At 60.1% G+C, this 56,504-nt stretch carries 55 protein-coding genes (1 of these 55 only partly in view); 30 read left to right on the top strand and 25 right to left on the bottom strand.

The features are described 5' to 3' along the window. The 16 genes from J1G33_RS06385 to J1G33_RS06310 all read left to right on the top strand — a co-directional run. Window positions 1-438: the 3' portion of an NAD(P)(+) transhydrogenase (Re/Si-specific) subunit beta gene (locus tag J1G33_RS06385; RefSeq protein ID WP_223017818.1), read on the top strand. 999 nt of this gene lie to the left of the window's left edge; 438 of the gene's 1,437 nt are visible here — the last part of the coding sequence; its start codon lies off the left edge, out of view; its stop codon occupies window positions 436-438. A 179-nt stretch (window positions 439-617) separates the two neighbouring features. Then, the gene (locus J1G33_RS06380; RefSeq protein ID WP_032878531.1) at window positions 618-2,111 is read left to right on the top strand and encodes an acetyl-CoA hydrolase/transferase family protein; all 1,494 of its coding nucleotides are present in this window, start codon (window positions 618-620) and stop codon (window positions 2,109-2,111) included. A gap of 318 nt (window positions 2,112-2,429) precedes the next feature. Further along, window positions 2,430-2,645 (top strand): DUF1127 domain-containing protein, encoded by a 216-nt coding sequence (locus J1G33_RS06375; RefSeq protein ID WP_005783500.1) that lies wholly within the window; start codon window positions 2,430-2,432, stop codon window positions 2,643-2,645. A 328-nt stretch (window positions 2,646-2,973) separates the two neighbouring features. After that, window positions 2,974-3,294, top strand: coding sequence for a DUF2388 domain-containing protein (locus J1G33_RS06370; RefSeq protein WP_032878532.1), 321 nt, complete (start codon window positions 2,974-2,976; stop codon window positions 3,292-3,294). 105 nt (window positions 3,295-3,399) lie between these two features. Further along, window positions 3,400-3,708, top strand: a complete 309-nt coding sequence (locus tag J1G33_RS06365) for a DUF2388 domain-containing protein (protein ID WP_032878533.1) — start codon at window positions 3,400-3,402, stop codon at window positions 3,706-3,708. Between the two features lie 26 nt (window positions 3,709-3,734). After that, a complete protein-coding gene (locus tag J1G33_RS06360) occupies window positions 3,735-4,055 on the top strand; it encodes a DUF2388 domain-containing protein (protein WP_005783494.1) in 321 nt (106 codons plus the stop codon). After that, complete coding sequence (locus J1G33_RS06355; protein ID WP_032878535.1) at window positions 4,052-6,013, top strand: DUF4105 domain-containing protein; 1,962 nt, start codon at window positions 4,052-4,054, stop codon at window positions 6,011-6,013. The genes J1G33_RS06360 and J1G33_RS06355 overlap by 4 nt, the downstream gene beginning before the upstream one ends. 367 nt (window positions 6,014-6,380) lie before the next feature. Beyond that, entirely contained in the window at window positions 6,381-7,688 is a 1,308-nt protein-coding gene (locus tag J1G33_RS06350) for a CitMHS family transporter (RefSeq protein WP_003187405.1), read from the top strand. A 64-nt stretch (window positions 7,689-7,752) separates the two neighbouring features. Further along, entirely contained in the window at window positions 7,753-8,520 is a 768-nt protein-coding gene (locus J1G33_RS06345; RefSeq protein ID WP_005783489.1) for a TerC family protein, read from the top strand. A gap of 212 nt (window positions 8,521-8,732) precedes the next feature. Beyond that, window positions 8,733-10,391: a Na/Pi cotransporter family protein gene (locus J1G33_RS06340; protein WP_005783487.1), complete on the top strand. Its 1,659-nt coding sequence runs from the start codon at window positions 8,733-8,735 to the stop codon at window positions 10,389-10,391. A gap of 58 nt (window positions 10,392-10,449) precedes the next feature. Continuing rightward, a complete protein-coding gene (locus J1G33_RS06335) occupies window positions 10,450-11,835 on the top strand; it encodes a pitrilysin family protein (protein ID WP_078822730.1) in 1,386 nt (461 codons plus the stop codon). Between the two features lie 69 nt (window positions 11,836-11,904). Then, complete coding sequence (locus J1G33_RS06330; protein WP_005783485.1) at window positions 11,905-12,936, top strand: DUF5924 family protein; 1,032 nt, start codon at window positions 11,905-11,907, stop codon at window positions 12,934-12,936. A 54-nt stretch (window positions 12,937-12,990) separates the two neighbouring features. Then, window positions 12,991-14,139 (top strand): ABC transporter permease, encoded by a 1,149-nt coding sequence (locus J1G33_RS06325; RefSeq protein WP_223017817.1) that lies wholly within the window; start codon window positions 12,991-12,993, stop codon window positions 14,137-14,139. Further along, complete coding sequence (locus J1G33_RS06320; RefSeq protein ID WP_014716351.1) at window positions 14,136-14,939, top strand: ATP-binding cassette domain-containing protein; 804 nt, start codon at window positions 14,136-14,138, stop codon at window positions 14,937-14,939. The genes J1G33_RS06325 and J1G33_RS06320 overlap by 4 nt, the downstream gene beginning before the upstream one ends. A 1-nt stretch (window position 14,940) precedes the next feature. After that, entirely contained in the window at window positions 14,941-15,879 is a 939-nt protein-coding gene (locus tag J1G33_RS06315; RefSeq protein ID WP_223017816.1) for an MlaD family protein, read from the top strand. Continuing rightward, window positions 15,876-16,487: an ABC-type transport auxiliary lipoprotein family protein gene (locus J1G33_RS06310; RefSeq protein WP_148854267.1), complete on the top strand. Its 612-nt coding sequence runs from the start codon at window positions 15,876-15,878 to the stop codon at window positions 16,485-16,487. Before J1G33_RS06315 ends, J1G33_RS06310 begins: the two co-directional genes overlap by 4 nt. A gap of 92 nt (window positions 16,488-16,579) precedes the next feature. On the opposite strand, the gene J1G33_RS06305 is transcribed toward J1G33_RS06310, so the two are convergent. From J1G33_RS06305 to J1G33_RS06285, 5 genes are all read right to left on the bottom strand, one after another. Further along, window positions 16,580-17,809: a spore maturation protein gene (locus tag J1G33_RS06305; RefSeq protein WP_005783476.1), complete on the bottom strand. Its 1,230-nt coding sequence runs from the start codon at window positions 17,807-17,809 to the stop codon at window positions 16,580-16,582. 98 nt (window positions 17,810-17,907) lie between these two features. Continuing rightward, entirely contained in the window at window positions 17,908-19,239 is a 1,332-nt protein-coding gene (gene gltP / locus J1G33_RS06300) for a glutamate/aspartate:proton symporter GltP (protein WP_005783475.1), read from the bottom strand. 741 nt (window positions 19,240-19,980) lie between these two features. Next, the gene (locus tag J1G33_RS06295) at window positions 19,981-20,448 is read right to left on the bottom strand and encodes an inhibitor of vertebrate lysozyme family protein (RefSeq protein ID WP_103734068.1); all 468 of its coding nucleotides are present in this window, start codon (window positions 20,446-20,448) and stop codon (window positions 19,981-19,983) included. Window positions 20,449-20,450: 2 nt separating this feature from the next. Beyond that, complete coding sequence (locus J1G33_RS06290) at window positions 20,451-20,615, bottom strand: DUF1328 domain-containing protein (RefSeq protein WP_003187386.1); 165 nt, start codon at window positions 20,613-20,615, stop codon at window positions 20,451-20,453. A gap of 78 nt (window positions 20,616-20,693) precedes the next feature. Continuing rightward, window positions 20,694-20,978: a hypothetical protein gene (locus J1G33_RS06285; protein ID WP_032881167.1), complete on the bottom strand. Its 285-nt coding sequence runs from the start codon at window positions 20,976-20,978 to the stop codon at window positions 20,694-20,696. A gap of 392 nt (window positions 20,979-21,370) precedes the next feature. Between J1G33_RS06285 and algB the strand changes: the two genes are divergently transcribed. Further along, on the top strand, window positions 21,371-22,717 hold the full coding sequence (gene algB / locus J1G33_RS06280; protein ID WP_032878543.1) for a sigma-54-dependent response regulator transcription factor AlgB: 1,347 nt from the start codon (window positions 21,371-21,373) through the stop codon (window positions 22,715-22,717). 10 nt (window positions 22,718-22,727) lie between these two features. Beyond that, complete coding sequence (locus J1G33_RS06275) at window positions 22,728-24,515, top strand: ATP-binding protein (RefSeq protein ID WP_078822725.1); 1,788 nt, start codon at window positions 22,728-22,730, stop codon at window positions 24,513-24,515. Window positions 24,516-24,580: 65 nt separating this feature from the next. Here the strand turns inward: J1G33_RS06275 and J1G33_RS06270 are convergent, their stop codons facing one another. From J1G33_RS06270 to J1G33_RS06245, 6 genes are all read right to left on the bottom strand, one after another. Then, window positions 24,581-25,357, bottom strand: a complete 777-nt coding sequence (locus J1G33_RS06270) for an N-acetylmuramoyl-L-alanine amidase (RefSeq protein WP_078822724.1) — start codon at window positions 25,355-25,357, stop codon at window positions 24,581-24,583. Between the two features lie 88 nt (window positions 25,358-25,445). After that, window positions 25,446-27,491 (bottom strand): GGDEF domain-containing protein, encoded by a 2,046-nt coding sequence (locus tag J1G33_RS06265; RefSeq protein WP_223017815.1) that lies wholly within the window; start codon window positions 27,489-27,491, stop codon window positions 25,446-25,448. Beyond that, a complete protein-coding gene (locus J1G33_RS06260; protein ID WP_005783460.1) occupies window positions 27,488-28,366 on the bottom strand; it encodes an endonuclease/exonuclease/phosphatase family protein in 879 nt (292 codons plus the stop codon). Before J1G33_RS06260 ends, J1G33_RS06265 begins: the two co-directional genes overlap by 4 nt. Before the next feature lie 10 nt (window positions 28,367-28,376). Beyond that, entirely contained in the window at window positions 28,377-29,012 is a 636-nt protein-coding gene (dsbA, locus tag J1G33_RS06255) for a thiol:disulfide interchange protein DsbA (protein ID WP_032878548.1), read from the bottom strand. A gap of 167 nt (window positions 29,013-29,179) precedes the next feature. Further along, window positions 29,180-29,806, bottom strand: a complete 627-nt coding sequence (locus J1G33_RS06250) for a cytochrome c4 (RefSeq protein WP_032878549.1) — start codon at window positions 29,804-29,806, stop codon at window positions 29,180-29,182. 33 nt (window positions 29,807-29,839) lie between these two features. Continuing rightward, the gene (locus J1G33_RS06245) at window positions 29,840-30,061 is read right to left on the bottom strand and encodes a cytochrome (protein WP_032878550.1); all 222 of its coding nucleotides are present in this window, start codon (window positions 30,059-30,061) and stop codon (window positions 29,840-29,842) included. A gap of 192 nt (window positions 30,062-30,253) precedes the next feature. On the opposite strand from J1G33_RS06245, the gene yihA reads away from it, so the two are divergent. Continuing rightward, window positions 30,254-30,895 carry a ribosome biogenesis GTP-binding protein YihA/YsxC gene (gene yihA, locus J1G33_RS06240; protein ID WP_005783451.1) on the top strand — a complete coding sequence of 214 codons (642 nt, stop codon included), beginning with the start codon at window positions 30,254-30,256 and terminating at the stop codon, window positions 30,893-30,895. A 268-nt stretch (window positions 30,896-31,163) separates the two neighbouring features. Here yihA and polA read toward each other — a convergent pair whose 3' ends face one another. Beyond that, a complete protein-coding gene (gene polA, locus J1G33_RS06235) occupies window positions 31,164-33,959 on the bottom strand; it encodes a DNA polymerase I (RefSeq protein WP_078822721.1) in 2,796 nt (931 codons plus the stop codon). Between the two features lie 74 nt (window positions 33,960-34,033). Between polA and J1G33_RS06230 the strand changes: the two genes are divergently transcribed. Both J1G33_RS06230 and J1G33_RS06225 read left to right on the top strand, forming a co-directional pair. Continuing rightward, on the top strand, window positions 34,034-34,324 hold the full coding sequence (locus tag J1G33_RS06230; RefSeq protein WP_032878552.1) for a DUF2782 domain-containing protein: 291 nt from the start codon (window positions 34,034-34,036) through the stop codon (window positions 34,322-34,324). Between the two features lie 55 nt (window positions 34,325-34,379). Further along, complete coding sequence (locus J1G33_RS06225) at window positions 34,380-35,333, top strand: homoserine kinase (protein ID WP_032878553.1); 954 nt, start codon at window positions 34,380-34,382, stop codon at window positions 35,331-35,333. Between the two features lie 112 nt (window positions 35,334-35,445). On the opposite strand, the gene J1G33_RS06220 is transcribed toward J1G33_RS06225, so the two are convergent. Next, entirely contained in the window at window positions 35,446-36,375 is a 930-nt protein-coding gene (locus J1G33_RS06220) for a zinc ABC transporter substrate-binding protein (RefSeq protein WP_223017814.1), read from the bottom strand. Between the two features lie 46 nt (window positions 36,376-36,421). Between J1G33_RS06220 and J1G33_RS06215 the strand changes: the two genes are divergently transcribed. The 4 genes from J1G33_RS06215 to J1G33_RS06200 are packed head-to-tail and all read left to right on the top strand — an operon-like array spanning window position 36,422 to window position 39,224. Next, window positions 36,422-36,916, top strand: a complete 495-nt coding sequence (locus tag J1G33_RS06215; RefSeq protein WP_177327430.1) for a Fur family transcriptional regulator — start codon at window positions 36,422-36,424, stop codon at window positions 36,914-36,916. Continuing rightward, on the top strand, window positions 36,916-37,686 hold the full coding sequence (gene znuC / locus J1G33_RS06210; protein ID WP_005783440.1) for a zinc ABC transporter ATP-binding protein ZnuC: 771 nt from the start codon (window positions 36,916-36,918) through the stop codon (window positions 37,684-37,686). Before J1G33_RS06215 ends, znuC begins: the two co-directional genes overlap by 1 nt. Then, window positions 37,679-38,467 carry a zinc ABC transporter permease subunit ZnuB gene (znuB, locus tag J1G33_RS06205; RefSeq protein WP_032878556.1) on the top strand — a complete coding sequence of 263 codons (789 nt, stop codon included), beginning with the start codon at window positions 37,679-37,681 and terminating at the stop codon, window positions 38,465-38,467. The genes znuC and znuB overlap by 8 nt, the downstream gene beginning before the upstream one ends. A 37-nt stretch (window positions 38,468-38,504) precedes the next feature. Then, complete coding sequence (locus J1G33_RS06200; RefSeq protein WP_032878557.1) at window positions 38,505-39,224, top strand: PA5502 family lipoprotein; 720 nt, start codon at window positions 38,505-38,507, stop codon at window positions 39,222-39,224. A gap of 100 nt (window positions 39,225-39,324) precedes the next feature. On the opposite strand, the gene katE is transcribed toward J1G33_RS06200, so the two are convergent. Continuing rightward, entirely contained in the window at window positions 39,325-41,466 is a 2,142-nt protein-coding gene (gene katE / locus J1G33_RS06195) for a catalase HPII (protein WP_078822718.1), read from the bottom strand. A 265-nt stretch (window positions 41,467-41,731) separates the two neighbouring features. On the opposite strand from katE, the gene J1G33_RS06190 reads away from it, so the two are divergent. The 3 genes from J1G33_RS06190 to J1G33_RS06180 are packed head-to-tail and all read left to right on the top strand — an operon-like array spanning window position 41,732 to window position 44,235. Next, window positions 41,732-42,739: a methionine ABC transporter ATP-binding protein gene (locus J1G33_RS06190; protein ID WP_103734077.1), complete on the top strand. Its 1,008-nt coding sequence runs from the start codon at window positions 41,732-41,734 to the stop codon at window positions 42,737-42,739. Next, a complete protein-coding gene (locus J1G33_RS06185; RefSeq protein WP_005783435.1) occupies window positions 42,739-43,413 on the top strand; it encodes a methionine ABC transporter permease in 675 nt (224 codons plus the stop codon). Before J1G33_RS06190 ends, J1G33_RS06185 begins: the two co-directional genes overlap by 1 nt. Window positions 43,414-43,464: 51 nt before the next feature. Next, window positions 43,465-44,235: a MetQ/NlpA family ABC transporter substrate-binding protein gene (locus J1G33_RS06180; protein ID WP_032878561.1), complete on the top strand. Its 771-nt coding sequence runs from the start codon at window positions 43,465-43,467 to the stop codon at window positions 44,233-44,235. A gap of 78 nt (window positions 44,236-44,313) precedes the next feature. Here the strand turns inward: J1G33_RS06180 and J1G33_RS06175 are convergent, their stop codons facing one another. Genes J1G33_RS06175 through J1G33_RS06155 form a run of 5 tightly spaced genes read right to left on the bottom strand, consistent with a single transcriptional unit; the run spans window position 44,314 to window position 48,237 of the window. Then, window positions 44,314-44,949: an SCO family protein gene (locus J1G33_RS06175; protein WP_148854272.1), complete on the bottom strand. Its 636-nt coding sequence runs from the start codon at window positions 44,947-44,949 to the stop codon at window positions 44,314-44,316. Then, window positions 44,946-45,845: a heme o synthase gene (gene cyoE / locus J1G33_RS06170; protein ID WP_223017813.1), complete on the bottom strand. Its 900-nt coding sequence runs from the start codon at window positions 45,843-45,845 to the stop codon at window positions 44,946-44,948. The genes J1G33_RS06175 and cyoE overlap by 4 nt, the downstream gene beginning before the upstream one ends. Further along, window positions 45,833-46,912, bottom strand: a complete 1,080-nt coding sequence (locus tag J1G33_RS06165) for a COX15/CtaA family protein (protein WP_078822715.1) — start codon at window positions 46,910-46,912, stop codon at window positions 45,833-45,835. Before J1G33_RS06165 ends, cyoE begins: the two co-directional genes overlap by 13 nt. A gap of 10 nt (window positions 46,913-46,922) precedes the next feature. Then, window positions 46,923-47,507 (bottom strand): hypothetical protein, encoded by a 585-nt coding sequence (locus J1G33_RS06160; RefSeq protein ID WP_005783430.1) that lies wholly within the window; start codon window positions 47,505-47,507, stop codon window positions 46,923-46,925. Then, window positions 47,473-48,237 carry an SURF1 family protein gene (locus tag J1G33_RS06155; protein ID WP_078822714.1) on the bottom strand — a complete coding sequence of 255 codons (765 nt, stop codon included), beginning with the start codon at window positions 48,235-48,237 and terminating at the stop codon, window positions 47,473-47,475. Before J1G33_RS06155 ends, J1G33_RS06160 begins: the two co-directional genes overlap by 35 nt. 32 nt (window positions 48,238-48,269) lie before the next feature. Here J1G33_RS06155 and J1G33_RS06150 point away from each other — a divergent pair, with 32 nt between their 5' ends. Next, window positions 48,270-48,473, top strand: a complete 204-nt coding sequence (locus tag J1G33_RS06150) for a twin transmembrane helix small protein (protein ID WP_032878566.1) — start codon at window positions 48,270-48,272, stop codon at window positions 48,471-48,473. Between the two features lie 6 nt (window positions 48,474-48,479). Here the strand turns inward: J1G33_RS06150 and J1G33_RS06145 are convergent, their stop codons facing one another. The 4 genes from J1G33_RS06145 to coxB all read right to left on the bottom strand — a co-directional run bounded on the left by J1G33_RS06145 (window position 48,480) and on the right by coxB (window position 52,787). After that, window positions 48,480-49,367, bottom strand: coding sequence for a cytochrome c oxidase subunit 3 (locus tag J1G33_RS06145; protein ID WP_005783427.1), 888 nt, complete (start codon window positions 49,365-49,367; stop codon window positions 48,480-48,482). Between the two features lie 35 nt (window positions 49,368-49,402). After that, window positions 49,403-49,954, bottom strand: coding sequence for a cytochrome c oxidase assembly protein (locus J1G33_RS06140; RefSeq protein WP_078822713.1), 552 nt, complete (start codon window positions 49,952-49,954; stop codon window positions 49,403-49,405). Window positions 49,955-50,017: 63 nt separating this feature from the next. Further along, entirely contained in the window at window positions 50,018-51,601 is a 1,584-nt protein-coding gene (ctaD, locus tag J1G33_RS06135) for a cytochrome c oxidase subunit I (RefSeq protein ID WP_005783425.1), read from the bottom strand. 58 nt (window positions 51,602-51,659) lie between these two features. Continuing rightward, on the bottom strand, window positions 51,660-52,787 hold the full coding sequence (gene coxB, locus J1G33_RS06130; protein WP_005783424.1) for a cytochrome c oxidase subunit II: 1,128 nt from the start codon (window positions 52,785-52,787) through the stop codon (window positions 51,660-51,662). A 369-nt stretch (window positions 52,788-53,156) separates the two neighbouring features. On the opposite strand from coxB, the gene J1G33_RS06125 reads away from it, so the two are divergent. Next, on the top strand, window positions 53,157-53,804 hold the full coding sequence (locus J1G33_RS06125) for a hypothetical protein (protein WP_223017812.1): 648 nt from the start codon (window positions 53,157-53,159) through the stop codon (window positions 53,802-53,804). A 131-nt stretch (window positions 53,805-53,935) separates the two neighbouring features. Here the strand turns inward: J1G33_RS06125 and J1G33_RS06120 are convergent, their stop codons facing one another. Further along, a complete protein-coding gene (locus J1G33_RS06120; RefSeq protein ID WP_216090519.1) occupies window positions 53,936-55,483 on the bottom strand; it encodes a SulP family inorganic anion transporter in 1,548 nt (515 codons plus the stop codon). An 85-nt stretch (window positions 55,484-55,568) separates the two neighbouring features. After that, window positions 55,569-56,297, bottom strand: coding sequence for a carbonic anhydrase (locus J1G33_RS06115; protein WP_005783421.1), 729 nt, complete (start codon window positions 56,295-56,297; stop codon window positions 55,569-55,571). Window positions 56,298-56,504 lie beyond the last annotated feature (207 nt).

Raw genomic sequence — 56,504 nt, 5'->3', positions numbered from 1 at the left:
GTCGCACGGGCACAACACGCGCTTAAAGAGCTGACCGAGAAGCTCACCCATCGCGGCGTCACCGTGAAGTACGCGATCCACCCGGTGGCGGGCCGTATGCCTGGGCATATGAACGTGCTGCTGGCCGAGGCCGAAGTGCCTTACGACCAGGTGTTCGAGATGGAAGACATCAACTCTGAGTTCGGCCAGGCTGACGTGGTGCTGGTGTTGGGCGCCAACGATGTGGTCAACCCGGCGGCCAAGAACGATCCGAACTCACCGATTGCCGGTATGCCGATCCTCGAGGCGTTCAAGGCCAAGACCATCATCGTCAACAAGCGCTCGATGGCCAGCGGCTATGCAGGCCTGGATAACGAGTTGTTCTACCTGGACAAGACCATGATGGTCTTCGGTGATGCCAAGAAGGTCATCGAAGATATGGTCAAAGCCGTCGAATAACACTGCGCCAGCGCAATACCCGAAACCCTGGCCTCACGTAGGCTGGGGTTTTTTATTAGCGGATGAAACCCGACCAAAGGCTCTAAATCGCCACCTGGCATTCGACCATGGTAGCGGGCCGAAACTTTTTGAAATCACTACACTGCCCACCTTGCTTCCGTAGCCTGAGATAACAATTCATGTACCGTGATCGTATCCGCTTGCCTTCGTTGTTGAACAAGGTCATGAGCGCGGCAGACGCCGCTGCACTGATCGAGGACGGCATGACCGTCGGCATGAGCGGCTTCACCCGCGCCGGTGAAGCCAAGGCCGTCCCCCACGCCCTGGCCGAACGCGCCAAGACTTCGCCCCTCAAAATCACCCTGATGACCGGCGCCAGCCTGGGCAACGACCTGGACAAGCAACTGACTGAAGCTGGCGTACTGTCGCGACGCATGCCGTTTCAAGTCGACAGCACGCTACGCAAAGCGATCAATGCTGGCGAGGTGATGTTTATTGACCAGCACTTATCGGAAACCGTCGAGCAACTGCGCAACAACCAGCTCAAGTTGCCGGACATTGCGGTAATCGAAGCGGTCGCCATCACTGAACAAGGGCACATCGTGCCCACCACGTCCGTAGGCAACTCAGCCAGCTTCGCAATTTTTGCCAAGCACGTGATCGTCGAGATCAACCTCGCGCACAATCCGAACCTGGAAGGGCTGCATGACATCTATATCCCGACCTACCGGCCGACGCGCACGCCTATCCCGTTGGTGAAGGTCGACGACCGCATTGGCAGCACTGCGATTCCGATCCCGCCAGAGAAAATCGTCGCTATCGTGGTCACTAACCAGGCCGACTCTGCCTCAACCGTGACGCCGCCTGACGGTGACACTCAAGGCATCGCCAACCACCTGATCAACTTCCTCAAGCAGGAAGTTGATGCCGGACGCATGACCAACAAACTCGGCCCGCTGCAAGCCGGGATCGGCAACATTGCCAACGCGGTGATGTGTGGCTTGATCGATTCGCCCTTCGAAGATCTGACGATGTACTCGGAAGTGCTGCAGGATTCGACCTTCGACCTGATCGACGCCGGTAAGCTGAGCTTCGCATCCGGCAGCTCGATTACCTTGTCGGAGCGCCGCAATGCCGACGTTTTCGGCAACCTGGAGCACTACAAAGACAAGCTGGTACTGCGCCCACAGGAAATCTCCAACCATCCTGAAGTGGTGCGCCGCCTGGGCATCATCGGTATCAACACCGCGCTGGAGTTCGATATCTACGGCAACGTCAACTCCACCCACGTCTGCGGCACGCGGATGATGAATGGCATTGGCGGCTCCGGGGACTTCGCGCGCAACGCGCACCTGGCAATCTTTGTCACCAAATCGATTGCCAAGGGGGGCGCGATTTCCAGCGTGGTGCCGATGGTCAGCCATGTGGACCACACCGAACATGACGTGGACATCCTCGTCACCGAAGTGGGCTTGGCCGATCTGCGCGGCCTGGCACCGCGGGAGCGTGCGCGGGTGATCATCGACAACTGTGTGCATCCGGCCTACCGCGACGCGCTCAATACTTACTTCGAAGCCGCCTGCGCCATCGGTGGGCACACGCCGCATATCCTGCGCCAGGCACTGAGTTGGCACATCAACCTGGAAGAAACCGGGCATATGCTCAAGGCTTGATGAATACAGATCCGAGCTGATGCAACTACAGTTTCATCAGCTCGGCAGCCTAGCCAGTGTCTATGCAAAAAACTGTACTACTGTACCGCTCATTTCCTACTTAAATATCCCACAACTCATCTTGAAAACACCCATTTCGCACCTTTTGGGTGCGCACAGGTACAGTTGCCCCATTTCCGTACCGTACAGCCGTATTAAACAGTTAACTGGCCCCTCACAATACAGGTGAACTGTATCTAGAGAGTCTTGCGCCGGAGGAGGATCATTGGCATCAGTTAAACCACTACCTAATCCCGCCACAAGCGGAAGGATGTCATCATGGAACGTACACTCAGTTCCGAACTGTTCTTCGAAGAGAAAGCTGTAAACACCAACGCTTCCCTGCCTTTGCGCGTTCTCGCCAACCTGATGTTGTGGCAGCGCCGCATCTCCAGCCGCCACCAATTGGCTCGCCTGGATTCGCGTCTGCTGGCTGACGCCGGTATCAGCGAAGCTCAACGCTACGAAGAGCTGAGCAAGCCGTTCTGGCGCTAAGCAGCGCCCGCTGGCCCTGACCCACCGGGTCCACCGCCAGCACTCTGATTTGTTAAAGCAAAGCCCGCCCCGGGTAACCGGAGGCGGGCTTTGTTGTTTCTGCGAAAGGGCATTGAATCGGTAGGATTTCTATCTACAGGTACAGTTCTAATAAAATCATTATTAACCAGTACAGTTAAATTACAGGCTTCCTGTTGCACCGGTCCAAGCCTAATATCCACTCACCACGTGGCGAACCCTGTAGAGCGAGCGTCTGATGCTCAACAGTCCCAGTCCGTCTCACTGTGGCCGCGTCGCGCCACCTTATTTCGTCTACAGGAGTTACCCCATGTCCCGCCTTCGCCTGCTGTGCACCGCCGCTGTGCTGACCCTGGCCGCCAACGCTAACGCGAGCAGCTTCATCATGACCACCGACTCGATCGTTGGCGCCCTGAAAGCCACTTCCGACGCCACCTCCGATGCGACCTCCTCCCTGCGCGACAATAAGGTCGTACAGGCCGCCCGTGATGACGCAGCCAGCTTCGTCGCCAGCGAAGGCGCTATCCGTGGCGTGAAACTGGAAAGCGCCCTGGCCCACATCCGCCAGCAAGCGCCGCAACTGGCCATCGCTACCGATGCACAGCTGGCACAGGCAATCCTGGCGATCTGATCTGCGGCAACAGACGGGAGCGCCTGCCGCTCCCGAATGCCTCGGCGCTGGCCCTCGCCTGGTCATTGCGCTAGCCTTGGCGCTCGTTTTCAGTTGTCGAGTCCCATGGCTTTTTCATACCGCCTGTTGATTGTTCCCGTACTGTTTTGCGCCTGCTGGTCACCCTTGGCTTTGGCCATGGATGTGTCCACCCAGAGCACCGTTGTCAGCGTGTATGCCACCGGCAAGGTGACCTCTGCGCCGTTCGACAACAAGTTGGTGATGGCCGCTCAGGATGATGCTGCCGCTTTCATTGCCACTGACGGCCAATGGCGGGGCGCACGCCTGGAGTCCGCGCTGGATTATCTGCGCCACAGTCGGCCAAAACTTCATGCGAGCGACCTTGAACTGGCGCAAGCAATTCTCGTCCAATAGTTATCTTTGTATTTCGGAGTCACTCGATGCGTAGCCCGTTGATCGTCGCCGCCCTCGGCCTGCTGTTTTTGGTCGATGTCGCCCAGGCGCAAACCTTGAAGGCCACCAGCAACATCATCGTGCGTGCGTCGGCGCGCACCATTGATTTCACCTCAGACACCACCACGTCCATCCGCGACTCCAAAATCGTGCGCGAAGCCCACGACGACGCCGCCAGCTTCGTAGCCACGAATGGAGAGATCCGTGGTGCCCAGCTTGAAGCTGCGTTCGATACCCTTCGCACCCGCGTGCCAGAAGCCCGTGATGCCAGCGACCAGACCCTCGCCGAAGCTATCCTCGCTCTGTGAGGCGCATCAAAACCTGGCTCCTGGCCGGGGTTGTGCTGTTGTGTGCAAGTACAGCCCAGGCCAGCCTGCAACTGCGGCTCAAAACCGATGGTTTGAGCCCGGCCGAACAGCAGGCCAGCCAGGCATTGCTCGATGAAGCGCTGCGCGCCTTGCCGCCACGTTTTGTCGAGCAATTGGATCGGCGGATTGATGTCGGCTGGACCGACAAGATGCCTGAAAATGCCTATGGCCAGGCGTCCCTGGTGTCCGAGCTGGACCTTAATCAAAACCTGCTCGCCAGCCTGACCGACGGCAGCGCCGCCACCCTCAAAACCAATCGCCCCCACGGCACCGTGCGCCAGGAATTGCTCGCCACGGTGCTGCATGAACTGACCCACATCTATGACCGCGCACGCCTGTGGCCCAAAGACGAGCGCGCACTGATCCAGCGTTGCAGTCGCCAGAACAACATTACCGGCTTGATCGGCCTGCCCGATCAATGCCGTGGCCAGAACGACCGGCGCTTCACTCTCAGTGATGATCCCCGCCTGCTGGACCTCGCCGGCTGGCCACAATATGTCGGCCGCCGCGGCGAGCGTGAACAGCATAACAATCAGGTGGTGCGCAGCCCGGACATCTACGAAACCACCAGCCCGTTGGAGTTCGTGGCGGTCAACATGGAGTACTTCCTCCTCGACCCCAGCTACGCCTGCCGACGCCCCGCGCTGTTCCGCTATTACAAGGAACATTTCGGCTGGGCGCCGCCCGAACAGCAACCCTGTGCCAAGACATACCCGTTCCTGAACGCCGGCAATGACTTCGCCAAGACGCCACTGGGGCAAATAGACCCGGAGCGGGTGTATGAAATCGACTACCTGCTCGCCGAAGCCAACCAGAATCTGGTGAGCCGCTGGGGCCATAGCATGCTGCGGCTGGTGATCTGCGCGCCAGGTCGCCCGCGTGGCCCTGACTGTCGGCTGGATCTGGACCGCCACCTGGTGCTGTCCTACCGCGCCTTCGTCGGTGACGTACAGCTGTCGAGCTGGGATGGCCTGGTGGGCAAGTACCCGTCGCGATTGTTCGTATTGCCGCTGGCCCAGGTCATCGATGAATACACCAAGACCGAATTACGAGGCCTGGCGTCGGTACCGCTGAAGCTCAACCGCCAGGAAATCAACGACACCGTCGAGCATGCGGCTGAAATGCACTGGAGCTATGACGGCAACTATTTCTTTATCTCCAACAACTGTGCGGTTGAAAGCCTGAAACTGTTACGCAGTGGCAGTGCCAACCCGCAACTGACCGGCCTGGACAACATCACCCCCAACGGTTTGCTGCAAGTGCTCAGCGCACGTGGCCTGGCCGATACCAGCGTATTGAATGACAAGCGTGAGGCGTTGCGCCTGGGGTACCACTTCGACTCATTCCGCGAACGCTACCAGGCGATGTTCGATGTACTGCGCAAGCGCCTGCCGATCAAGCAGACCCAGGTCGAAGACTGGCTGGCCCTGGATGCGCAAGCGCGCCGCCAGTGGTTCAGCCAGGCCGACCTGCGTACCAGCGCTGCATTGTTGTTGCTTGAACAAGCCAGCTATCGCAAGCAACTGATGCTCGCTCAGGACGAAGTCAAACAGCGCTATCTCAATGCCCGCGAGCTGAAAAATGGCGGCATGGAGAAAGCCAACAACACGCTGCAACAGATCCTCGCCAACAGTGGCTTTCTCAGTCGCCCGGCCGAGTTGCTCGACAGTGGCGGCTATGGCCTACCGCAACCTTCGGAAGCCAAGCGCCTGGAGTCGGAGAGCGCCGAACGTCAGAAGCAGTTGCAATCATTGACCGGCGAGCTGGATAAAGAGGTGAGGGCGCTGCTCGATCCGGCCCGCGCTGCCGAGATTGCGGCCTGTGAGGCCAACCTCAAGCAGTTGGGTGAGCATCTGCGTGCGCTGCATAAAGCGGCCGGCGGCCTCGAACTGCCCTAAAAACATAGCGGTACACAATCAAATTGTGGGAGGGGGCTTGCTCCCGATAGCGGTGTATCAGTCACTGGAAATATTGACTGAACTCCAGCTATCGGGAGCAAGCCCCCTCCCACATTTTTATCTGCATGAGCCTTAAAACCGTGTGTCACCAGTTTCTCCAGCGAAAGCTGGCTGAAAGCTTACCCGTCTAGGATCGCCCCAACTGCCGGCAACAGACCGGCTGTAAACAACAACAATGGTGATTCCCGATGTCCGCTCGTACCCGCCTGTTCGCACCCACTCCACCCGTACGCCTCGTGCCTTTCGTTCTGCGCTGACCCTCACCCGGTTCGCCATTCCCTAGCCGCGCTACGCCTGGAGTATTCCTATGCTGACTTTCCTTGGCTTTGCCATGGTCATCACGTTCATGTTCCTGATCATGACCAAGCGCCTGTCTGCGCTGATCGCCTTGATCATCGTGCCCATCCTGTTTGCACTGTTCGGCGGTTTCGCGCCGAAGATCGGCCCAATGATGCTCGAAGGCATCACCAAGCTCGCGCCAACTGGCGTGATGCTGATGTTCGCCATCCTCTACTTTGCCTTGATGATCGACTCCGGCCTGTTCGACCCGGCCGTGCGCAAGATCCTCAAGATGGTCAAGGGCGACCCGCTGAAAGTCTCGGTCGGCACTGCCGTGCTGGCTTTGGTGGTATCCCTGGACGGTGATGGCGCCACCACCTACATGATCTGCGTCGCCGCCATGCTGCCGCTGTACCAGCGCATAGGCATGAGCCCGCGGATCATGGCCGGTCTGATCATTCTCGCCGGCGGTGTAATGAACATGACACCCTGGGGTGGCCCGACGGCTCGTGCGGCCAGTGCGTTGCATGTTGATCCGTCCGACATCTTCGTACCGATGATTCCGGCCATGGCCGCTGGCGTCGTGGCGATCCTGGTAATTGCCTACATGTACGGCAAGCGTGAGCGCGCACGCCTGGGTGAACTGCACCTGCAGGGCGACGAGATCGACCACAGCGAAATCAGCGTGTCGCAATTCCCCGACGCCCGCCGCCCGAAACTGATCTGGTTCAACGGCGCCCTCACCCTGGCCCTGATGTGCACCCTGATTGCCGGCCTGTTGCCGCTGCCGGTGCTGTTTATGGTGGCGTTCAGTATCGCGATGATCGTCAACTACCCGTGCCTGCAACAGCAGAAAGACCGCGTCGCGGCCCACGCCGGCAGCGTCTTGGCGGTCGTCGGATTGATCTTCGCCGCCGGGATCTTCACAGGCATCCTGTCGGGCACCGGCATGGTCGACGCCATGTCAAAAAGCCTGCTGGCGGTCATCCCGGAAGCCATGGGCCCGTACCTGGCAGTGATCACTGCGCTGGTGAGCATGCCGTTCACCTTCTTCATGTCCAACGATGCGTTCTATTACGGCGTACTGCCAGTATTGGCCGAAGCGGCCAGTCACTACGGCATCACCGCGGTAGAAATGGCCCGTGCGTCGATCGTCGGGCAACCCGTGCACCTGCTCAGCCCGCTGGTACCTTCGACTTACTTGCTGGTGGCGCTGGCGGGTATTGAGTTCGGCGACCACCAACGCTTCACCTTGAAGTGGGCAGTGCTGGTATGCCTGTGCATAATGTTCGCCGCATTGCTGATGGGGATTTTTCCGCTGTTCAGCACTCTATAATCGTACTGACTCACCGCGCGGCGCTACAGCTTGCGCGGTTTAACACTTGCTCAAAGGAATACACATGGAATGGCTGACCAATCCGGAAATCTGGATTGCCTTCTTCACCCTGACGGCTCTCGAGATCGTCCTGGGCATCGATAACATCATCATGATTTCGATCCTGGTCAGCCGCATGCCCAAGCATATGCAGGCGCGCACCCGGATCTTCGGCCTGGCACTGGCCATGGTCACGCGCATCCTGTTGCTGCTGTCGATCACCTGGGTCATGCAACTGACCGCCGACCTGTTCGTGGTGTTTGGCCAGGGCATTTCCGGCCGTGACCTGATCCTGTTCTTCGGTGGCCTGTTCCTGCTGTGGAAAAGCTCCCAGGAGATGTACCACGCCCTGGAAGGGGAAGACGAAACCAACGACGAGCCCAAAGGCGCCGGTGGCAAGTTCATCTACACCATCATCCAGATCGCCATCATCGACATCGTGTTCTCCCTGGACTCGGTGATCACCGCCGTCGGCATGGTTTCCCATGTGCCGGTGATGGTAGCTGCAATCGTCGTGGCCGTACTGGTGATGATGCTGGCTGCCGGCACCATCAGCGAGTTCATCGACAAGCACCCGTCGCTGAAAATGCTGGCGCTGTCGTTCCTGCTGGTGGTGGGTACCGTGCTGATCGCCGAATCCTTCGACGTGCATGTGCCAAAAGGGTATGTCTACTTCGCCATGGCGTTCTCGCTGGCAGTGGAAGCGGTGAACATCAAGATGCGTACCGCCATCGCCAAAAAGAAGAAGCAGCAGGATCCAGTGAAACTGCGTAAAGACATTCCGGGTCAATAAACCTGACCCGCTGCTGAAATGGGGCGCTTGCGCCCCATTTTTTCGTCTGCCAAAAAGCTGATTTCATGACAGTTTTGTTTCAATCCCCACTTTAGCTATGCGATGCTGGCGCAGAGCCCATTCGCCAACTACAGCTTAAGTACAAGACGTAGAACGGCACGCGGTAACTTTCCTTCGCTCCTCCTGGAGCGCACCCACACGGGGGGCCGAGCATGCTGACCCTGCTCAATCTGCTTTCCGCCGTGACCCTGCTTATCTGGGGCACGCACATCGTCCGTACCGGCATCCTGCGGGTCTACGGCTCCAACTTGCGCCAAGTCATCGGGCAGAACATGTCCAAGCGCTGGCTGGCCTTTATCGCCGGGATCCTGGTGACCGCCATGGTGCAAAGCAGCAACGCCACGGCGATGCTGGTCACTTCCTTTGTCGGCCAGGGTTTGATGAGCCTTACACCGGCCTTGGCCACCATGCTTGGCGCCGACGTCGGTACCGCGCTGATGGCGCGGGTGCTGACCTTCGACTTGTCCTGGCTGTCGCCGCTGCTGATCTTCCTTGGGGTGATTTTCTTCCTGTCGCGCAAACAGACGCGGGCAGGGCAGTTGGGCCGGGTGGGGATCGGCCTTGGGCTGATCATCCTCGCGCTGCAATTGATCGTCGAGGCCGCCGGGCCCATCACCCATGCCCAGGGCGTCAAGGTGATCTTCGCCTCGCTGACCGGCGATATCTTGCTCGACGCCCTGGTCGGCGCGCTGTTCGCAATGATTTCCTACTCCAGCCTCGCCGCCGTGCTGCTTACGGCCACCCTGGCCGGCGCCGGCGTGATCGGTTTGCACGTGGCCATCGGCCTGGTGATCGGCGCCAATATCGGCAGCGGTGTGCTGGCATTTCTAAGCACCAGCATGCAAAACACCGCCGGCCGCCAAGTGGCCCTGGGCAGCCTGTTGTACAAACTGATCGGCCTGTTGCTGATCATTCCTGTGCTTGACCCGCTCGTGGGCTGGATGGACGGTCTGGACTACAGCGCACAAGGCATGGTCATCACCTTTCACCTGCTCTATAACGTCACGCGCTGCTTGATTCTGCTGCCCACCATTGGCCCTATGGCGCGGCTGTGCGCCTGGCTGTTGCCCGAGCGCGAAGAAACCAATGGCAAGGCCAAACCACGCCACCTCGACCTGGCCGCGCTCACCACGCCGAGCCTGGCCTTAGCCAACGCCGCCCGCGAAACCCTGCGCCTGGGTGACCTGATCGACAATATGCTCACCTCCATGCAGGAGGTGCTGCGCGGTAATCAAACCGCAATCACCCAGCAAATGCGCAGCCTCAGCGATGATGTCGAGGCGCTCTACAGCGCGATCAAACTCTATCTGGCGCAAATGCCCCGTGAAGACCTGAGCGAACAAGACAACCGCCGCTGGGCGGAGATCATCGAGTTGTCGATCAACTTGAAATTGGCAGGTGACTTGATCGAACGCATGTTGCGCAAGGTCCAGCAGCAGAAAACCTCGCAGCGGCGGCAATTTTCCGAAGTGGGCCTGGAAGAACTCAGCGGTCTGCACAGCCAGTTGATCGCCAACCTGCGCCTGGGTCTGTCGGTGTTCCTCAGCGGCGACCCGGAGAGCGCTCGCCAATTGCTGCGTGAAAAGCGCCGCTTCCGCGCCCAGGAACGTCGCCTGGCTCACGCCCATGTCAGCCGCCTGCAGCGCAAAATCGTACAGAGCCTGGAAACCAGCTCCCTGCACCTGGAGCTGATCGCCGACATGAAACGCTTGAACTCGTTGTTTTGCAGCAGCGCTTATGTAGTCTTGGAAACGTCCGACACTGGCGCACTCTCCACCGAAGATATTGCCGACATCACCCATTCGCCCTGAACGTACGACGGCCAGTGAAGTCAGTTAACAATGGACCTCACTCGCCAGGAAGCTTGTTATGCGTCGCCTGTTACTCGCCTGCCTGCTTCTAGGATCGGCACACACCTTTGCCTTCGACCGTCAGCAAGTCGAGGGCTACACCTTGCCCAACGGCCTGCAGCTGCTGCTCAAACCGGGCACCGAACGCGGGCACGTGGCCATCCGCCTGGTGGTCGGCGTGGGCCTGGATGATTTCGGTTGCGAAGACAAAGAGCTTCCCCACCTGTTCGAACACCTGCTGTTCAGCGGCATCGACGGCGGTGGCGAAGGCGACCTCGAAGACCGCATGCAAGCGTTGGGCGGCGAATGGAACGCCTACACCAGCAACGCCGACACCACATTCGTCATCGAGGCCCCCGCGCACAACCAACGCAAGGTGCTGGACCTGCTGCTGGCAATCCTGACCCGCACGCAGTTGACCGATGCCAATATCAACGCCGCCAAGCAGGTGGTCGAGCGCGAAGACGGCGGCCATTATTCGCACCTGCAACGTTTGCTGGATCGCCAGGACCTGGGCCACAGCGCCAGCAACCAATTAGCCGTCGAGTTGGGGCTCAAATGCGCCGAACGCGCGCAGGTCGGCCACCTGACCCGCGATCAGTTGGAGAAACTGCGCAAAGCCTGGTACGCGCCCAACAACATGACCCTGATCGTCGTCGGCGATCTGGACAAGCTGCTGCCAGCCTACCTGGAACGCACCTACGGCCAGCTCGACCCGGTAGACCCGAGCGAGCATCGCCCGCTGCCGCAGATCCAGCACACCGCCGCCCGCCAGCGCGACCTGGTGCATGGCTGGGTCGGCGATGGCGCCAAACTGCACTGGCTGTTCCCCGAGCCGGTGCTGGACGACCAGCATGACGAAACCTACGACCTGCTCAAGGATTATCTCGATTGGGCGCTGTATCGACAGCTGCGTCTGAAGCATGGTTTGTCCTACGGTCCGTGGAGCGAACGCGAAGTGCTCGGCGGCGTAGGCTTCCTGAGCCTGAACGCCGACCTCGAACGGGAAAATCTCCCTGAAGCCGAGCAAGTCTTGCAAGACCTCAAGGCACAACTGCTCAAGGACGGCCTCGACCCGAAGGTGTTCACTCGCCTGCAGCAGGCTGCCATTGCCCGCCAAGCCTGGGCGGTACAGGGCAACAGTGCGTTGGCCGATTATTACTGGAGTGCCGCCGGCGACTACGCTGACGGCCGCTTCAGCGACCCGGTCAAGCGCATCAAGGCAGTGAGCCTTTCGCAAACCAACCAGGCGATGCGCGAGGTCTTCAAGCAACCGGGCTACTGGCGCATCGAAAAGCCGTTGTTGAGCTATGACGCCCTGACCTGGATAGGTGCGGGCGTTCTTGGGCTCATCGCCATAGTGTTGATTGGCGTTCGGCGTTATCGCCAACGGATCATGGAATGAAGCACCGAGCCCAGCGCTAAGACGTTATTCTGTCTGGGATTTTTTCCTACAAAGACTGCGAACCGCCGAATGCCAAACCTGACCCATCTAATCCAGCGCATCCTCGAACTGATCAAGCGCTACCCAGGGGTAATTGCACTCGGCGGTTTTATCTCGGGTGTGGGCAGCTTCATCCTGGTGGACCGCCAGCAAGGCATGGCCAGCTGGATCGCCGTCATCATGCTGGTCAGTTGGTTGTGGCTGATGCTGGAAAACAGCTTCACCCAACTGTTTGCCAAGCTCTTCAAGCGCGAGATCCCGGAACCGCTGCTGCGCTATGCCACGCAGATGATCCACCAGGAAAGCCTGTTCTTTGTGCTGCCGTTCTTTTTCGTCACCACCGCCTGGAACAGCGGCCAATCGCTGTTCACCGGCCTGCTCGGCGCGGCGGCACTGGTGTCGATCATCGACCCGCTGTACTACAAGTGGCTGGCGCCCAAGCGCTCGCTGTTCCTGGCCCTGCACACCCTGACCTTGTTTGCCGCATTGCTCACCGCGCTGCCGATTATCATGCACCTGACCACTGCCCAGAGTTACAAGCTGGCGCTGGGCGTGGCCATGGCGCTGTCGATCCCGAGCCTGGCGGTCAGCCTGCCGCTGCGCAGCCTCAAAGGCTGGGCGATGCTGCTGGGGGTCACGGCGGCGATCGGATGCGCCGGCTGGTTCCTGCGCAGTTGGGTGCCGCCGGCCACCCTGTGGATGACCGAAGTCGCCATCAGCACCCAACTGCAGGATCGCACCCCGGGCGATGACCTCAAGGAGGTCACCGCCGACCAGTTGCGCAGCGGTGGCCTCTACGCCTACACCGCAATCAATGCCCCACGCGGGCTGGATGAGCGGATCTACCATGTGTGGAAATTCAACGGCAAGGAAGTCGACCGCATTGCCCTGGATATCCATGGTGGGCGCAAGGAGGGCTATCGCGCCTGGACGCACAAGCAGAATTTCCCGGGCGACGCAGCGGGGCGCTGGCAAGTGCAGGTCCTCACCGAGGACGGCCAAGTGATCGGCGTCTTGCGCTTCAAGGTGATCGACACAGCACAAGCGGACAACCCAAAGTAGGTCAGATCGTGCTATTACGTAGCCATTGTGGATAGCCAAACAAGCTCGGAGCTTATGACCACTCGCACGACCGCCGGCGCAGCCCATCTTGATACGTCCAGCACCCCGCCTTCGCTGCGGATTACCGGCGACTGGACGCTTGCCCACTACGCCAACCTGAAAAAGCTGTCGGACACACTCGACGGCCAATACGACGCCGGCGCCCGAATCGACCTTAACGGCCTCGGTGCGCTGGATACCGCCGGCGCGTCACTGCTGGTCGAGCTGCTGGGCCCCGACCGCATCCAGCACTGCGCCGAGCAGACCGATTGCAGCCTGTCGGCCGCCGACCGGGCGCTGCTCAAGACGGTCTACCGCTCCCTCAATGATTTTTGCGTCCCGCTCAAAGAGCCGGAAGAAAGCGCCGGCATCCAGGTGCTGGCCCGTATCGGCTGCGCGGTGGACACCGTCTGGCAAGACGCCAAGAAACTCCTGGGTTTTATTGGCCTGATCCTTGAGACCTTCGTCCGCGGGATGTTTCGACCCAAGCGCTGGCGCCTTACGCCGATGGTCGCCCATATCGAACAGACCGGTCTCGATGCCGCACCCATCGTGGCCCTCCTGACCTTTCTGGTGGGCGCGGTGGTGGCGTTTCTTGGCGCCACCGTGCTCAAGAGTTTTGGCGCAACGATTTTTACCGTGGACCTGGTGGCGTTCTCTTTCCTGCGCGAATTCGGCGTGCTGCTCACCGCGATCCTGATCGCCGGCCGTACCGCCAGTGCGTTCACCGCGCAAATCGGCTCAATGAAGGCCAACGAAGAAATCGACGCCATCCGCACCCTGGGCCTGGACCCGATGGAGCTGCTGGTATTGCCGCGGGTTCTGGCGCTGCTGGTGGCGTTGCCGATGCTGACTTTCCTGGCGATGCTCTCGGGGATTGTCGGCGGTGGCGTGGTGTGTGCGGTGGCCCTGGATATTTCACCGGCGATGTTCCTCTCGCTGTTGCAATCGGACATTGGCGTGCAGCACTTTTTGGTGGGCATGGTGAAGGCGCCGATCTTCGCTTTCCTGATCGCGGCCATTGGTTGCCTGGAAGGCTTCAAGGTCAGCGGCAGCGCCGAATCAGTCGGCGCGCACACCACCTCCAGCGTGGTGCAATCGATTTTTGTGGTGATCGTGCTGGATGCGGTCGCCGCGATGTTCTTCATGGAGATGGGCTGGTGAGTCGTCTACACCGTGCGCCCACTGAGGCGGTGATTGAAGTGCGCGGCTTGTGCAACCGCTTTGGTAGCCAGAGCGTGCATGAAAACCTCGACCTGGATTTATACAAAGGCGAGATTCTGGCAGTGGTCGGCGGCTCCGGCAGCGGCAAGTCGGTGCTGCTGCGCAGCATCGTCGGCCTGCGTCGGCCCAGCGAAGGTGAGGTGCGGGTGTTCGGCAAGAATCTGCCCAGCCTGCCTGAGCACGAACGCTCGCTGGTGGAGCGGCGCTTTGGCGTGCTGTTCCAGAAGGGCGCGCTGTTTTCCTCGCTGACCGTTACCGAGAACGTTGCCCTGCCATTGATCGAACATGCCGGCCTCAGCCGCGCCGACGCCGAGCACTTGGCGGCAGTCAAGCTGGCCCTGGCCGGGCTACCCCTGTCGGCCGCCGACAAATACCCGGCTTCGTTGTCCGGCGGCATGATCAAGCGCGCGGCCCTGGCCCGTGCGCTGGCACTGGACCCGGACATCCTGTTTCTCGATGAACCCACCGCTGGCCTCGATCCGATTGGCGCAGCGCAGTTCGACCAACTGATCCTGACCCTGCGCGATGCGTTGGGCTTGAGCGTGTTCCTGGTCACCCACGACCTCGACACGCTGTACACCATCACCGACCGCGTGGCGGTGCTGGCGCAGAAGAAAGTGCTGGTGGCCGACGCCATCGATGTCGTCTCGGAAACGGACGACGCCTGGATTCACGAATATTTCCACGGCCCCCGGGGCCGCGCGGCATTGGATGCCGCTCAATCGCTCAACGAGGTATGACATGGAAACCCGAGCCCATCATGTGATGATCGGACTGTTCAGCGTAATTGTGGTGGTCGGCGCTATGCTCTTCGGCCTGTGGCTGGCCAAATCCAGCGTCGACAGCGCCTTCCAGGATTACGAAGTGATCTTCAACGAGGCGGTCAGCGGCCTGTCCCAGGGCAGTGCGGTGCAGTACAGCGGGATCAAGGTAGGCGACGTCACCAGCCTGCGCCTGGACCCCAAAGACCCGCGCCGCGTCCTCGCCCGCATCCGCCTGGCCGGGCAGACGCCGATCAAGGAAGACACCCAGGCCAAGCTGGCGCTGACCGGCATCACCGGCACCTCGATCATCCAGCTCAGCGGCGGCACCCCGCAGAGCCCGGAACTCAAGGGCAAGAGCGGCAACCTGCCGGAAATCATCGCCTCGCCATCGCCCATCGCGCGCCTGCTCAATAACAGCAACGACCTGATGACCAGCGTCAACCTGCTGCTGCACAACGCCAACCACATGTTCTCCCGGGAAAACGTCGAACGCTTGAGCAACACCCTGGATAACCTGCAACAAACCACCGGTGCCATCGCCGAGCAACGCGGCGACATCAAGGTGGTAATGCAGCAATTGATGCAGGTGAGCAAACAGGCGGGTGCCGCGCTGGAACAAACCACCGTGTTGATGCGCAGCGCCAATGGCCTGCTCAACGAGCAAGGCAAGCAAGCCTTCGGCAGCGCCGAGCAGGCGATGAAATCCCTGGAGCAAAGCACCGCCACCATCAACAGCTTGCTGACCAACAACCAGGACTCGGTGAACAGCGGTATGCAGGGCCTCAACGAACTGGCGCCAGCGGTGCGTGAGCTGCGTGAAACCCTCGGTTCGCTGCGCGCCATCTCCCGTCGCCTGGAAGCCAACCCCAGCGGTTACCTGCTGGGCAGTGACAAGAACAAGGAGTTCACGCCATGAAGCGTGCTTACCTGATGATCGCCCCTGTGGCCCTGGCACTGCTCAGCGCCTGCTCGATTCTGCCCAAGCCTGACCCGTCAGACGTGTACCGCCTGGTGTCCACCCAACCAACCACCCAAGGCACGCCGGTGAGTTGGTCGCTGCGCGTAGCCAAACCCCAGACCAGCGAGTTTCTCGACAGTCCACGCATTGCCGTAGTGCCTGACGGCAACCTGATCAGCAGCTATGCGAACTCACGCTGGAGCGACCCGGCACCGGTACTCTTACGCAACCGCCTGCTGGACGGCTTCCAACGCGATGGACGGGTAACGCTGCTGAGTACCGACGAGACCAACCTGCAAGCCGACTATGAGTTGGGCGGGCAGTTGCAAGCGTTTCAAAGTGAATACCGGGGTGACGCGGTGGAGGTGGTGATTCGCCTGGATGCGCGTTTGGTGCGCGGCAGCGATCAGCGGATTATCGCCAGCCGGCGGTTTGAGGTAAGGCAGCCGGTGGGTGATACCAAGGTGCCGGCGGTGGTGGCAGCCTTTGGAAAGGCGGGGGATCAGTTGAACAAGCAGGTGGTGGATTGGGTAGTGCAGCAAGGCAAGGCTTCCTCTAAACGCTGACAGCCTCATCGGGGGCAAGCCCCCTCCCACACTTGATCTGCGAATGCATTCAAAATGTGGGAGGGGGCTTGCCGCCGATAGCAATCTAAGGCTTAACCGAAGAACCAGTAGCACACCGCAATAGCCGCCACGACACCGGCAAACTCCGCCAGCAACGCACAACCGACGGCATGTCGCGCGCGCTGGATGCCCACCGAACCAAAGTACACCGCCAACACATAGAAGGTGGTCTCAGTACTGCCCTGTATTGTCGCCGCCACCAAGGCCGGGAAGCTGTCCACACCCTGGGTCTGCATGGTCTCGATCAGCATCGCCCGTGCCGCACTGCCGGAGAAAGGCTTGACCATCGCAGTCGGTAGCGCATCGACAAACCGTGTATCCATGCCCGTCCAGGCCACCACATGGCGAATCCCTTCCAGGCCGAAGTCCAACGCGCCCGAGGCCCGCAACACGCCCACCGCACACAGCATCGCCACCAGGTAAGGCAACAGGTTCTTGGCCACGTCGAAGCCTTCCTTGGCCCCTTCGACGAAGGCCTCGTACACCTTGACCTTGCGCAACGCGCCGATCACCAGAAACAGCATGATCAGGCCAAACAACGTGAGGTTGCCCAGGATCGAGGATAAACCGGCCAGCGCCGTTGCCGAGAGTGTCGCCAGCAGCGCCATGAAGCCGCCCAGCACCAACGCGCCAGGAATCAGATAAGCCAGCACCACCGGGTCCCACAACCGCAGGCGTTGCATCACCGCCACCGACAGCAGGCCCACCAGGGTCGATGCGCTGGTGGCCAGCAGGATCGGCAGGAACACCAGCGTCGGATCGGCGGCGCCTTGCTGGGCGCGGTACATGAAGATGGTCACCGGCAACAGGGTCAGCGAGGACGCATTGAGCACCAGGAACAGGATCTGCGCGTTGCTCGCCGTGTTGGGGATGGGGTTGAGTTCCTGCAAGGCCTTCATGGCTTTCAGGCCGATGGGCGTGGCGGCGTTGTCCAGGCCCAAACCGTTGGCGGCGAAGTTGAGGGTGATCAGGCCGATGGCAGGGTGACCGGCAGGCACTTCCGGCATCAGCCTTCGAAACAACGGGCCGAGCGCCTTGGCCAGCCAATCGACGATCCCGGCTTTTTCAGCGATGCGCAAAAAGCCCAGCCACAAGGTCAGGGTGCCGAACAGCAGCACCATGACTTCCACCGACAATTTGGCCATGGCGAAAATGCTTTCGACCATCGCCGCAAAAATCCCGGCGTTACCGCCCACCAGCCATTGCGCCAGTGCTGACACCATTGCCACGACAAAGAAGCCAAGCCACAGGCCATTTAGCATCAGTTGAATCCCCCGAAAGATGGGGCGAATGATAGCGGGGCTGACAGAAACGACAAACCCCGGAATTATCCGGGGTTCGTGTCAGCGCAATCGTGCTATCAGCCGCGAGTAGTCTCGCCGGCTGGCAACGCTTCCTTGCTGCGCCAGTGCGGCAGGGAGTTCCAGTAGCGCTCGCCCTTGGCGTCATCGTACATGCCTTCCCAACGGGAGATGACCAATACGGCCAAGGCATTGCCGATCACGTTCAGTGCGGTACGCGCCATGTCCATCACACGGTCGACACCGGCGATAAACGCCAAGCCTTCCAGCGGGATGCCCACGCTGCCCAGGGTAGCCAGCAACACTACAAAGGACACACCCGGCACGCCGGCGATACCTTTGGAGGTAACCATCAGGGTCAGAACCAGCATCAGTTGCTGGCCGATCGACAGGTCAATGCCATACAGCTGGGCAATAAAGATTGCCGCGATGCTCTGGTACAGGGTCGAACCGTCGAGGTTGAACGAATAACCGGTCGGCACCACGAAGCTGCAGATCGCCTTCGGCGCGCCGTAGGCTTCCATCTTCTCGATCACCCGGGGCAGCACAGTTTCGGAACTGGCGGTGGAGTAAGCCAGTACCAGCTCATCCTTGAAGATGCGCATCACTTTCAGGATCGAGAAGCCAAACAGACGGGCGATCAGGCCCAGTACCGCGAAGGCGAAGAACAGAATGGCGACGTAAACCAGGATCACCAGCTTGGCCAGCGGCAGCAGGGAGGCAAAGCCGAAGTTGGCGACGGTCACCGCGATCAGGGCAAACACGCCGATAGGGGCGTACTTCATGATCATGTGAGTGACTTTGAACATGCTCTCGGACACGCCCTGGAACATGGTCACCAGCGGCTCGCGCAGCTCAGGCTTGAGGCTCGACAAGCCCAGGCCGAACAGCACCGAGAAGAAGATGATCGGCAGCATTTCACCACGGGCAACCGCCGCGAAGATGTTCGATGGGATCAGGTTGAGGATGGTTTCGATGAACGCATGTTCATGCTGCACCTCGGCGGCGGTGGCCTGGTACTTGGAGATGTCGACGGTACCCAGGGTACTCATGTCGATGCCGGCGCCCGGGTGGAACAGGTTGGCCAGCAGCAGGCCAACCACGATGGCGATGGTAGTGACCACTTCGAAGTAAAGGATGGTTTTGACGCCGATGCGACCGAGCTTTTTCGCGTCGCCCACACCGGCAATGCCGACGATCAGCGAGGAAATCACAATCGGGATCACGATCATCTTGATCAGGCGGATAAAGATATCGCCTGCCGGCTGCAATACATTGCTGATCCACCAGGCCTTTTCAGCACTGAAATGGTTGAGCACTGCACCGATTGCGATCCCCAGTACCAAACCGATGAGGATCTGCCAGGCGAGGCTTAGCTTTGCCTTCTTCATGTCATTACCCTTACTTCAAGTGGACTTATGGCAAATGCGCCAGCTGCAACGCTCGAAAGCGAAAAAGTGTGTGCATCAGCCTCCATGGAAGGTCACCGCAGCGTGGCCGAAATGGCTTACTGGTAGGCGAAAAAAGGCGCAACTATTCCCATGCAAGGGAGCGACGTCTAATGCCGTAAACGCCTACCCTATGCCGAATCGGCATGGCTTTTTTTGAAAATAATTGTCCAAACGGTCAGTTCGAATACGCCATTCAGGCGGGTGAATATGCCGTGAGGCGGCCAAATCAGGCTCGCTCAGTGATACTGAACGACTTGCAACGTTTGGCAGAAATGCGTGAGAAATCCACCACCTAGGACCAGAAATGTCCTATGGCGCGTCCGAAAATTTCTCGATAGATGGTCGCGTCGACATACCCGGCAATGGTTGGCGAGAGGCAAAAAGCAAAATTGCGACTATGAGAGGCATAACGCGAGAGCCATGAAGCGAGAGCCAAGCGCGGGCATGAGAGTCATAAGCCCGCCGCAAGTTCAGCAAGCTTGAGGACTTGTGAACTTGCGTCGCAGCTTTTCGCCTGACCCGGCCCTTTCGCAGGCACTCCCTGTGCCCGTAGGTCACGCCGATCTTAATCGATCAGAGCAACCCGGCCCCCTGGTCATGCACCACCCTTGGCGAGTGATGCAAACAGAAAGAAGCGCAGGGGCTTCTTTCTATGGACGCTGGCTCCGTCTCAGACGGAACCTAGTACCAATTCGGATCTTTCTTCAGTTGTTCCATCAACAGCTTTTGCATGCCTTCATCCGGCTTACCGAGGAAACGGTAATCGGCATGCCGTGTCGGGGACTTGTCGGCCGGCAAACCGGCTGGGACTTCCACCAACATCGCGTAGGCATCTTCCTTATCGAAACTGAAGGCCACGATCAAACGCTTGCTCCGGCAGGTATCCGCGGTTTCACACAGCGGCCCGACCAAGTACTTGTCGCCATCTTCCTCGACAGCGTTCATTTGCTCAGCGGTGCCGGACAGGTTCATCACCCATTCCGGCAGACGCTCTTCTTTCTTCACCACGCCTTGCCAGGTTTCACGGTATTGCGGATCCGAATTGAGCAATTCGTTCGCCCGGGATTGCCCGTCATTGGCGGCCATCGCCAGGCTGCTGCCGCCCAAGAGCAGGGCGGCAGCAATGGCTTTAAAAGGCAGAGTGGTCATATTCAACCTCGGCCTTTACGACCAAAGAAGAACGAAGCAATGAACATCACCAGGAAGACGACAAACAGGATCTTGGCGATGCCGGTGGCGGTGCCAGCGATACCACCGAAGCCCAGGACTGCAGCGACAATGGCGATGATCAGAAATGTGATTGCCCAACTCAACATGGTGATTCTCCTTATGCTTCTATAGGGGTAACAGCGGTAGTGCCGTGCAGTCGCTCAACACAAGCGACTTGTTCTTGCCTAGAACACCCAGCGCTCTTGAGCAGGCAGTTCATCCAGGGTGGAGTCCTGATCGACCAAGCTCAATTGCGGGGCAGTTACATTAGCGCTGGCGCTGCCAATGGAACGGAAATGGTTCTGGGTCATCACCGGACGCTCAAATTGCGGGGCTGGCTGCTCACTCTGCTGCCAGTGCTGCATCTGCTGGCCGGCAATCAACGTGACCATCAAGGCCAGGCTGGCAAACAGGCCCTGCTGCATACGCAGCGGCGATACACGCAATTGGCTGAGGCTTTGGCGAGTCATGCTGCTGTTCTCCCGCATTCTGATTATTCGTTCATGACACTCTTGGGAGGGATATTGCAGACTGCGTGCCAGCTTTATTGCAAAATAAAACACAATAAAATCAATAGGTTATGTGACATGAAAGGATGTTGCACCCAGCATCCTGCACGATGCCTCTTTAGATGCCGTGCGAAATGCACGATGGCCAGTGGTCGGGTCAGGGGATCGAAAGCGCACGCTCAGTTGCCGAAGTCGCGATAACGCACAAAAAGGCTATCAGCCGGCGCTTTGTAGGAAGGCGTGTAGATACCTACACGAAGATGCCTTTTATGAATCAGAATAAACCATGCAACTTGCCCGATTATTCCGGGACTAAACACCATCTTATTTAATAGTTAAGGAGCGCGGGACAGATGGATTCAGCCAAGGAGCTTCAAGGCCGCATTCTTTTAGTGGATGACGAATCCGCAATCCTCCGCACGTTCCGTTATTGCCTGGAAGACGAGGGCTACACCGTTGCCACCGCCAACAGCGCCGCCCAGGCCGATGCCCTGATGCAGCGCCAGGTGTTTGACCTGTGCTTTCTGGACTTGCGCCTGGGCGAGGACAACGGCCTGGATGTACTCGCGCAGATGCGTATCCAGGCTCCGTGGATGCGTGTGGTGATCGTCACGGCCCACTCCGCCGTGGATACCGCCGTGGACGCAATCCAGGCCGGTGCCGCCGACTACCTGGTCAAACCTTGCAGTCCGGACCAATTACGCCTGGCCACCGCCAAGCAACTGGAAGTACGCCAGCTCTCTGCGCGACTGGAGGCCCTGGAAGGCGCAGTGCGCCAGCCCAAGGATGGCCTCGACTCTCACAGCCCGTCGATGATGGTGGTACTGGAAACTGCGCGCCAAGTGGCCGGGACCGATGCAAACATCTTGATCCTCGGCGAGTCCGGCACCGGTAAAGGTGAGCTGGCCCGTGCCATTCACGGCTGGAGCAAACGCTCCAAGAAGTCTTGCGTGACCATCAACTGCCCGTCACTGACCGCCGAGCTGATGGAGAGCGAACTGTTCGGCCATAGTCGCGGCGCGTTCACCGGCGCCAGTGAAAGCACCTTGGGACGCGTTAACCAGGCTGACGGCGGCACGTTGTTTCTCGACGAGATCGGCGATTTTCCCCTCACGTTGCAACCAAAGCTGCTGCGCTTCATTCAGGATAAGGAATATGAGCGTGTGGGCGACCCAGTCACCCGCCGCGCCGACGTGCGCATCCTCGCCGCCACCAACCTGAACCTGGAAGACATGGTGCGCGACGGCCGCTTCCGGGAAGACTTGCTGTACCGCCTCAATGTCATCACCCTGCACCTGCCGCCGCTGCGCGAACGCAGTGAAGACATCCTTACCCTGGCTGACCGCTTCCTGGCACGCTTCGTCAAGGAATACGCCCGCCCCGCGCGCGGATTCAGTGATCAGGCCCGTGAAGCGCTGCTCAACTATCGCTGGCCCGGCAACATTCGCGAGCTGCGTAACGTAGTGGAGCGCGCCAGCATCATCTGCCCTCAGGAGAAGGTAGAGATCAGCCATTTGGGGATGGCTGAGCAACCGACCAACAACGCGCCCCGTATCGGCGCGGCGTTGAGCCTGGACGAACTGGAAAAAGCCCACATCGGCGCCGTGCTCGCCACCAGTGACACGCTGGATCAAGCAGCCCGCACCCTCGGCATCGACGCGTCGACCCTGTACCGCAAACGCAAACAGTACAACCTGTGAGCAGGACCTTATGAAGCTCGCGATGAAACTGCGCACTCGGTTATTTCTGAGCATTTCAGCGCTGATCACCGTGGCCTTGCTGGGATTGATCCTGGGCCTGGTCAGCGTCATGCAAATGGCCAAGACCCAGGAATCGCTGATTCGCAGTAACTTCATCACCCTGGATCTGGGACTCAAATTGCGTCAGAGCCTGGGCGACCAGCTGATCATGATGCTGGAGAAACGACCCGACCCTGAGGCCCTGAGGGCCTCCAAGCAGCATTATTTCGACCTGCTGGACCAAGGCGTTGCCCATGAGCAGTCGATCGGTAAAAGCCATGGCTTTGGCCAGGCCCGCTCCGACTACCAGAACCTGCTCGAAGCGTTCGACCAATCCCAGCAGGAAACACCGCCGCCGGGCAGCAAGGAAAAAATCACTGAAACCTTCAACATACTGCGCAACGGACTGATTGCCGATCACAAGCAGGCACTGGAGAACATCAGCGCCAGCGAGCACAAGTCCCGTGAGCGCGCGTTATTGATTGCAGGGCTGCTCGGGTTGGTGGGCCTCGCAGTGTTGATCATTGGCTTTGTCACGGCCCATGGCATCGCGCGGCGTTTTGGCGGACCGATCGAGGCACTGGCCAAAGCCGCCGACAAGATCGGACAGGGCGATTTTGAAGTGACGCTGCCTATCTCCTCAGCAGCGGAAATGAATCAGCTGACCCGCCGTTTCGGCATCATGGCCGAAGCATTGCGCCAGCATCAGGCCACCAATGTCGATGAACTGCTGGCCGGCCAACAGCGCCTGCAAGCCGTGCTCGACAGTATTGATGACGGCCTGCTGATGATTGATCGGCAGGGCTGCCTGGAGCACCTCAACCCGGTTGCACAACGCCAACTGGGCTGGGACGAAGAGCGCCTAGGTCAGGGCCTGGGCGAAGCCCTGGGTCGTGCAGAGATGGATGAACAACTGCAACTGGTGCTGCGCGGCGGCAACCTGGAGCGGGCGCCGGATGATCTGGAAGTAGAGGTCGAGGGCGAACTGCGCCTGCTGACCTACAGCCTGACCCCTGTGAGCCATACACAGGGTCATATTCTGGGGGCTGTGATGGTGCTGCATGACGTTACCGAACAGCGCGCCTTCGAACGAGTGCGTAGCGAGTTCGTGTTGCGCGCCTCTCATGAGCTGCGCACGCCGGTGACCGGCATGCATATGGCCTTCGGCCTGTTTCGCGAGCGAGCGAAGTTCCCGGCAGACTCCCGTGAAGCGGACCTGCTGGATACGGTCAACGAAGAAATGCAGCGCCTGATGCAGTTGATCAACGACTTGCTCAACTTCTCGCGCTACCAGAACGGCCTACAAAAACTCACCCTGGGGGCCTGCGATGTGACCGACCTGCTGGAACACGCACGGGCGCGATTTACCGAACCCGCCAATGCGCAGCACATTGAGTTGCTGGTGGAAGCCCAGCCGGAGTTGCCGCGACTGTATGCCGACCAGGTGCAACTGGAGCGCGTGCTCGACAATTTGCTCGGCAACGCGTTGCGCCACACCGCCGAAGGCGGGCAGATTCGCCTGCAGGCACGGCGTCATGGCGAACGGGTGATTATCAGTGTTGAAGACAACGGCGAAGGTATCGCCTATGGCCAGCAAGGGCGAATCTTCGAACCCTTTGTGCAGGTGGGTCGCAAGAAAGGCGGCGCGGGCCTGGGGCTGGCCCTGTGCAAGGAGATCGTGCAGTTGCACGGCGGCCGCATGGGCGTGTATTCACGACCAGGGCAGGGTACGCAGTTCTATATGGCATTACCGTTGTAAAAAAACAGCGCTCTGTGGCGAGCAAGCTCCCTCGCCACAGCAAGCTCGCTCCTACATCTACACAATCAGCGCTGGTTCAAGGCCCGCAGGATCGCAGCACTTTCAGCATCCGGAGTGCCATCAAACAATGAAGGGCGGAAGCGCATCTGGAAGGCGGCGATCACATGCCGCGTGGCCACATCCAGCTCCCCGGTCTGCGGTGTCTGATAGCCCAGGCGAGCGAGTTCTTCCTGGAACCAGGTGATGCTCGGCAGCTGAGCGCCGTACTGCACCTGGAATCGGGCCACGGCCTGTGCATCCGGCCAGACGGCCAAGCCTTCTGCGGCCAAGCGCTTCCAGGGGAACAGCGGCCCCGGGTCCAGCTTGCGCAGTGGGGCAATGTCGCTATGCCCGATGATGTTCTTGGGGTCGATACCGTTACGCTTGCTGATGTCCTTGAGCAGCACGATCAGCGACTGCACCTGCGCTTCGGAATACGGGTACCACACACGCCCTGTCGGCGTATCACGGAACCCAGGGTTGACGATCTCGATGCCGATGGAGCTGGAATTGAGCCAGGTGCGCCCCATCCACTCGCTTTCCCCCGCGTGCCAGGCACGCTGGCTTTCATCCACCAGCTTGTAGATGGTGCCTGAGGCGTCGTCGCCGATCAGGTAATGGCTGCTCACCTGGCCATGGGTCAGCAATGCCAGCGAGCGCTCAAGGTTGGTAGAGGTGTAATGCACGACAACAAACTGCACGCGGTTGTCGTGGTTCACCGAAGGGTGGCTGGTATTCAGCCGCGGGCCGCTGGCGCAACCGGCGAGCAGGAGAAACACAAAAGCAATAGACAAGGATTTCATGGCAGGAGCAGTACACTGAGAGACGATAATGCAACAGTGTAACGTAACGTAATTAGCCCGGCGGTCAAATTACAAAATGGAACATCTTTTATGCCACCTGCACTTGATTGCGTCCCGCTGCCTTGGCCCTGTAAAGCGCTTCATCGGCTCGCTTGAGGGCCAAGTCGCTGCGCTCGCCAGGTTGAAACTGCGCTACGCCCATGGACACCGTGATCGTCACCGGCTCGCCCTTGAAGTGGAACGGGCATGCCTCGATGGCCGCGCGCAATACTTGAGCGACAGCCAAGGCATCCGCCAAGGCTGAGTCGGGCATCAGCAGCACAAACTCCTCACCGCCGAAACGCGCGATGAAGTCGGTGGGCCGCAGGCGCTTGCTCAGCACGTTGGCGATGATCTTGAGCACCTTGTCGCCCGCCAGATGACCGTAGCCATCATTGATGCGCTTGAAATGATCCAGGTCGAGCATCGCCAGCGACAGGCTGTTGCCGCGTTGATGCCAGGCGTTGACCTCGTGATCAAGGCGTTCGCTCCACGCTGCCCGGTTGGGCAGACCGGTCAGCGGATCGAGCAAGGCCTTCTGGCGCTGTACTTCCAGGTGCTCACGGTAGCCCTGGGCTTCCTGCTCCATGTTGGCCACCCGCTCAGCCAGGGTTTTTAGGCGCGCCGCCACTTCCTGCTCACGTTGGTCACGCTGCTGCTGATGCTCGTCCATGGTCCCGAGCAAGCCTTCGAGATGGCTTTCGAGTACCTGCTTGAGGCTGCTCAGATCGGCGGCTTCCTGCACGCTGCTTTGCAACCCGTCGACCTGTTCACGAATCTGCGTATCCAGCTCCCGCGCGGCCAGGCTGCTATCGGCATGGCCCTCGCTGGCCACCTGCAGGTGGCCCTGAAATGCCTCAAGGCGCTCGTTGAGTTGCTTGAGATAAGCCTCGAACTCATGCTGGCCACTGTCGGTGATCGCCAGCATCAGCACCGCCAGGTCATCCAGGATCGGGATCAGCTCGTACCAATTCAAGCCGTGGGCAAGCCGCTCGCGCATGGCTTCGGCCTGGGGCCGGTGACGTTCAGGCAGGGACAGATCTTCCAACAGGCCCAGTAACGTATCTTCAATGTGCTTGGCCACCGAGCTGTAGGACGGCTCAGGCGAGTCGGGCAGGGCGTATATCCCATCGGACTGCAGTTCGTCGGGCTCGGGAACTTCCAGCACAGGGGGGAGAGACAGGCTACCTATGCTGGTTTGATCCGGCGCGTCGACTTCAACCTGCGGCGCTTCAATAAAGGCGGCGAGCGCGCTTTCAGGGGCCGGCTCTTCTATCGGCGGCTCAGGGGCCTGCACAGGTGAAGCAATCGGGGCTGCAGAAGGCGGTGCCTCGAATGCGAAGGTGTCGCGAGCCGCTTCCACCGGGGCCGGCGCTACCAGTTCCGATGCGGGAGCGAGCGGCGTTTGTGGTTGCGGTGCAAAGGCACGCAAGGCCTGGGTCAACTCTTCGGACTGTACGGGCTCCTGCGGCTCGGGCGAAGGTGGCGGCGCAGCGGGCTTTGACGACGCCAACTGCACGGCGGGCAGTGGCGCAGCGTCAACCTGTGGCGCGTCACTCGATGCCTCCTTACTGCCAAACAGGCGCTGCAGCAGCCCTGGACCTGCGCGTGAGGCTTCGCTTTCAGGCTCCAGATTATTCAGCGCCTGCCCTTGCAGGCTGCTTAGCTCACTGAGCAACAGCGGTATCTCCCGCGCCTGGCCGACGCGGCTATCGAGCTGTTTGGCAAAGGCCTTCAGCGGGCGGGCCACCTCGCGGGGCAACGCAAGCTTTTGCAGCTGGGCAACCAGGGCCGTGAGTGCGGTGCTGATCTGGTCAACCCGGGTTTCGCGGCGCTGCTCGGAATCCAGCACAGCCTTTTCCAGGCGCGGCAACAGCGCTGCGAGGGCTGCGTCCATGTCGTCCGTGCGCACTACATCACGCATTTCTTTCATGCATTGATCAACAGCGCGGTCAGTCCCTTCAGCCGCCAGCGTGCTGCGCACCAGGCCGCGGCGCAGCAGGTCGAGGCGGGCGGCCCAGCGGCGTTCGAGCTTGTCTTGTTGCTCGATGCTCTTGAGGTATTTCTCTTTCCAGCGCTGGGCGTCGTCGCTCATGCAAGAGGTCCGCGAGGGCCTGGGCTCAACGCGGGTAATGCATCAGCGGTAAGCGAACCCGGCAGACGAATCTCTACCGCGACGGGCAGGTGATCGGAAATGGGCTGCGCCAGCACTCGCACACTTTCCAGTGTAAGGCTCGGGCTGAGCAGGATGTGGTCAAGGCAGCGCTGCGGGCGCCAGCTGGGAAATGTGGCTTCGACTTGCGGGGCCAACAGGCCCAGGTCGCGCAGCGGGGAATTCTGCAACAGGTCGTTGGCATGGGTGTTCATGTCCCCCATCAACACCTGGTGCTTGTAGTTACCAATCAGGTCACGCACATAGGCAAGCTGCAGGTTGCGGGTACGTCCGCCGAGTGCCAGGTGCATCATCACCACCACCAAGGCTTCAGGACCTTCACCGAAACGCACGAGGATCGCACCGCGGCCTTTCGGACCCGGCAGCGGGTGATCCTCGATGGCGGTCGGCTTCAAGCGGCTGAGCACACCATTACTGTGCTGTGCCAGGCGCCCCAGGTTGCGGTTGAGCTGCTGATACCAGTACGGAAACGCGCCGAGCTGGGCAAGATGCTCCACCTGGTTGATGTAGCCCGAGCGCAGGCTACCGCCGTCAGCCTCCTGCAAGGCGACCAGGTCGAAGTCGCTGAGCAGGTCGCCGATCTTCTGCAGGTTACCGGTACGCCCCTTGTGCGGTAGAACGTGCTGCCAGCCACGGGTGAGGTAGTGCCGGTATTTCTCGGTACTGTTGCCCACCTGAATGTTGAAGCTGAGCAGGCGCAAGCGGCTGTCTGCCGGCAGGCCCGTGGCTTGCAGGTGGTGTTCGTTGACCTGCGGCTCGTGCAGGCCAACGACGCGTTCGGTACCCCAACGGCGCATGGCGGGCCCCTTACTTGGCTGCGCGTTCTTTAGCGATCAGTTGGTCGGCAACATTGAGGACCGCTTCAGGACCACCGGCAGTGCCCAGGTCGAAACGATACTTGCCGTTGACGATCAGGGTTGGAACGCCTTGCACACCGTACTTCTGCGCGAGCTCCTTGGCCTGCTTGATCTGGCCCTGGATGGCGAAGGAATTGAAAGTGGCCATGAACTTGTCCTTGTCCACGCCCTGGGTGGCGACGAAGTCAGCCATTTCGTCCGGCTTGGTCAGGCGCTTGCCCTGCTTCTGGATCGCTTCGAAAACAGCGTTGTGTACTTTGTGTTCCACGCCCATGGCTTCGAGCGTCAGGAACAGTTGGCCGTGGGCATCCCATGGGCCACCAAACATGGCGGGAAGGCGACGGAAGTTAACGTCCTTGGGCAGCTTTTCAACCCATGGGTTGATGGTCGGCTCAAAAGCGTAGCAATGCGGGCAGCCATACCAGAACAGCTCCACCACTTCGATTTTGCCGGGTACCGACACCGGTACAGGGTTAGCCAATTCAACGTAGGTTTTACCGGCTTCAAGCGGCACATCGGCTGCTTGCGCGGTCATGCCGAAGAGGCTGGCAGTGACGAGAGCGGCGCTGAGGATCAGATTACGCATGCTTTACTCCTGGACAAATAAAGTCGCCTCACGCGACCTTTGTTGTGACAGGTCTACGCGGGCATGAGTTCGTTAGTGTAACGGCAGCGGCCACAAAAAAGGGCGGCCTGAGCCACCCTTTTATGCTTGCATCGCGGGATTAATCGAGTGTTAACGTTGCGTGCAACTTAATGCAGGCCCTGGATGTAACTGGAGACGGCTGCAATGTCTTCGTCACTCAGCTTGCGAGCGATGGTGCGCATGATTGCGGCGTCGCCATCATTCGCTCGTCCGGCCTCTTCCTTACGGAAATCGGTCAGCTGTTTGGCGATATAGGTAGCATGCTGGCCACTCAGGTGCGGGAAGCCAGCGGCGGCGATGCCAGCGCCATTTGGCGAGTGGCAACCGGTGCAGGCAGGCAAGCCTTTTTCCAGGTCACCGCCACGGAACAGCTTTTCTCCGCGAGCGACCAATTTAGGATCAGCAGCTCCCACACTGCCTTTCTGGCTGGCAAAATACGCCGCGAGGTCCGCCAGGTCCTGATCGTTGAGATTGGTCAGCATGCCGGTCATTTCCAGCACTGTGCGCTTGCCGTCCTTGATGTCGTGCATCTGCTTGCTCAGGTAACGTTCACCCTGGCCGGCCAGTTTGGGGAAGTTCGGCGCCGGGCTGTTGCCATCCGGCCCGTGGCAGGCACCACATACGGCGGCTTTCGCTTGACCGGCAGTGGCATCACCTTTGACGGGGCCCTCTGCAGCGACGGCAGCGCCTGTGATGCCCAAGGTCAACAGCAGACTCACGATCAGTTTGTTCATCAGCTAATCCAACTACGGCTAAGGGTTTAAGAGTTATCTACCGGGTTTACTCACCGCCAACTCAATGACGGCCTGGTAATCCTCAGTACTGCAGTCCATGCACAAACCACGCGGCGGCATTGCCTTGAAACCCTGGGTCACGCGCTGCATCAGCATGACCACGCAAACTCGGTTGTACAGCGCTTGTGGATCCTGTGTAGCCTGAGCGCCGTAAAGCGGGTTCAGGACACCAAAAGCGGCAACCATTGAGGCCATACATCGACCTTTTCAGGGTTTGAGAGCGTTTTGCGTTCTAATGCGCAATAAAGGTCTTTCGCTCCCGTGAACTTCATCCTTCGCTGGGACAAAGCACACACAAAATCTGCGGCATTATATACTGGCGCTACTGAAACGGAAACGACACCGCTTGCCGCACCCTTTTTCGGCACCGCCCACATCGGAAATCTCATGCAACTCAAGAATCCCATCCTCGGCCTGTGCCAACAGTCCACGTTCATGCTCAGCGCCGCCAAAGTGGACCAATGCCCCGATGACGAGGGCTTTGAAGTCGCCTTTGCCGGCCGCTCCAACGCTGGCAAATCCAGCGCACTGAACACCCTGACCCACGCCAGCCTGGCGCGCACCTCGAAAACCCCGGGTCGCACGCAACTGCTCAATTTCTTCAAGCTAGACGATGATCGGCGTCTGGTCGACCTGCCGGGCTACGGTTATGCAAAAGTACCTATCCCGCTGAAGCTGCACTGGCAGCGTCACCTTGAGGCTTACCTGGGTGGCCGGGAGAGTTTGAAGGGTCTGATTCTGATGATGGACATCCGCCATCCGATGACTGACTTCGACCTGCTGATGCTCGACTGGGCCGTCGCCAGCGGCATGCCGATGCACATCCTGCTGACCAAGGCCGACAAGCTCACCTACGGCGCAGCCAAGAACACGCTGCTCAAAGTGCAGTCCGACATCCGTAAAGGCTGGGGCGATACGATCACTATCCAGCTGTTCTCGGCGCCGAAGCGCATGGGCCTGGAAGAGGCTTACACGGTGCTGGCCGGCTGGATGGAATTGGCGGACAAAGGCGCAGAAGCTACCGAGTAACTTTTCTGCGGGCAAAAAAAACCCCGGACTTCGTATGGGGAGGGAAGTTCGGGGTCCAAGTTCCGGACCGCTAGGGCGGGGTCCAGATATCTGCCAACACTTAACACAACATAGGAGCATTGAAGGGCTTCACCACCCATTCAGTAACTCTGAGTGGCAGTTCACAGGTTAAGTTCCGGCAGCTCCAAAAAACTATTGGAAATAACTGACGGCGATTTGCGCTCTAAAGCACTGCGCCAGCACCCTCGGTGTTGGCGCAGCTCTGCAATCAGTGCGCTTGGTCCCAGTTATCGCCCACGCCCACATCCACCACCAACGGTACGTCCAGCTGGGCTGCAGCACTCATATGTTCGCGAATCTTCTCGCTGACTTGTGGGACCAGGTCCTCACGTACCTCCAGCACCAATTCGTCGTGCACTTGCAGGATTACCTTGGCATCCAGGCCCGACTCGGTCAGCCAGTTATCCACCTGCACCATGGCTTTCTTGATGATATCCGCCGCCGTGCCCTGCATGGGCGCGTTAATGGCTGTGCGCTCTGCCGCAGCGCGCTCCTGAGGCTTGTTGGAGTTGATATCCGGCAAGTACAGGCGCCGCCCGAAGAAGGTTTCCACATAGCCTTGGTCCGCTGCCTGGGCACGCGTGCGCTCCATGTATTCGCGAACACCTGGATAGCGGGCGAAGTACACATCGATGTAAGCCTTGGCGGTCTTGGTATCGACGCCGATGTCCTTGCCAAGCTTCTGGGCTCCCATGCCGTAGATCAGGCCGAAGTTGATTGCTTTGGCACTGCGGCGCTGGTTGGACGTGACTTCAGCCAGCTCAACCTTGAATACCTCGGCAGCCGTGGCGGTGTGCACGTCCAGATCGTTTCGGAAGGCGTTCATCAGCCCTTCGTCCTTGGACAGGTGCGCCATGATCCGCAGCTCAATCTGGGAATAGTCCGCCGCCAGCAGCTTGTAGCCCTTGGGCGCGACAAACGCCTGGCGAATCCGCCGCCCTTCGGCGGTGCGCACCGGGATGTTCTGCAGGTTCGGGTCGCTGGAGGACAAGCGCCCGGTTGCCGCTACCGCCTGATGGTAAGACGTATGAATGCGCCCGGTGCGAGGGTTGATCTGCTCCGGAAGGCGGTCGGTGTAGGTACTTTTGAGCTTGCTCATGCTGCGGTACTGCATCAGCACCTTGGGCAACGGAAAATCATCTTCGGCCAGTTTGGCCAGCACTTCTTCGGCGGTGGAAGCCTGCCCCTTGCCGGTCTTTTTCAACACCGGCATCCCCAGCTTCTCGTAGAGAATCGCCCCAAGCTGCTTGGGTGAACCGAGGTTGAATTCTTCACCGGCGATCTCGAAGGCCTGGCGCTCCAGCTCGACCATCTTGTTACCCAGCTCGATGCTCTGGATGCCCAGCAGCTCCTTGTCCACCAATGCGCCCTGGCGCTCGATACGTGCCAGTACCGGCACCAACGGCATCTCGATATCCGTCAGCACACTGGCCAGGCTCGGGATCGCGGCCAGCTTTGCGTGCAGCTCCTGATGCAGGCGCAAGGTTACATCGGCATCTTCGGCTGCGTAAGGGCCAGCCTGTTCAAGGGCAATCTGGTCGAACGTCAGCTGCTTGGCGCCTTTGCCGGCAATGTCCTGGAAGCTGACCGTGTCGTGGTCCAGGTACTTCTTCGCCAGGCTGTCCATGTCATGGCGGGTCGCTGTGGAGTTCAGCACGTAGGATTCGAGCATGGTGTCGAAGGCGATGCCACGCACAGTGATGCCCTGTGCAGGGTCGCCACCGATGGCGCAGTTGGCGAGGATGTTCATATCGAACTTGGCGTGCTGGCCAACCTTGAGTTTGGTCGGGTCTTCCAGCAGCGGTTTCAAGGCCAGCAGCACGGTGTCCCGATCCAATTGATCCGGCGCGCCGATATAGGAATGGGTCAGCGGGATGTAGGCGGCTTCATGGGGCTGCACAGCAAACGAGACCCCAACCAATTGCGCCTGTTGAGCGTCAATGCCGGTGGTTTCGGTATCAAAGGCAAACAACGGCGCATCGTTGAGTTTTTTCAGCCACACGTCGAAGGTGGCCTGGTCCAGGACGGTGGTGTAAACCGCCTCTACCGGTACCGATATAACGGCCTCGACCGGCGTTTCGGCGGCAGGTGCAACCTCGCTCGCCGACTTGAGCTCCACACGCTTGGCATCGCGCTGGATCTCGTCATACCAGCTCTTGAACTCAAGCAGCGTGTACAGCTCCAGCAGCTTTTCGCGATCCGGCTCGATCAGGTGCAGGTCATCCAGGCCCACGTCCAGTGGCACATCGATCTTGATCGTCGCCAACTGATAGGACAGGAATGCCATCTCCTTGTGCTCTTCAAGCTTGGCTGGCAGGGTTTTGGCCCCGCGGATAGGCAGCGTCGGCACAATATCCAGCTGCTCATAAAGCTCTTTGAGGCCGCCATTCACTCCCACCAACAAGCCCGAGGCGGTCTTCGGCCCAATACCCGGGACGCCTGGGATGTTGTCGGACGAATCGCCCATCAACGCCAGATAGTCGATGATCTGCTCGGGAGCGACGCCGAATTTCTCCTTTACGCCCTCAACGTCCATCGAGCTACCGGTCATGGTGTTGACCAAGGTAATGTGCCCGTCCACCAGCTGTGCCATGTCTTTATCGCCGGTCGAAATCACCACCGGGCGGCTGGCGGCCGCGCTGCTGCGCGCCAGGGTGCCGATCACGTCGTCAGCCTCGACGCCTTCGACGCACAGCAACGGGAAGCCCAGGGCGATCACGCTTTGATGGAGCGGCTCGATTTGCAGGCGCATGTCATCGGGCATACTCGGGCGGTTGGCCTTGTACTCGGCGTACATCTCATCGCGAAAGGTCCCACCCTTGGCGTCGAACACCACCGCGAACGGGCTGTCCGGGTACTGCTTGCGCAGGCTTTTGAGCATGTTCAACACGCCCTTGACCGCACCGGTCGGCAGGCCTTTGGAGGTGGTCAGCGGTGGCAGCGCGTGGAAGGCGCGGTACAGATAAGAAGAACCGTCCACCAGGACGAGGGGCGCTTGGCTCATGAGCAGGATCAACCTTTTCGGCGGGTCAGGCGCTAGAATAGCCGGACCAATGAAAACAAAGGGACAAGGTTATCATGCGTACATTCAATCGCCTGCTGTTGACCGGTTTGATTGCACTCGCTCCGATGGCTGCCATGGCGGCAGACGATGCCCCTTCGGCAGACCCGGAAGTTACCATTCGCACGGAAGGCGACAAGACTATTCAGGAGTACCGCCAGAACGGCTTCCTGTACGCAGTCAAGATCACAAAAAAAGGCTTTCCACCGTATTTCCTGGTGCGCGCGGACGGAACCGATGCGAACTTCATCCGCTCTGACCAGCCGGATATGCTGATCCCGTCATGGAAGATCTTCGAATGGAAATGATTTCTTAATTTTAACCGGCGCTGCTAAGCCAGCGCCCGTAACGGCAGTTTTAACCATGTCTGTGTTCACCCCCCTGGCTCGGCCCGAGCTGGAAACCTTTCTCGCCCCTTATGGGCTCGGCCGCCTGCTTGATTTCCAGGGGATTGCCGCCGGCAGCGAAAACACCAATTTCTTTATCAGCCTGGAGCAGGGTGAGTTTGTCCTAACCCTGGTTGAGCGCGGCCCCGTGGCAGAAATGCCGTTCTTCATCGAACTGCTCGACGTGCTCCACGACGCCGACCTGCCGGTGCCGTACGCCTTGCGTACCACCGACGGTATCGCTTTGCGCGAACTCAAGGGCAAACCCGCCTTGCTGCAACCGCGCCTGGCCGGCAAGCACATCAAGGACGCCAACGCCCAACATTGCGCCCAGGTCGGCGACCTGCTCGGCCACCTGCACTTGGCGACTCAGGGCGAAAAAGTGCTGGAGCGCAAGACCGACCGCGGGCTGGACTGGATGCTCAGTGAGGGCGCGCAGCTGATTTCACACCTCAACGACGCACAGCAGCGCCTGCTGCAGGACACATTGAGCGAGATCGAAACCCACAAAGCTGACATCCTCGGCCTGCCACGGGCCAACGTTCACGCCGATCTGTTTCGCGACAATGCGATGTTCGAAGGCACACACCTTACGGGCTTGATCGACTTCTACAACGCCTGCTCGGGGCCGATGCTCTACGACGTGGCGATTGCCTTGAATGACTGGTGTTCGGATGCCGATGGCGTGCTTGATGGGCAACGAGCGCGGGCGCTGCTGGGAGCCTACGCGGGGCTGCGACCGTTCACCGCGAAGGAGGCCGAGCTATGGCCGACCCTGCTGCGTGTGGCGTGCGTGCGTTTCTGGCTGTCACGACTGATCGCCGCGGAGTCGTTTGCCGGCCAGGATGTTCTCATTCACGACCCCGCTGAGTTCGAGCACCGTCTGGCGCAACGCCAGCAGGTCAGTGTCCACCTGCCGTTCGCGCTCTAAAAGGCCTACTCGGTCAAAAAAATGTGGGAGCTGGCTTGCCTGCGATAGCGGTGTCGACTGACACGCCGCCATCGCGGGCAAGCCCGCTCCCACATTGGTTATGCGGCGATGGTTAAAGCGACTCCAGGCAGCCAGCCAAATCATTACCTAGCTTCTCCAGGACCTGCTCATAACCCTGAGCGGTAGCCGGGGTATAGCCACCCAACGCATCCAGCTCCGCCAACTTCACCGGCAACCCGGCAACCAGCGTCTCGGCCAATCGCGGCCGCAACGGCGGCTCGCTGAACACGCAGGTCTTGCCCACCTCCTGCAAGCGCGTGCGCATCGCCGCTACATGCTGGGCACCTGGCTGCACTTCGGCGGCCACGCTGAATACGCCGGTGTGCTTGAGGCCGTAAGCCTCTTCGAAGTAGTCAAACGCCTCATGGAATACGAAGTAAGGCTTGCCATCGACGCTCGCCAGTCGCTTTTTCAAGCGCGCATCCAACGCATCCAGGCGCTCACCAAAAGCTTTGGCGTTGCTCTGATAACGCTCGGCGTTTGCAGGATCAGCCGCACTGAGGTCCGCAGCCATGCGCGTGGCGATTACCCGCGCGTTCACCGTTGACAACCATAAATGCGCATCGACGCTGCCAGGTCGATGATCATGGTCATGCTCGTCGGCATCGTCGGCGTGGGAATGGCTATCTTCGCCGAAAATACGTAATTTCATCCCTGGCAGGTCCTGGACGGCCACGGTAGCGGTCGTACGGCCTTTCAACACGCGCGGCAAAAAGGTTTCCATGTCCGGTCCGATCCAATACAACAGGTCCACCGACTGCACGCGCCGTACGTCGGATGGGCGCAATGCGAAGTTATGCGGCGACGCACCCGGCGGCAGCAATACCTCCGGAACCGCCACACCGTCCTGCACCGCCGCGGCAATCAGCTGCAACGGCTTGATGCTGGTCAGCACCTTCACATCGGCCTGAGCGGCACCCGCAACGAACAAACTGGTGACAAATACGACAAAAACGGGAAAAAGTCGGGACACGATGACCACTCAATGGCGTAGGAACGGGTAACATAATAACGTCTCTATCAAATATCTGTCGCCGCTCATGCCTAAAACACCGCTTGCCAGCCGTCCCCACGACCACTCTCACTGCGTGCACACCGCATTGTCAGAGGCCGATACCCTGTGCGCACAAAAAGGCTTGCGCCTGACCGCCTTGCGTCGCCGGGTGCTGGAGTTGGTGTGGCAGAGCCACAAACCGCTGGGCGCGTACGACATTCTTGGCGTACTCAGCGAACAGGACGGCCGCCGCGCTGCACCACCTACCGTGTACCGCGCACTGGATTTCCTGCTGGAAAATGGCCTGGTTCACCGTATCGCCTCGCTCAACGCGTTTGTCGGCTGCAACCACCCGGAGCACGCGCATCAGGGCCAGTTCCTGATCTGTCGCGAGTGCCACGCGGCCATCGAGCTTGAACAAAAAAGCATCAGTGACGCCATTATCCAAAGCTCTGCCGACGTCGGCTTCAAGGTCGAGGGGCAAACGGTTGAAGTGGTCGGCCTGTGCGCGGGCTGCCAGGGGGCTTGATGAGCAACGCGTTGATCCGTCTGGAGCAGGTCGGCGTCACGTTCGCCGGGCAGAACGTGCTGGAAAACATCGCGCTGAGCGTGGAGCCGGGGCAAATCGTCACGTTGATCGGCCCCAATGGCGCAGGCAAGACCACCTTGGTGCGCGCCGTGCTTGGCCTGCTCAAGCCCGACAGCGGCAGTGTATGGCGCAAGCCCAAACTGCGCGTGGGCTACATGCCGCAAAAACTGCACGTGGACCCGACCCTGCCGCTGTCCGTATTGCGCTTCCTGCGCCTGGTGCCCGGTGTCGACCGCGCCCGTGCACAGGCCGCGCTCAAGGAAGTCGGCGCCGAGCAGGTGATCGACAGCCCGGTACAAAGCATCTCCGGCGGCGAAATGCAGCGCGTGCTGCTGGCCCGCGCCTTGTTGCGCGAGCCAGAGTTGCTGGTGCTCGATGAGCCCGTACAAGGCGTCGACGTCGCCGGCCAGGCCGAGTTGTACAGCCTGATCACCCGCCTGCGCGACCGCCATGGCTGCGGCGTGCTGATGGTCTCCCATGATCTGCACCTGGTGATGAGCACCACCGACCAGGTGGTCTGCCTCAACCGCCATGTGTGCTGCTCCGGCCACCCGGAACAGGTCAGTGGCGACCCGGCGTTCGTGGAACTGTTCGGCAAAAACGCCCAGAGCCTGGCGATCTACCACCATCATCACGACCACGCCCATGACCTGCATGGTGCCGTTGTCGATACTCCCCACGTTCATGGAGATAGCTGCAAGCATGGCTGATTTTCTGCTCTACGCCCTGCTGGCAGGCTTGGCTCTGGCACTGGTGGCGGGCCCGCTGGGCTCGTTTGTGGTCTGGCGGCGCATGGCCTATTTCGGTGACACCTTGTCCCATGCGGCGTTGCTGGGCGTGGCCATGGGCTTTCTGCTGGACGTGAGCCCGACCATCGCCGTAACCGTGGGCTGCCTGCTGCTGGCGGTACTGCTGGTGACCTTGCAACAACGCCAGCCGCTGGCCTCCGACACCCTGCTGGGCATCCTCGCGCCAAGCACTCTGTCCCTGGGCCTAGTGGTATTGAGCTTCATGCATGAAGTGCGCATCGACCTGATGGCCTACCTGTTCGGCGACCTGCTGGCGATCAGCCCGACTGATCTGGCCTGGATCCTCGGCGGCAGCGCTGGCGTACTGGTGTTGTTGGTGGCCCTGTGGCGCCCGATGCTGGCGATCACCGTGCATGAAGAACTCGCCCGGGTGGAAGGCTTGCCCGTCGCAGGGCTGCGCATGGCCCTGATGTTGCTCATCGCCGTGGTGATCGCTGTCGCGATGAAGATAGTCGGCGTATTGTTGATCACGTCGCTGCTGATCATTCCCGCCGCCGCCGCCCAGCGTCATGCCCGCTCACCGGAGCAGATGGCAATCGGCGCCAGCCTCCTGGGAATGTGTGCAGTGTGCGGGGGCCTGGCGCTGTCCTGGTTCAAGGACACGCCAGCCGGGCCGTCGATTGTGGTTACGGCGGCCGCCCTGTTTCTGCTGAGTTTTGTCCTGCCCCGTCGAGGGGTGTAGACTTGCTCGCTTTTTGCGCAAATAGAGAGTCGCAGGAATGAAGCCGTTCACCTCCCGTTATCTGCTCCTTGCCGCATTTTCCCTGCTGCTGGGTGCCTGTCAAAGCACGCCGCCCGCTGCCCCCGAGGCCCCGGACTCACGCGCTGTGGCCATCGCGCAGCTGGAGCAAAACCTGGCCAGCAGCGAACTGGCAACCGCCGAAGACCAACTTGCGGCGTTGCAGGCCCAGTCCCCCAACGATCCCGCACTTGAGGCCTATCAGCGTCAACTGGCCGAAGCCTACCTGCAGCGCAGTCAGATCGTGCTGCAAAAAGGCGATGTCAACGCCGCCGCCACCGCACTGAGCCGGGCCCGCGCGCTGATGCCAAAAGCCCCGGCACTGACCGGTGGCGTCAACAGCGCTATCAGCCATGCGCGCAAGGCCGAGCTGGATCAGGCAGAAGCCGCGTTGAAAGCCGCCGAAGCCAAGCCTGCGGCCAAGGTCATCGACCCCGCAGCGCCGAGCACCACCGTGGCGCTGAACCTCGCGGATGTCGAAGACATGCGTCATCAGTTGGATGCCATCGCCACCGACGTGGTGAATTACCAGTGCGATGTCAGCATCCAGGTGCCACGCACCCAGGATTACCCGTGGCTGGCCACATTGCTGACCAAACGGGTGAAACGAATTGATTCGGGGTATGACCTGAAGATTCACCGGCAGATCCTGAAACACATTCCGGCGCAGGTTGTGCTGATTCCGCGCAAGGCGGACTAAAAGCATCGCAGGCAAGCCAGCTCCCACATTTGAAGGGTGAACACATTCAAGTGTGGGAGCTGGCTTGCCTGCGATGACGATCTAACAAACAACCGATAATTTAAGCCGGAATCGCCTTGGATTTCGGCTCCCGCTCCCAAACCCGATGCTGTGCAATCGCAGCAAAGAACGCCTTGAACGCCTTGGCATCAGCGCCCACGATCAACCCCGCATCCGCTTCCAGCTTCAGCAAGTCCAGCAACGGTTTCACATCACTGGCCACCGCAATCGCCTTGAGGTGCTTGTACGCTTCCAGTACGTAATGCAACGCCACGCCATCGCCGCTCAACGCCTTCACCGAGTCCTTACCGCCCGGGATAAACACCGCGTCGAAGGCAATGGACGGCATGCCTTCCATCGAAGCGTCTACGGGTAGCGTCTTGCCATCGGCAGTGGTCACAGGCGCCGAAGTCGGGCCCAGCAACTTGGCATGGGCACCCTCTGCCTCCAGCGCTGCCTTGAGCGCATCAATTGCCGCACCATCAACGCCGTTAGCCGCCAGAATCGCCACCTTGCGCGTCTTGATATCGCCAGACAGCAAATTCACCTGGCTCAATGCCGGTGATTCCTTCAGCGATGTTTCACGTGCGGGCACTGTGCCCTTGGTCGGCGCTGGCAAGCCCAGGTTCTGCGCCACGCGTTTGGCCAGTTCCAGGTCAATGTTGGCCAGGATCTCGTTGACTTGACGCGCCCGGATAAACTCGCGCTCAACCTTGCCCAACTCGAAGCTGTAGGCCGCGATGATGTGCTCTTTCTCGTGGTGGCTCATGCTGTTGTAAAACAACGTGGCCTGGGAGAAATGGTCGCCGAACGACTCGCTGCGCTCGCGCACTTTATTGGCATCGACGCGCTCGTAGTAGGACTCGAAACCTCCATCGGCAGGACCGGCAGGCGTTTCTTTCGGCCAGCCACCATCAATCGAGTTCGGCTCGTACGAGGCCCGCCCTTTATCGATCACGGTGCGATGTTGAGCGTCGCGCTGGCCGTTATGGAAAGGCACTACCGGGCGGTTGATCGGAATCTCATGGAAGTTGGGGCCGCCCAACCGACTGATCTGCGTATCCGTGTAGGAAAACAAGCGGCCTTGCAGCAGCGGGTCGTTGGTAAAGTCGATGCCCGGCACGATATGGCCAGGGCAAAACGCGACCTGCTCGACTTCAGCGAAGAAGTTATCCGGGTTACGGTTGAGCACCATCTTGCCCAGCGGTGTGATCGGCACCAGCTCTTCAGGGATAATTTTGGTCGGGTCGAGCAAGTCGAAATCGAACTTGTGTTCGTCTTCTTCCGCCACGATCTGCACACCCAGTTCCCACTCGGGGTAATCGCCGCTCTCAATCGATTCCCACAGGTCACGGCGGTGATAGTCCGTGTCCTTACCGGCCAGCTTTTGCGCCTCGTCCCATACCAGGGAGCACGTGCCTACTTTTGGGCGCCAGTGAAATTTCACGAAGCTGGATTTACCTTCGGTATTGATCAAGCGGAAGGTGTGCACACCAAAACCCTGCATGGCGCGCAGGCTTTTTGGAATCGCCCGGTCAGACATGGCCCAGATCACCATGTGCGCCGACTCCGGCTGCAACGACACGAAATCCCAGAAGGTGTCGTGTGCCGAGCCGCCGGTAGGTATCTCGTTGTGCGGCTCAGGTTTTACCGCGTGTACAAAGTCAGGAAACTTGATCGCATCCTGAATGAAAAACACCGGCATGTTGTTGCCCACCAGGTCGAAGTTGCCTTCGTCGGTGAAGAACTTCACGGCAAAACCGCGCACATCGCGCACGGTGTCGCCGGAACCGCGCGGGCCCTGCACCGTGGAAAAACGCGCGAATACCGGCGTTTTATGCTCGGGCGTGCGCAGGAAACCGGCCTTGGTCAGTGCCGAATGGTCACCATAGCTCTGGAAATAACCATGGGCGCCGGTACCACGGGCATGCACGATGCGCTCAGGGATACGCTCATGGTCAAAGTGCGTGATCTTTTCACGCATGATGAAGTCTTCCAGCAGCGAAGGGCCACGGGCGCCGACTTTCAGGCTGTTCTGGTTGTCGGAAATCTTCACGCCCTGGTTGGTGCGCAGGGCCTGGCCGGTCGCATCGGAACGGAATTCTTCCAACGCCTGCAATTTGGCGTTGGTATTGCCTCGGTCCAGGGTATCAGTGCCCGCGACTTCACTCTTGGGCGGGGTGGCTGGCTTCTTGGTACTCATCAGTCAAAACTCCTTAGTCAAAGTGGCCAGAGCGTTCCCCGGCTCGTTTGAGCGAAACCCCAGGCACGGCACCCGGGAGATCGAATTGCTTAAGTAGTGACTGACAGGGTTTTGCGCCGTTCCTTTTTTATGACCTTTGGTCTCGTTATTGCCAAATCGCTGGATGGATACGAAATAAATGCTAAGAAACACTAGATGGACAGGCTAAAATGCGCGCCCGGCTAACCGCTGATCCCTTTTCAATGCGCCCCACAAGGTTCGCTACGTGATCGAGTTTCAAAACGTCCATAAAACCTACCGCGTCGCCGGTAAGGATATCCCCGCACTGCACCCCACCAGTCTGCGCGTCGCCAATGGCCAGGTGTTTGGCCTGATTGGCCACTCGGGTGCGGGTAAAAGCACACTGCTGCGCCTGATCAACCGCCTGGAAGAACCCAGCGGCGGGCAGATCACGGTCGACGATGAAGAAGTCACCGCCCTGGATGCCAACGGCCTACGCCGCTTCCGTCAGCAGGTCGGGATGATCTTCCAGCACTTCAACCTGCTGGCGTCCAAGACCGTGGCCGACAACGTCGCTCTGCCACTGACGCTTGCCGGTGAATTGTCGCGCAAGGAGATCGACCAGCGCGTGGCTGAGCTGCTTGCTCGCGTCGGCCTGTCGGACCACGCCAGGAAGTACCCGGCGCAGTTGTCCGGCGGTCAGAAACAGCGCGTCGGTATTGCCCGCGCCCTGGCGACCAAGCCAAAGATCCTGCTGTGCGACGAAGCCACCAGCGCCCTCGACCCACAGACCACCGCGTCAGTCCTGCAACTGTTGGCCGAGATCAACCGCGAACTGAACCTGACCATCGTGCTGATCACCCATGAAATGGATGTGATCCGCCGCGTGTGTGACCAAGTTGCAGTGATGGACGCTGGCGTGATCGTCGAGCAAGGTTCGGTCGCCGATGTGTTCCTGCACCCAAAGCATCCGACCACCAAGCGTTTCGTTCAGGAAGCCGAACAGGTTGACGAAGGCGAGCAGCGCGACGACTTCGCCCACGTGCCGGGCCGCATCGTACGCCTGACGTTCCAGGGCGATGCGACCTACGCGCCATTGCTGGGTACCGTCGCTCGCGAAACAGGCGTGGACTACAGCATCCTGGCCGGTCGTATCGACCGCATCAAAGACATCCCTTACGGGCAACTGACCCTCGCCGTCACCGGCGGTGACATGGAGGCCGCGTTTGCGCGCTTCACCGCCGCCGACGTTCACATGGAGGTCCTGCGCTGATGGACGTTTTCCTGAGTTTCTTTGCCAATATCGACTGGTCCGAAATCTGGCTCGCCACCGGCGACACCATGACCATGCTGTTCGGCTCGCTGTTCTTCACCGTGCTGTTGGGCCTGCCTCTGGGTGTGCTGCTGTTCCTGACCAGCCCGCGCCAGCTGTTCGAACAAAAAGGCCTGTACGCGCTGCTGTCGCTGATCGTGAATATCCTGCGCTCGCTGCCGTTCATCATCCTGTTGATCGTGATGATTCCGTTCACCGTCCTGATCACCGGTACATCGCTGGGCGTTGCCGGCGCGATCCCGCCGCTGGTCGTAGGTGCTACGCCATTCTTTGCGCGGCTGGTAGAAACGGCCCTGCGCGAAGTCGACCGCGGCATCATCGAAGCCACCCAATCCATGGGTGCGAGCACCCGCCAGATCATCACCAACGCCTTGTTGCCCGAGGCGCGCCCCGGCATTTTTGCGGCGATTACGGTGACGGCGATTACACTGGTTTCCTACACGGCCATGGCCGGTGTAGTCGGAGCTGGTGGCCTGGGTGACCTGGCGATCCGTTTTGGTTACCAGCGCTTCCAGACCGATGTGATGGTAGTCACCGTGGTAATGCTGTTGATCCTGGTGCAAATTCTGCAAACCGTCGGCGACAGGCTGGTGGTGCATTTTTCTCGAAAATAACGGCCATTGCCGGCTCACAGCCGGCAGATGCCCGAACAAGGAGCTTGCTGGATGAAAAAACTACTGGTTGCCTTCGCTGCCGTTGCCGCGTTTTCCGCCCATGCCGAGACGATCAAGGTCGCTGCCTCGCCGGTGCCTCATGCGGAAATCCTCGAATTCGTGAAGCCCGCCCTTGCCAAAGAAGGCGTGGATTTGCAGGTTAAAGTTTTCACCGATTACGTGCAGCCAAACGTGCAGGTGGCTGAAAAACGCCTGGACGCTAACTTCTTCCAGCACCAGCCGTACCTGGATGAGTTCAACAAGGCCAAGGGTACTCACCTGGTGAGCGTTGGCGGCGTGCACCTGGAGCCGCTGGGCGCCTACTCCAGCAAGTACAAGAAACTGGCCGACCTGCCTGACGGCGCCAACGTGGTGATCCCTAACGACGCCACCAACGGCGGTCGTGCGCTGTTGCTGCTGGCCAAGAACGGTCTGATCACCCTGAAGGACCCTACCAACATCCTGTCGACCATCAAGGACATCACCGGCAACGATAAAAACCTGAAGTTCCGCGAACTGGAAGCCGCCACCCTGCCGCGCGTGCTGACCCAGGTCGACCTGGCGCTGATCAACACCAACTACGCCCTGGAAGCCAAGCTGGATCCATCCAAGGACGCCCTGGTCATCGAAGGCAGCGACTCGCCTTATGTGAACATCCTGGTGACCCGCGAAGACAACAAGGATTCGGACGCAGTGAAGAAGCTGGTTGCAGCCTTGCACACGCCTGAAGTGAAAAAATTCATCGAAGAGAAGTACAAAGGCGCGATCAAGCCGGCGTTCTGATGCCCCGATCTCCAACACACCGGAGATCAAAATGTGGGAGGGGGCTTGCCCCCTCCCACATTTGCTTTGTGTTGCCTGCTACTTGCGCTGTAGCAAGCCTGGCAACTGCGCTACCAGCTTCTGGTTGTTCAACGGCGCACGGATAAACCCACGCTGGGTACCATCCGGGCCGATCAGCGCCAGGTTGCCGCTGTGGTCCACGGTGTAGTTCGGCTTGCTGGTATCTGCCGGAATGAAGGGGATGCTGACGGCATTCGAAACCTTCTGCACATCCTCAACATTCGCGCCGGTCAGGCCCTGGAATTGCGGGTCGAAGTAACCCAGGTACTGCTTGAGCTGGGCCGGAGTATCGCGGTTCGGATCGACGCTGACCAAAATCACCTGCAACTTATCCACAGCCTCTTTAGGCAGCTCGCTCTTGATCTGGCGCAGCTGGGCGAGGGTGGTCGGGCAGATGTCCGGGCAGAAGGTGTAGCCGAAGAACAACAGACTCCACTTGCCTTTCAATTCATTGGCCAGCACCGGCTGGCCGTCCTGGCTGGTCATGCTCACTGCGGGCAACTGGCGGCTTTGCGGCAGCAGGATGATGCCCGCGTCGATCAGCGCGGTCGGGTCGCCCTGGCCTTTGCCCGAGAGCACTTTGTTGACGGTCAGGCCCATGATCAACGCCACCAGGGCCACGAGGATGAAGACGGTTTTTTGAGTTCGAGTCATAGGTTCAACAGTAAGTAGTGGTCTACGAGCAGGGCGATAAACAGCAACAGCAAGTACCAGATAGAGTACTTGAACGTGTTGATCGCCGCGTGCGGCTGGGTGCCACGGTACAGCACCCAGGCCCATTGCAGAAAGCGTGCGCCAAAAACCAGGGCACAGGCCAGGTAGAGCACGCCACTCATATGGATGACATAGGGCATCAGGCTCACCGCCAGCAAGGCGAAGGTATATAGCAGGATATGCACCTTGGTGTAGTGCTCACCATGGGTGACCGGCAACATGGGGATGTCGGCCTTGGCGTATTCCTCTTTGCGGTGAATGGCCAGCGCCCAGAAGTGCGGCGGGGTCCAGGCGAAGATAATCAGCACCAACAGCAGGGGTTCGGCACTCACATGCCCGGTGACGGCCACCCAACCCAGCAGCGGCGGCGCTGCGCCGGCCAGGCCACCGATGACGATATTTTGCGGCGTCGCCCGCTTGAGAAAACCGGTGTAGATCACCGCGTACCCGAGCAGCGACGCCAATGTCAGCCAGGCCGCCAGCGGGTTGGTGAACGCCAACAGCAGCGCCAGGCCCGCCACCGCCAGCAACAACGCAAAGGCCAATGCTGCAGCGGGCGATATACGGCCCTCAGCCAGTGGCCGCTTATGGGTGCGCGCCATCAGCGCATCAATCCGCCGATCAACCACATGGTTCACCGCCGCCGCGCCGCCTGCACACAGGGCAATGCCCAGGTTACCGAACACCAGCACCGTCCACGGCACGCCAGCGCGGGTGGCCAGGAACATGCCCACCAGCGAGGTGATCAGCATCAGCACCACCACTTTGGGCTTGGTCAGCTCCAGATAGTCACGCCAGATTGCCCGATCGTGACCTGCGCCGATCAGGGTCGCCATGGCATCTCTCCTTTAAGGGTGATCAGGCCTGAGACCTGTTTGCGCGGGATGAACCGCCAACCGAGCGTCAGCGGGGCGCGAACCCGGACCAGGCTCGTGCGGGCGTGGTAATTGACCAGCACCAGGCTCAGCAACAAGGCCGCTCCACCCGCGTTGTGACCCACCGCCACCGGCAGCGGCAGGCCGAACGCCACATTGCTCACACCCAGGCAGATTTGCGCAGCCAGGGCGATCAGCAGCAAGCCCGCCAACCGCGTCATGCCCACTGCACGCAGTTGCCAGGCCAACCCCAATAGCACCAAGGTGACCAGTACCGCGCCGATGCGATGGGTCAGGTGGATCGCCGTGCGCGCCTCGCTATCAAGTTGGCCGCCCAGGTAATTGGGGCCGATATGCTGGGTCAGGTGAAAGCCATTGGCAAAATCCGCCGCCGGCCACCATTGGCCGTGACAGGTCGGTAGGTCGACACAGGCCACGGCCGCGTAGTTGGAACTGACCCAACCGCCCAGCGCGATCTGCCCGATTACCAGTACCAGCCCCGCCGTTGCCCAATATTGCAGGCGCCTGGGCACGATCAGCGCCGGCAGCACGCCGGATAAACGCAGGGTCAGCAAAAACAACAGGCTCAAGGTCGCAAAACCACCCAACAGGTGCCCGGTGACGACTTGTGGCCACAGCTTCAAGGTCACCGTCCACATGCCAAAGGCCGCCTGGGCGAACACCACCACCAATACAAACAATGGCAATTTCACCGGCTGGCCCGGGTCGCGTCGATGGCTCCACGCACGCGCCGCCAGCAGCGCGATCAGCAGACCCAGGGTGCCGGCGAAGTAGCGATGGGTCATTTCTGCCCAGCCCTTATCGGCCTCTACCGGCGTATCCGGAAAATGCAGTTCGGCGTGGGCCAACTGGGCTTCGCTTTGCGGCACGCCGATAAAGCCGTAGCACCCGGGCCAGTCCGGGCAGCCGAGCCCGGCGTGGGTCAGCCGGGTATAGGCACCGAGCAGCACGACGATCAGCGCCAATAAGGTGGCAAACAGCGCGAGGCGAAATCCAGGCTTGGCCATGACGGTGCCCCTATCCGATGTTCGACAGTTTCAGCAGCAGGCGCAGGTCGTTGAGCAAGTCCTTGCCCTTGACCTTGGCGTCGTAGCGCAGCACCAGGTTGCCGTGGGGGTCGACGATCCACAGTTGAGCCTCACCGGGCGCCGCGGCGTTCCTGGCAAAGGTCGACACATCCAGCGGGTAGCGCTGCAGTTGCGGGTACTCAGCCTTGAGCTTGGCCTCATAGTCGGTGCTCAGCGGTTGCGCAGCCGCCAGGGCATGGTTGGCGCGGGACGCATCACGGCCAAGGCTGATTTGCAGTTGGCGCGCCAAGTACACCAGTTGTTGGCAATCGGCGGCGCAGGCGGTGGGTGCGGTGACCAACAGTTGCCACCGACCTTCGCCGGCCTGCACGCCGATATCGGCACGGGTCTGGCCGTTGCCGATCAGTTCACCGTGATAGCTGCGGCTGTCCGGCACCCAGAACTGCAACTTGTACATGAAGGTGGCCAGCGCCATCGGACCGATCACCATCATGAGGATCAAAATCAGCTGCCAGCGCCCTTTGCGCCGGTCCGGCGTTTCAGACGTGCTGGGTGGATTCATGGCCGCTCCCATGGGGCTTCTCCTTTTTGTTGTGCCATCCGAGGTAGAGGTAAAGCACCAGCAGTGCCAGTGCCATGGCGAACCACTGCACTGCGTAGGCCAAGTGTTTTTCCGGGCCCATGGCAACGATAGGCCAGGTGGTTTCGTACGTACCCGGGCCCGCTTCGGCACGCAGTTCGTAGGCAAAGCCGCTGCGCCCCAGCTCGTCCCACAGCGCGGCGGGATGCAGTGCGGTGAGCAAACGTGGCCATTGCGCGCTGGCAGGGTCGGCATGCAGTTGGAAGGTCTCGCCGGGGGCGACGTACACCCAGGCGTCAAGATTCAATGCCTGTTCAGGCGTGGAGAAGGCCGGCGGCGTGCGCCGGTCCGGCCACGGCAACCAGCCGCGATTAAGCAACAGCCACAGGCCGCTAGCCTGGTCCTGAAAGGGTTGCAGCAGCTCGACACCTGCCTTGCCGTCACGCATACGGTTATCCAGCAATATGCTGTGCGCAGCGTCCAATTGCCCGCGAAGATGGACGCGGCGAAAGGCAGGGTCGGCCATATCATTGAGCTGCGCACTGCTGATCGGCTCGGCAGCGCGGCGCTCGGCATAACGCTCCACCAGCAGCTGTTTTTCATGCCCACGGGACAGTTGCCAGAACCCCAGGCTCACCATGAGCGGCAGCAACACCAGCACCACCAGCGTCGGCGCGATACCTGGACGAAAGCGCTGCATGGCACTGGCTATACTGGATCTCATCGCCCCTCCCTCTGTAGCCCTGGAGCCAGACCATGCTCAAAGCAGCCATTGCCCTGATGCTGATCGCGACTGTCGTGAGCCTGTTCAGTGGCCTGTTCTTCCTGGTCAAGGACGAGGGCAACTCCAACCGCCTCGTCACTGCCTTGACCGTGCGTGTGGTACTGGCCGTGATCACCGTGGGCTTGATCGCCTGGGGCTTTTTCAGCGGCCAACTGGTCTCTCATGCGCCTTGGTAATCCGCCTCATAGCACATAAACAAAGAAAAACAACCCGATCCACACCACGTCCACAAAGTGCCAATACCAACTGGCCGCCTCGAAGCCGAACTGGTGCTCGGCGTTGAAATGCCCACGCAGGATGCGCATCAGCATCACGAATAAAATGATGGTGCCGATGGTTACGTGGGCGCCGTGAAAGCCCGTCAGCATGAAGAACGTGGCGCCGTATACCCCTGAACCCAGGGTCAGGCCCAGTTCTTTATAGGCGTGGATGTACTCCTCGGCCTGGAACCCGAGAAACGCCAAGCCCAACAGCACTGTGATCGCCAGCCAGATTTTCAGCGCACCCCGATGGCCTTTACGCAGGGCATGGTGGGCGATGGTGATGGTCACGCTGGAGCTCACCAGCAGGATGGTATTCACCAACGGCAGGCCCCACGGGCTGATGGTGCCTTCAGGCGCAGGATAGAGCTTGGGGTCAGGGTTATTGAGCAAGGGCCAGGCGAACTCGAAGTTCGGCCACAGCATATGCGCAACGCCTTTGGAGCCCTCACCTGCCAGCCATGGCGCCGACATGTGCCGCACATAAAACAACGCACCGAAGAACGCGATAAAGAACATCACCTCCGAAAAGATGAACCAGGTCATGCCCCAGCGAAACGAGCGGTCCATTTGCGCGCTGTACAGCCCGTCGCGACTTTCCTTGATCACAGCACCGAACCAGCCAAACAGCATGTAGGCCAACAACAGGCCGCCGACGAAAAAGATCCACGGCCCGTGGGATTCGGGGCGCGCAGCCTTCAAGTCGTTGAACCACACCGCCAGGCCGTACACGGTGACCAGCAGGCCAATCGTGGCAATTATCGGCCATTTGCTTTGCGCTGGTACGTAGTACGTATCATGAGTCGACATGTATTCGCTCTCCTGATTGAGGGGGCAAACAGTAGCTAGCCCCCGGTCCTCGCGGCCACGGGCGGTTGGCGCGCAGTGATATCGAACAGCGTGTACGCCAGGGTCAAATGCTTCACATCCTTGGGCATCGCGCGGTCGACGATAAAACGCACCGGCATCTCGATGCGCTCACCCGGCTGAAGCACTTGCTGGGTGAAGCAAAAGCATTCGGTCTTGTGGAAATACATGGCCGCTTCGGCCGGGGAAATACTCGGGATCGCCTGGGCGGTCATCGGCTTATTGGTGGGGTTGTAGGCCACGAACAGCATCTCGTTGACCGCCCCCGGGTTGACCACAATCTCATCGGCCTTGGAATGAAATTCCCAGACCATGTCGATGGCGTTGGTGGACAGAAACTGCACCCGAACCTGACGTGAGGGGTCGACCATTTGCTCGCCCTCGTACTGCCCGGCGGTCTTGCCGTTGATGCCGAAGGCCTTGCACATCACGTCGTAGATCGGCACCAGCGCGAAGCCGAAGGCGAACATCGCCAGTACCAGGATCAGCAGGCGGGTGACCAAGCGTTTGATCGGCACGGAGTCAGACATGACACCCACCCAAGGCTGGTGCGCCCCTCCCACATGGACCGCGTTCGCAACACACAGAGGTATTCATTTGACCTCCGGCGGGGTGGTGAAGGTGTGATACGGCGCAGGCGAGGGCACGCTCCATTCCAGGCCCTCGGCGCCATCCCAGGGCTTGGCCGGTGCCGGCGTACCCCCACGGATGCACTTGATGACAATGAACAGGAAGAAGATCTGTGTGGCGCCGAACATAAAGGCACCAATGGACGAAACCATGTTGAAGTCGGCGAATTGCAGGTTGTAGTCCGGCACCCGCCGCGGCATACCCGCCAGCCCTACAAAGTGCATGGGGAAGAACGCCATGTTCATGCCCACGAAAGACAGCCAGAAATGCAACTTGCCCAGGGTTTCGTCGTACATGTGGCCGGTCCATTTCGGCAGCCAGTAGTAGGCCGAGGCGAAGATCCCGAAGATCGCGCCGGGCACCAGTACGTAATGGAAATGCGCCACCACAAAGTAGGTGTCGTGGTACTGGAAGTCCGCTGGGGCAATCGCCAGCATCAGCCCGGAGAAGCCGCCAATGGTGAACAGGATCACGAAGGCCACCGCAAACAGCATCGGCGTCTCGAACGTCAGCGAGCCCTGCCACATGGTGCTGACCCAGTTGAATACCTTCACCCCCGTGGGCACGGCGATCAGCAGGGTGGCGTACATGAAGAACAACTCACCCACCAGCGGAATGCCCACCACGAACATGTGGTGCGCCCAGACGATGAACGACAGGAACGCGATGCTCGCCGTGGCGTAGACCATCGAGGTGTAGCCAAACAGCGGCTTGCGCGAGAAGGTCGGGATGATCGAGCTGACGGCGCCAAAGGCCGGCAGAATCATGATGTACACCTCGGGATGGCCAAAGAACCAGAACACATGCTGGAACAGCACCGGATCACCGCCACCGGCCGCGCTGAAGAAGCTGGTACCGAAGTGGATATCCATCAGCATCATGGTCACGCAGCCCGCCAGCACCGGCATCACCGCGATCAGCAGGAACGCAGTAATCAGCCAGGTCCACACGAACAAGGGCATCTTCATCAAGGTCATGCCGGGGGCGCGCAGATTGAGGATGGTGGCGACCACGTTGATCGCGCCCATGATCGAACTGATGCCCATCAGGTGGATGGCAAAGATAAAGAACGTCACGCTTTCCGGCGCATAGGTGGTGGAAAGCGGCGCATAGAAAGTCCAACCGAAGTTCGGCCCGCCACCGGGGCTGAACAAGGTGGAGACCAGCAGCAGGAACGCCGCCGGCAGCAGCCAGAAGCTGAAATTGTTCATGCGCGGCAGGGCCATGTCCGGCGCGCCGATCATCAGCGGGATCATCCAGTTGGCCAGCCCGACGAAGGCCGGCATCACCGCGCCGAACACCATGATCAGGCCGTGCATGGTGGTCATCTGGTTGAAGAACGCCGGCTGCACGATCTGCAGGCCTGGCTGAAACAGCTCGGCGCGGATCACCATGGCAAACGAGCCACCGAGCAGGAACATGGTGAAGGCAAACCACAGGTACATCGTGCCGATGTCTTTGTGGTTGGTGGTCAGCACCCAGCGCATCAAGCCTTTGGCGGGGCCGTGGGCATGGTCGGCATGACCGTGGTCGATCACAGTGCTCATGGCCGTTCTCCTGCAAGCGAGTGAGCGGGGCGATTCAGGGTATTGGCGTTGAAAGTAGTCATTTGCTTTCGGCCTGTTTCAAAGCCAGCACGTCTTTGGGCGTGACCATGTCGCCTTTGTTATTGCCCCAGGCGTTACGCTCGTAAGTCACCACGGCGGCGATATCCACTTCCGAGAGTTGTTTGCCGAAGGCTGCCATTGCGGTGCCGGGCTTACCGTGGAAGACGATGCCCAGGTGATCGGCGGCGGGGCCGGTGGCGATTTTCGAGCCCTTGAGCGCCGGGAACATCGGCGGCAAACCTTGGCCCTCAGCCTGGTGACAGGCAACGCAGGTGGTGTGATAGACCTTGTCGCCACGGGCCACCAGTTCGTCCAGCGTCCACTCTTTGGAGGTCAGCTCCTTGAGCTTGGCCGCTTCTTCCTTGCGCTCGCCGAGCCAGGTGTCGTAGTCGGCCCGGGACTTGACCTCGACCACGATGGGCATGAAGCCGTGGTCTTTGCCGCAAAGTTCGGCGCACTGGCCGCGGTAGATGCCGGGTTTCTCGACACGGGTCCAAGCCTCGTTGACGAAGCCCGGGATGGCATCGCGCTTGACCGCAAAGGCCGGCACCCACCAGGAGTGGATCACGTCGGCGGCGGTCACCAGAAAGCGCACCTTGGCACCCACCGGCAGCACCAGCGGCTGGTCGACCTCCAACAGGTAATGTTCGCCCTTGGTGGCCTGGTTATGAATCTGCTCGGCGGGCGTGGCCAGGTTGCTGAAGAACTCCACATCCTGGCCCAGGTATTTGTAGTGCCACTTCCACTGGTAGCCGGTGACCTGGATATCGATATCCGACTCACTGCTGTCGTAGATGTTGATCAGGGTCTTGGTCGCCGGAATCGCCATGGCCACCAGGATCAGCAGGGGCACGACCGTCCAGAGAATTTCCACCGTGGTGCTCTCGTGGAACTTGGCTGCGACCTGGCCCGTGGATCGCCGGTGCAAAATCATCGACCAGAACATCGCGCCAAACACGACGATGCCGATCACCACACAGATCCAGAAAATGGTCATGTGCAGGTCAAACACGGCGTGACTGACTTCAGTAGCCCCTGGCGCCATATTCGTTGTCCAGGCGGCGTGCGCCTGGCCGAATACCGACCACAACAGGAGGCCCATCCATACGTGTGGATGTCGCGTCATTGCGGGTTCCCCTTTATGTTTCTTGTTATCCCGCCGGTTTGCACCTGCGGCCAAGGGAGCGGCTTCCATACTGCTTACAACCGCCAAGCCTTGCCTGCGCCATGCAGTTGGGCGTCATCAGCTAATTGCGTACAAAATCGAGTATAGACAGCCCTAGCAACCCCGCAATGTGTGGGGGCAAATGAATAGAAACAGACAGACGGACCCCGTAAAATGGGCGGCGGAATCGTTTATCCGACGAACGATGGCATTTCGATATAACGCCTGCGTATAACCATGAAATAATTATGACAAATGCGTCTTAGGCGCTCGTATAAACGAACTACCTTATCCTCTCCCTTTTCCTACGCCTGTTTCACTGGAGCCTTCATGAACACCGCCGCATTGCGCGAGCAGATTTCCCGTGCCCATCAACACGAAGCCAGCACCGGCCAACTTGCCACTCAGTTGGGACAACAATTGCCGCACCTGCACTCGGCCATTTCGCTGGCTGACGGTGATCGCAACATCGTTATGACGCGCTTTGTCACCGCTTACATCGACCTGGTTCCCGATTTGCTGGACGCTGCCAATGACGTGGCCCGCGAGGCCGGAATTGAAAGCCAGATCAAGCCGGTGCTGAAAATCGCCGAACACTTCTTCCTGCAACCCCCCGCGATCCTGGCCGGCCACGAAGGTCTGGACGGCCTGCTGGACGAAGCTTACCTGGCCCATCGCTTGGTGGAGGAGGTCAACGATCTGTATATCAAGCATTTCGGCCAGCCGTTGATTCCGGCGGATACCACCGTGGCCAACGTGATTGCCCATCAATTGATCGGCGAAACATTCGCCAACCAATTGGATGAAGCCGTACACCACGCAGTGGATGAAATGCTCAACGAAGACAGTTTTGCGCTGGAGTCGGTCGAGGCGTACCGCGAGACCCTGAAGAGCCCGAGCACCGAAGCGGCATGGAAGCGCTGGCCGTGCCTGTCGCGCCAGCTTGGGGTTGAACTGGCGCTGGATCAGCCTGCATAAAACTGCCATTTTACGGCGATCAAATGTGGGAGGGGGCTTGCTCCCGATTGGGGTGTATCAGCCAAAGAGATTTTGACTGGTCCACCGCTATCGGGAGCAAGCCCCCTCCCACATTTTATGATCGGGTTTCGTCAGGTAACAGGCGGCGCCGAACCTATCCCCACCGTCGTACGCACTCGGCCTTCCAGCCGGCGCTTCAATCCCCGTGCCTCGATCACCAGCGTCGAGCCCTTGGCCGCATTGGCCCGTCCCCACTCCTCCAGCAATTCCAGACAAGAGTGGTCGATGTAACTCAAGTTACTCAGCGGCACATGCAACGTGGTCCCCGCAGGCACCGCCGACAGCACCTGAGTCAGCGCCGGCACTTTCAGAAAGGTCGCCGCACCCGTCAAGCGCAGCTCCATCTCCCCCTCTTGAGGCAGGTCGATCAAGCTGACTTTCAGCCGCGAAGCCTTGAAGGCCAGTTTGAGCAGCGTAAGTCCGAAGCCCACCAGCACACCGGTCAGCAAGTCGGTGAAGATGATCGCCAGTGCCGTGGCCGCATAGGTGAACATCGGCATTCGCCCGTAACGTCCCAGCGCCTTGAACGCCTTGACGTCCACCAGCTTGATCCCGGTGTACACCAGCACACCCGCCAGGCTCGCGACCGGAATGCTTTGCAGCACGCTCGACAGCAAGAGCACGAAGCCGAGCAACCACAGGCCATGGAACATCGCCGACAAGCGAGTGGTAGCCCCGGCCTGGACGTTGGCCGAGCTGCGCACGATCACGCCGGTCATCGGCAGGGCACCCACCAGGCCGCAGAGCATGTTGCCGACACCTTGGGCAGACAATTCCTTATCGAAATCGGAACGCTGGCCGCTGTGCATACGATCCACCGCTGCGGCAGACAGCAGGGTTTCGGCGCTGGCGATAAACGCTACGGCGAAAGCTGCGATCAACAGCTGTGGGTCAGCCAGGTTGAGCAGATCGCTGGGGCGCAGCCAGTCAATGGCATCCGCGAGATTTTCCGGGACCTCCACGCGCTTGACCTGCAGGGCCAGCACCAGGCTGGTGACGGTCGCCAGCCCCACCCCCAGCAGGGCGCCCGGCACAAAACGCAATTGCCGCGGGCGGAATTTGTCCCACAGGTACATGACCAACATGGTCGACAGACCGAGCAGGCCGGCCTGCCACCCGAGCCCGCCACCCAAGGTCGGAAGCGCTTCAGCCACCGCCGCCGGGAAGCCTGCCAGGTTATCCAGCCCGGATGGCTTGGGCGCCCCATCAAGCATCACATGGATCTGCGAAAGCACAATCAACACGCCGATCCCCGCCAACATGCCGTAGACAACCGCCGGCGCCGTGACACGAAACCAGCAACCCAGGCGCAAACGCCCGGCCACCAGTTGTAGGAAGCCGGCCAGCAGCAGGATCGGCCCCAGCATCATCATGCCGTGTTGGCGCACCAGTTCGAACACCAGTACCGCCAAACCCGCCGCCGGGCCGCTGACTTGCAGCGGCGACCCCGCCAACCAGCCCACCACCAGGCCACCGATGATCCCGGTGATCAGCCCCTTGGCCGGCGGCATACCGGATGCGATCGCAATGCCCATGCACAGCGGCAAGGCAACCAGAAAAACAACCACCGAGGCGAGCAGCTCTCGTGGCAAAACAGCTTTCAATTGAGCAGCACGCATGATGACTCTCCCGAGGCATTCGCCGGGCGCGGTAAAGCCTGGCTGCGTCCATGGCAGCCACCGCGTTACCCGGCAGGGAAGTGTTTTAGAAGCGCGCTTTAGGCGTCGCTGAAGGGATCGGCTCGGTGCCGTTCAGCGGTCGGAACGCCGCTTTGTCCGCATCGTAGGCCCGAATTTCGCTGGTCTCGATGTTGTAGATCCAGCCATGGATAAACAAATGACCATTGGCCATGCGCGAAGCCACGGAAGGGTGGGTGCGCAAATGTTGCAGTTGGGCGATAACGTTTTCTTCGGTCAGCACCGCCATGCTCTCGCCTTCGTTGGCGCAGTCGCAGTTGTCATGGACCATGGTCTTGGCGACCTCGGCGTGACGCAGCCATGCCTTGACCGTCGGCATCTTTTCCAGGCTGTCTGGGTTGAGTACCGCGCGCATCGCGCCGCAGTCGGAGTGCCCGCACACAATGATGTGCTGTACACCAAGGGCAAGCACCGCATACTCGATGGCCGTGGAGACACCACCGTTCATTTGGCCGTAGGGAGGCACCACGTTACCGACGTTACGGGTCACGAACAGGTCGCCCGGGGAGCTTTGGGTAATCAGCTCGGGCACGATGCGCGAGTCGGCGCAGGTAATGAACATTGCCCGCGGGCTCTGGGCCGTGGCAAGTTTCTTGAAGAGTTCTTCCTGCTGAGGGAAGACGTCGTGATGGAAATGCAAAAAACCGTCAACGATGTGTTGCAGCGCTGCATCGGCGGACTCCGCCACAGGGGCTGAAGCCGACGCAGCCAACGGCTGTTTATCCTTGTCACTCATGATTCATCCTCTTGATCAATGCAGGGGAGGGTTCAGGTCAGTTCGACGCCAGGGCAGTGAAATAGTTGTAAAACCACCGCAGAACAGGGCACCGACTCGTCAGTCACTCGCTGAACAAGGTAACCGCTGAAACTTAACTCAAACTGAATGAAACGCTCTAGATCGCGGGTTTCAGTGATGTCAAAAGGCGACTATTCCTACGGTAAA

Source organism: Pseudomonas sp. P867 (genome assembly GCF_019891455.1).
GTDB lineage: Bacteria > Pseudomonadota > Gammaproteobacteria > Pseudomonadales > Pseudomonadaceae > Aquipseudomonas > Aquipseudomonas synxantha_A.
This window is presented reverse-complemented; position numbering and strand designations above follow the sequence as displayed.

What these genes read in the sequence shown, in the direction of transcription:
- J1G33_RS06380 (WP_032878531.1), top strand. Translation starts at nt 618, where the DNA reads ATGTACCGTGATCGTATCCGCTTGCCTTCGTTGTTGAACAAGGTCATG.
- znuB (WP_032878556.1), top strand. Translation starts at nt 37,679, where the DNA reads ATGGCTGATTTTCTGCTCTACGCCCTGCTGGCAGGCTTGGCTCTGGCA.
- J1G33_RS06145 (WP_005783427.1), bottom strand. Translation starts at nt 49,367, where the DNA reads ATGTCGACTCATGATACGTACTACGTACCAGCGCAAAGCAAATGGCCG.
- J1G33_RS06200 (WP_032878557.1), top strand. Translation starts at nt 38,505, where the DNA reads ATGAAGCCGTTCACCTCCCGTTATCTGCTCCTTGCCGCATTTTCCCTG.
- J1G33_RS06250 (WP_032878549.1), bottom strand. Translation starts at nt 29,806, where the DNA reads ATGAACAAACTGATCGTGAGTCTGCTGTTGACCTTGGGCATCACAGGC.
- J1G33_RS06160 (WP_005783430.1), bottom strand. Translation starts at nt 47,507, where the DNA reads ATGGGAGCGGCCATGAATCCACCCAGCACGTCTGAAACGCCGGACCGG.
- J1G33_RS06270 (WP_078822724.1), bottom strand. Translation starts at nt 25,357, where the DNA reads ATGAAATCCTTGTCTATTGCTTTTGTGTTTCTCCTGCTCGCCGGTTGC.
- cyoE (WP_223017813.1), bottom strand. Translation starts at nt 45,845, where the DNA reads ATGGCGACCCTGATCGGCGCAGGTCACGATCGGGCAATCTGGCGTGAC.
- J1G33_RS06290 (WP_003187386.1), bottom strand. Translation starts at nt 20,615, where the DNA reads ATGTTGAGTTGGGCAATCACATTTCTGATCATCGCCATTGTCGCTGCA.
- katE (WP_078822718.1), bottom strand. Translation starts at nt 41,466, where the DNA reads ATGAGTACCAAGAAGCCAGCCACCCCGCCCAAGAGTGAAGTCGCGGGC.
- J1G33_RS06175 (WP_148854272.1), bottom strand. Translation starts at nt 44,949, where the DNA reads ATGACTCGAACTCAAAAAACCGTCTTCATCCTCGTGGCCCTGGTGGCG.
- J1G33_RS06325 (WP_223017817.1), top strand. Translation starts at nt 12,991, where the DNA reads ATGACCACTCGCACGACCGCCGGCGCAGCCCATCTTGATACGTCCAGC.
- J1G33_RS06150 (WP_032878566.1), top strand. Translation starts at nt 48,270, where the DNA reads ATGCTCAAAGCAGCCATTGCCCTGATGCTGATCGCGACTGTCGTGAGC.
- J1G33_RS06305 (WP_005783476.1), bottom strand. Translation starts at nt 17,809, where the DNA reads ATGCTAAATGGCCTGTGGCTTGGCTTCTTTGTCGTGGCAATGGTGTCA.
- J1G33_RS06260 (WP_005783460.1), bottom strand. Translation starts at nt 28,366, where the DNA reads ATGCGCCGTTGGGGTACCGAACGCGTCGTTGGCCTGCACGAGCCGCAG.
- J1G33_RS06155 (WP_078822714.1), bottom strand. Translation starts at nt 48,237, where the DNA reads ATGAGATCCAGTATAGCCAGTGCCATGCAGCGCTTTCGTCCAGGTATC.
- dsbA (WP_032878548.1), bottom strand. Translation starts at nt 29,012, where the DNA reads ATGCGTAATCTGATCCTCAGCGCCGCTCTCGTCACTGCCAGCCTCTTC.
- yihA (WP_005783451.1), top strand. Translation starts at nt 30,254, where the DNA reads ATGCAACTCAAGAATCCCATCCTCGGCCTGTGCCAACAGTCCACGTTC.
- J1G33_RS06225 (WP_032878553.1), top strand. Translation starts at nt 34,380, where the DNA reads ATGTCTGTGTTCACCCCCCTGGCTCGGCCCGAGCTGGAAACCTTTCTC.
- algB (WP_032878543.1), top strand. Translation starts at nt 21,371, where the DNA reads ATGGATTCAGCCAAGGAGCTTCAAGGCCGCATTCTTTTAGTGGATGAC.
- J1G33_RS06185 (WP_005783435.1), top strand. Translation starts at nt 42,739, where the DNA reads ATGGACGTTTTCCTGAGTTTCTTTGCCAATATCGACTGGTCCGAAATC.
- J1G33_RS06180 (WP_032878561.1), top strand. Translation starts at nt 43,465, where the DNA reads ATGAAAAAACTACTGGTTGCCTTCGCTGCCGTTGCCGCGTTTTCCGCC.
- ctaD (WP_005783425.1), bottom strand. Translation starts at nt 51,601, where the DNA reads ATGAGCACTGTGATCGACCACGGTCATGCCGACCATGCCCACGGCCCC.
- J1G33_RS06140 (WP_078822713.1), bottom strand. Translation starts at nt 49,954, where the DNA reads ATGTCTGACTCCGTGCCGATCAAACGCTTGGTCACCCGCCTGCTGATC.
- J1G33_RS06365 (WP_032878533.1), top strand. Translation starts at nt 3,400, where the DNA reads ATGGCTTTTTCATACCGCCTGTTGATTGTTCCCGTACTGTTTTGCGCC.
- J1G33_RS06330 (WP_005783485.1), top strand. Translation starts at nt 11,905, where the DNA reads ATGCCAAACCTGACCCATCTAATCCAGCGCATCCTCGAACTGATCAAG.
- J1G33_RS06125 (WP_223017812.1), top strand. Translation starts at nt 53,157, where the DNA reads ATGAACACCGCCGCATTGCGCGAGCAGATTTCCCGTGCCCATCAACAC.
- J1G33_RS06340 (WP_005783487.1), top strand. Translation starts at nt 8,733, where the DNA reads ATGCTGACCCTGCTCAATCTGCTTTCCGCCGTGACCCTGCTTATCTGG.
- J1G33_RS06230 (WP_032878552.1), top strand. Translation starts at nt 34,034, where the DNA reads ATGCGTACATTCAATCGCCTGCTGTTGACCGGTTTGATTGCACTCGCT.
- gltP (WP_005783475.1), bottom strand. Translation starts at nt 19,239, where the DNA reads ATGAAGAAGGCAAAGCTAAGCCTCGCCTGGCAGATCCTCATCGGTTTG.
- J1G33_RS06245 (WP_032878550.1), bottom strand. Translation starts at nt 30,061, where the DNA reads ATGGCCTCAATGGTTGCCGCTTTTGGTGTCCTGAACCCGCTTTACGGC.
- J1G33_RS06285 (WP_032881167.1), bottom strand. Translation starts at nt 20,978, where the DNA reads ATGACTCGCCAAAGCCTCAGCCAATTGCGTGTATCGCCGCTGCGTATG.
- J1G33_RS06335 (WP_078822730.1), top strand. Translation starts at nt 10,450, where the DNA reads ATGCGTCGCCTGTTACTCGCCTGCCTGCTTCTAGGATCGGCACACACC.
- J1G33_RS06275 (WP_078822725.1), top strand. Translation starts at nt 22,728, where the DNA reads ATGAAGCTCGCGATGAAACTGCGCACTCGGTTATTTCTGAGCATTTCA.
- polA (WP_078822721.1), bottom strand. Translation starts at nt 33,959, where the DNA reads ATGAGCCAAGCGCCCCTCGTCCTGGTGGACGGTTCTTCTTATCTGTAC.
- J1G33_RS06350 (WP_003187405.1), top strand. Translation starts at nt 6,381, where the DNA reads ATGCTGACTTTCCTTGGCTTTGCCATGGTCATCACGTTCATGTTCCTG.
- J1G33_RS06360 (WP_005783494.1), top strand. Translation starts at nt 3,735, where the DNA reads ATGCGTAGCCCGTTGATCGTCGCCGCCCTCGGCCTGCTGTTTTTGGTC.
- J1G33_RS06120 (WP_216090519.1), bottom strand. Translation starts at nt 55,483, where the DNA reads ATGCGTGCTGCTCAATTGAAAGCTGTTTTGCCACGAGAGCTGCTCGCC.
- J1G33_RS06265 (WP_223017815.1), bottom strand. Translation starts at nt 27,491, where the DNA reads ATGAGCGACGACGCCCAGCGCTGGAAAGAGAAATACCTCAAGAGCATC.
- coxB (WP_005783424.1), bottom strand. Translation starts at nt 52,787, where the DNA reads ATGACGCGACATCCACACGTATGGATGGGCCTCCTGTTGTGGTCGGTA.
- J1G33_RS06370 (WP_032878532.1), top strand. Translation starts at nt 2,974, where the DNA reads ATGTCCCGCCTTCGCCTGCTGTGCACCGCCGCTGTGCTGACCCTGGCC.
- J1G33_RS06315 (WP_223017816.1), top strand. Translation starts at nt 14,941, where the DNA reads ATGGAAACCCGAGCCCATCATGTGATGATCGGACTGTTCAGCGTAATT.
- znuC (WP_005783440.1), top strand. Translation starts at nt 36,916, where the DNA reads ATGAGCAACGCGTTGATCCGTCTGGAGCAGGTCGGCGTCACGTTCGCC.
- J1G33_RS06165 (WP_078822715.1), bottom strand. Translation starts at nt 46,912, where the DNA reads ATGGCCAAGCCTGGATTTCGCCTCGCGCTGTTTGCCACCTTATTGGCG.
- J1G33_RS06310 (WP_148854267.1), top strand. Translation starts at nt 15,876, where the DNA reads ATGAAGCGTGCTTACCTGATGATCGCCCCTGTGGCCCTGGCACTGCTC.
- J1G33_RS06295 (WP_103734068.1), bottom strand. Translation starts at nt 20,448, where the DNA reads ATGACCACTCTGCCTTTTAAAGCCATTGCTGCCGCCCTGCTCTTGGGC.
- J1G33_RS06115 (WP_005783421.1), bottom strand. Translation starts at nt 56,297, where the DNA reads ATGAGTGACAAGGATAAACAGCCGTTGGCTGCGTCGGCTTCAGCCCCT.
- J1G33_RS06375 (WP_005783500.1), top strand. Translation starts at nt 2,430, where the DNA reads ATGGAACGTACACTCAGTTCCGAACTGTTCTTCGAAGAGAAAGCTGTA.
- J1G33_RS06345 (WP_005783489.1), top strand. Translation starts at nt 7,753, where the DNA reads ATGGAATGGCTGACCAATCCGGAAATCTGGATTGCCTTCTTCACCCTG.